The 42,757-nt window shown below is 71.9% G+C and carries 39 protein-coding genes and 1 riboswitch (1 of these 40 cut by a window edge); of the genes, 27 read left to right on the top strand and 12 right to left on the bottom strand.

Annotated features, from left to right (window positions below):
• The first annotated feature begins 398 nt into the window (after nt 1–398).
• The 4 genes from ACIQ9P_RS13865 (at nt 399) to ACIQ9P_RS13850 (ending at nt 4,870) form a co-directional block, all read left to right on the top strand.
• Nucleotides 399–2,450, top strand: a complete 2,052-nt coding sequence (locus ACIQ9P_RS13865) for a serine/threonine-protein kinase (protein WP_402354620.1) — start codon at nt 399–401, stop codon at nt 2,448–2,450.
• A 47-nt stretch (nt 2,451–2,497) separates the two neighbouring features.
• Nucleotides 2,498–2,677 carry a DUF6104 family protein gene (locus ACIQ9P_RS13860; protein WP_030392846.1) on the top strand — a complete coding sequence of 60 codons (180 nt, stop codon included), beginning with the start codon at nt 2,498–2,500 and terminating at the stop codon, nt 2,675–2,677.
• Nucleotides 2,678–2,883: 206 nt separating this feature from the next.
• Nucleotides 2,884–3,798, top strand: coding sequence for a DUF4097 family beta strand repeat-containing protein (locus ACIQ9P_RS13855; protein WP_402354618.1), 915 nt, complete (start codon nt 2,884–2,886; stop codon nt 3,796–3,798).
• A gap of 1 nt (nt 3,799) precedes the next feature.
• A complete protein-coding gene (locus ACIQ9P_RS13850; RefSeq protein WP_402354616.1) occupies nt 3,800–4,870 on the top strand; it encodes a helix-turn-helix transcriptional regulator in 1,071 nt (356 codons plus the stop codon).
• 118 nt (nt 4,871–4,988) lie between these two features.
• Here ACIQ9P_RS13850 and ACIQ9P_RS13845 read toward each other — a convergent pair whose 3' ends face one another.
• Nucleotides 4,989–5,954 carry a zinc-binding dehydrogenase gene (locus tag ACIQ9P_RS13845; RefSeq protein WP_402354614.1) on the bottom strand — a complete coding sequence of 322 codons (966 nt, stop codon included), beginning with the start codon at nt 5,952–5,954 and terminating at the stop codon, nt 4,989–4,991.
• Nucleotides 5,955–6,068: 114 nt separating this feature from the next.
• On the bottom strand, nt 6,069–7,265 hold the full coding sequence (locus tag ACIQ9P_RS13840; RefSeq protein WP_402354613.1) for an NADP-dependent malic enzyme: 1,197 nt from the start codon (nt 7,263–7,265) through the stop codon (nt 6,069–6,071).
• A 623-nt stretch (nt 7,266–7,888) separates the two neighbouring features.
• Between ACIQ9P_RS13840 and ACIQ9P_RS13835 the strand changes: the two genes are divergently transcribed.
• The 5 genes from ACIQ9P_RS13835 to ACIQ9P_RS13815 all read left to right on the top strand — a co-directional run bounded on the left by ACIQ9P_RS13835 (nt 7,889) and on the right by ACIQ9P_RS13815 (nt 12,680).
• Entirely contained in the window at nt 7,889–8,812 is a 924-nt protein-coding gene (locus ACIQ9P_RS13835) for an ABC transporter substrate-binding protein (RefSeq protein WP_402354611.1), read from the top strand.
• A gap of 416 nt (nt 8,813–9,228) precedes the next feature.
• Entirely contained in the window at nt 9,229–10,164 is a 936-nt protein-coding gene (locus ACIQ9P_RS13830) for an ABC transporter substrate-binding protein (RefSeq protein ID WP_402354609.1), read from the top strand.
• Between the two features lie 58 nt (nt 10,165–10,222).
• Nucleotides 10,223–11,173, top strand: coding sequence for an amino acid ABC transporter permease (locus ACIQ9P_RS13825; RefSeq protein WP_402354607.1), 951 nt, complete (start codon nt 10,223–10,225; stop codon nt 11,171–11,173).
• Entirely contained in the window at nt 11,170–11,970 is an 801-nt protein-coding gene (locus ACIQ9P_RS13820) for an amino acid ABC transporter ATP-binding protein (protein WP_402354605.1), read from the top strand. The genes ACIQ9P_RS13825 and ACIQ9P_RS13820 overlap by 4 nt, the downstream gene beginning before the upstream one ends.
• A gap of 122 nt (nt 11,971–12,092) precedes the next feature.
• A complete protein-coding gene (locus ACIQ9P_RS13815) occupies nt 12,093–12,680 on the top strand; it encodes a CGNR zinc finger domain-containing protein (RefSeq protein ID WP_402354603.1) in 588 nt (195 codons plus the stop codon).
• A 29-nt stretch (nt 12,681–12,709) separates the two neighbouring features.
• Here the strand turns inward: ACIQ9P_RS13815 and sodX are convergent, their stop codons facing one another.
• Complete coding sequence (gene sodX, locus ACIQ9P_RS13810) at nt 12,710–13,168, bottom strand: nickel-type superoxide dismutase maturation protease (protein ID WP_045939130.1); 459 nt, start codon at nt 13,166–13,168, stop codon at nt 12,710–12,712.
• 219 nt (nt 13,169–13,387) lie between these two features.
• On the opposite strand from sodX, the gene sodN reads away from it, so the two are divergent.
• The 7 genes from sodN to ACIQ9P_RS13775 all read left to right on the top strand — a co-directional run bounded on the left by sodN (nt 13,388) and on the right by ACIQ9P_RS13775 (nt 19,521).
• The gene (gene sodN, locus ACIQ9P_RS13805; RefSeq protein ID WP_030309129.1) at nt 13,388–13,783 is read left to right on the top strand and encodes a superoxide dismutase, Ni; all 396 of its coding nucleotides are present in this window, start codon (nt 13,388–13,390) and stop codon (nt 13,781–13,783) included.
• 113 nt (nt 13,784–13,896) lie between these two features.
• Nucleotides 13,897–14,014: riboswitch (cobalamin riboswitch) on the top strand.
• A gap of 100 nt (nt 14,015–14,114) precedes the next feature.
• Nucleotides 14,115–15,206, top strand: a complete 1,092-nt coding sequence (locus ACIQ9P_RS13800) for a FecCD family ABC transporter permease (RefSeq protein ID WP_402354600.1) — start codon at nt 14,115–14,117, stop codon at nt 15,204–15,206.
• Complete coding sequence (locus tag ACIQ9P_RS13795; RefSeq protein WP_402354598.1) at nt 15,203–15,997, top strand: ABC transporter ATP-binding protein; 795 nt, start codon at nt 15,203–15,205, stop codon at nt 15,995–15,997. The genes ACIQ9P_RS13800 and ACIQ9P_RS13795 overlap by 4 nt, the downstream gene beginning before the upstream one ends.
• Nucleotides 15,998–16,051: 54 nt before the next feature.
• On the top strand, nt 16,052–17,044 hold the full coding sequence (locus ACIQ9P_RS13790; protein WP_402354596.1) for an ABC transporter substrate-binding protein: 993 nt from the start codon (nt 16,052–16,054) through the stop codon (nt 17,042–17,044).
• Between the two features lie 69 nt (nt 17,045–17,113).
• Nucleotides 17,114–17,590, top strand: coding sequence for a GNAT family N-acetyltransferase (locus tag ACIQ9P_RS13785; RefSeq protein WP_402354594.1), 477 nt, complete (start codon nt 17,114–17,116; stop codon nt 17,588–17,590).
• A gap of 288 nt (nt 17,591–17,878) precedes the next feature.
• Entirely contained in the window at nt 17,879–18,289 is a 411-nt protein-coding gene (locus ACIQ9P_RS13780) for an anti-sigma regulatory factor (protein ID WP_402354592.1), read from the top strand.
• A gap of 164 nt (nt 18,290–18,453) precedes the next feature.
• The gene (locus ACIQ9P_RS13775) at nt 18,454–19,521 is read left to right on the top strand and encodes a SigB/SigF/SigG family RNA polymerase sigma factor (RefSeq protein WP_402354590.1); all 1,068 of its coding nucleotides are present in this window, start codon (nt 18,454–18,456) and stop codon (nt 19,519–19,521) included.
• An 80-nt stretch (nt 19,522–19,601) separates the two neighbouring features.
• Here the strand turns inward: ACIQ9P_RS13775 and ACIQ9P_RS13770 are convergent, their stop codons facing one another.
• A complete protein-coding gene (locus ACIQ9P_RS13770; protein ID WP_402354588.1) occupies nt 19,602–20,030 on the bottom strand; it encodes a hypothetical protein in 429 nt (142 codons plus the stop codon).
• A gap of 50 nt (nt 20,031–20,080) precedes the next feature.
• On the opposite strand from ACIQ9P_RS13770, the gene ACIQ9P_RS13765 reads away from it, so the two are divergent.
• Entirely contained in the window at nt 20,081–21,052 is a 972-nt protein-coding gene (locus ACIQ9P_RS13765; protein ID WP_402354586.1) for a diacylglycerol/lipid kinase family protein, read from the top strand.
• A gap of 370 nt (nt 21,053–21,422) precedes the next feature.
• Nucleotides 21,423–21,674: a WhiB family transcriptional regulator gene (locus ACIQ9P_RS13760; protein ID WP_014138019.1), complete on the top strand. Its 252-nt coding sequence runs from the start codon at nt 21,423–21,425 to the stop codon at nt 21,672–21,674.
• Nucleotides 21,675–22,146: 472 nt separating this feature from the next.
• Here the strand turns inward: ACIQ9P_RS13760 and ACIQ9P_RS13755 are convergent, their stop codons facing one another.
• From ACIQ9P_RS13755 to ACIQ9P_RS13725, 7 genes are all read right to left on the bottom strand, one after another.
• Nucleotides 22,147–23,667 carry a sensor histidine kinase gene (locus ACIQ9P_RS13755; RefSeq protein ID WP_402354584.1) on the bottom strand — a complete coding sequence of 507 codons (1,521 nt, stop codon included), beginning with the start codon at nt 23,665–23,667 and terminating at the stop codon, nt 22,147–22,149.
• A 536-nt stretch (nt 23,668–24,203) separates the two neighbouring features.
• Complete coding sequence (locus tag ACIQ9P_RS13750; protein WP_402354582.1) at nt 24,204–25,256, bottom strand: SIS domain-containing protein; 1,053 nt, start codon at nt 25,254–25,256, stop codon at nt 24,204–24,206.
• Nucleotides 25,257–25,501: 245 nt separating this feature from the next.
• Entirely contained in the window at nt 25,502–26,797 is a 1,296-nt protein-coding gene (locus ACIQ9P_RS13745) for an extracellular solute-binding protein (protein WP_402354963.1), read from the bottom strand.
• A gap of 447 nt (nt 26,798–27,244) precedes the next feature.
• Nucleotides 27,245–28,798: a glycoside hydrolase family 3 protein gene (locus tag ACIQ9P_RS13740; protein ID WP_402354580.1), complete on the bottom strand. Its 1,554-nt coding sequence runs from the start codon at nt 28,796–28,798 to the stop codon at nt 27,245–27,247.
• Between the two features lie 7 nt (nt 28,799–28,805).
• Entirely contained in the window at nt 28,806–29,633 is an 828-nt protein-coding gene (locus ACIQ9P_RS13735) for a carbohydrate ABC transporter permease (RefSeq protein ID WP_402354578.1), read from the bottom strand.
• A complete protein-coding gene (locus tag ACIQ9P_RS13730; RefSeq protein WP_402354576.1) occupies nt 29,630–30,658 on the bottom strand; it encodes a carbohydrate ABC transporter permease in 1,029 nt (342 codons plus the stop codon). Before ACIQ9P_RS13730 ends, ACIQ9P_RS13735 begins: the two co-directional genes overlap by 4 nt.
• 89 nt (nt 30,659–30,747) lie before the next feature.
• The gene (locus tag ACIQ9P_RS13725) at nt 30,748–32,046 is read right to left on the bottom strand and encodes an extracellular solute-binding protein (protein ID WP_402354574.1); all 1,299 of its coding nucleotides are present in this window, start codon (nt 32,044–32,046) and stop codon (nt 30,748–30,750) included.
• Nucleotides 32,047–32,382: 336 nt separating this feature from the next.
• Between ACIQ9P_RS13725 and ACIQ9P_RS13720 the strand changes: the two genes are divergently transcribed.
• The 4 genes from ACIQ9P_RS13720 to ACIQ9P_RS13705 all read left to right on the top strand — a co-directional run bounded on the left by ACIQ9P_RS13720 (nt 32,383) and on the right by ACIQ9P_RS13705 (nt 36,363).
• Entirely contained in the window at nt 32,383–33,180 is a 798-nt protein-coding gene (locus ACIQ9P_RS13720) for a GntR family transcriptional regulator (protein ID WP_402354572.1), read from the top strand.
• Between the two features lie 314 nt (nt 33,181–33,494).
• Nucleotides 33,495–33,776, top strand: coding sequence for a DUF3311 domain-containing protein (locus ACIQ9P_RS13715; RefSeq protein ID WP_402354570.1), 282 nt, complete (start codon nt 33,495–33,497; stop codon nt 33,774–33,776).
• Nucleotides 33,773–35,386, top strand: coding sequence for a monocarboxylate uptake permease MctP (gene mctP / locus ACIQ9P_RS13710; RefSeq protein WP_402354568.1), 1,614 nt, complete (start codon nt 33,773–33,775; stop codon nt 35,384–35,386). Before ACIQ9P_RS13715 ends, mctP begins: the two co-directional genes overlap by 4 nt.
• Nucleotides 35,387–35,553: 167 nt before the next feature.
• A complete protein-coding gene (locus ACIQ9P_RS13705) occupies nt 35,554–36,363 on the top strand; it encodes a histidine phosphatase family protein (RefSeq protein WP_402354566.1) in 810 nt (269 codons plus the stop codon).
• Nucleotides 36,364–36,423: 60 nt separating this feature from the next.
• Here ACIQ9P_RS13705 and ACIQ9P_RS13700 read toward each other — a convergent pair whose 3' ends face one another.
• Nucleotides 36,424–37,395, bottom strand: a complete 972-nt coding sequence (locus tag ACIQ9P_RS13700) for a helix-turn-helix domain-containing protein (protein ID WP_402354564.1) — start codon at nt 37,393–37,395, stop codon at nt 36,424–36,426.
• A 92-nt stretch (nt 37,396–37,487) separates the two neighbouring features.
• On the opposite strand from ACIQ9P_RS13700, the gene ACIQ9P_RS13695 reads away from it, so the two are divergent.
• The 5 genes from ACIQ9P_RS13695 to ACIQ9P_RS13675 form a co-directional block, all read left to right on the top strand.
• On the top strand, nt 37,488–37,859 hold the full coding sequence (locus tag ACIQ9P_RS13695) for a hypothetical protein (protein ID WP_402354562.1): 372 nt from the start codon (nt 37,488–37,490) through the stop codon (nt 37,857–37,859).
• Entirely contained in the window at nt 37,802–38,296 is a 495-nt protein-coding gene (locus ACIQ9P_RS13690) for a GNAT family N-acetyltransferase (protein ID WP_402354560.1), read from the top strand. The genes ACIQ9P_RS13695 and ACIQ9P_RS13690 overlap by 58 nt, the downstream gene beginning before the upstream one ends.
• Before the next feature lie 97 nt (nt 38,297–38,393).
• Nucleotides 38,394–39,413 (top strand): DUF2510 domain-containing protein, encoded by a 1,020-nt coding sequence (locus ACIQ9P_RS13685; protein ID WP_402354558.1) that lies wholly within the window; start codon nt 38,394–38,396, stop codon nt 39,411–39,413.
• A 199-nt stretch (nt 39,414–39,612) separates the two neighbouring features.
• The gene (locus ACIQ9P_RS13680) at nt 39,613–41,622 is read left to right on the top strand and encodes a glycosyltransferase family 2 protein (RefSeq protein ID WP_402354556.1); all 2,010 of its coding nucleotides are present in this window, start codon (nt 39,613–39,615) and stop codon (nt 41,620–41,622) included.
• On the top strand, nt 41,622–42,757 hold the 5' portion of the coding sequence (locus tag ACIQ9P_RS13675) for a glycoside hydrolase family 26 protein (RefSeq protein WP_402354554.1). The gene runs 265 nt beyond the window's last position; 1,136 of the gene's 1,401 nt are visible here — the first part of the coding sequence; its start codon is at nt 41,622–41,624; the stop codon falls past the right edge of the window. The genes ACIQ9P_RS13680 and ACIQ9P_RS13675 overlap by 1 nt, the downstream gene beginning before the upstream one ends.

The raw sequence follows: 42,757 nt of genomic DNA, 5'->3' as shown, positions 1-42,757 counted from the left end.
GGCGCGGGGGGGGGGGGGGGGGGGGGGGCCCGGCGCCCCCCCCCCGGCCCCCCGGGCCCCCCCGGGGGGGCGGCGCCCCGGGGGGCCCCCCCCGCCCCCCCGCCCCCGGGGGGGCGGGGGCCCGCCGCCGTTCCCGGACCCGGGCCGGGCACCGGCCGGGGTCCGGATCGCCCCGCTCAGCCCCCGCACCGCCCCCGCACCGCCCTTCCGGGCCGTCACGGCGCCGTCCCCGCGCCGTGTGCGAAGGTCCCAGCTCTGCAACCAAAGCGGCACCGACCTGCGCGAGCAGCTGACGGGTCGGTAGGTTGTGCTCGCCGGACCGTCGGCCGGGTGCCCGTCGTCGCACCCGCCGCCGGAGCTCGGTGGACCTCACCGCTCTCCCAGGGGGACAGAACCGCATGACCGCCGACACGCCACGGGACGCCGCCGCCTCACCCCTCCCGCCGGTCTTCCAGCCGCTGCTTCCCGACGACCCCAGAGAGGTGGGCGGCTACCGGCTGTTCGCCCGGCTCGGGGCCGGCGGCATGGGCCGGGTCTACCTCTCCTACACCCCCGGCGGCCGGCCGGTGGCGCTCAAGGTGGTCCGCCCGGAGTTCGCCGAGGACGGCGAGTTCCGCCGCCGGTTCGCCCAGGAGGTCTCCAACGCCCAGCGCATCCACGGCCTCTACACCGCCCAGGTGATCGACTCCGGCGGGCTGGACTCGGACGCGCCGTGGCTGGTCACCGCCTACGTTCCCGGGCCGTCGCTGCAGCAGGTGGTCCGCGAGAACGGCGCGCTGCCGGTGCGCACCGTGCTGCTGCTGATGGGCGGCATCGCCGAGGCGCTGCAGGCCATCCACAGCGTCGAGGTGGTCCACCGCGACCTCAAGCCGGCCAATGTGCTGGTGGCCGGCGACGGCCCGCGGGTGATCGACTTCGGTATCGCCCGGGCCGCCGACGCCACCGCGCTGACCGGCACCGGCTACCGGATCGGCTCGCCCGCCTTCATGTCCCCGGAGCAGGCCCAGGGCCGCCCGGTCACCCCCGCCACCGACGTGTTCGCGCTCGGCGCGCTGGCCGCGTACGTGGCCGCCGGCAGCGCGCCGTTCGGCGACGGCCCGGACACCGCCGTGCTCTACCGGGTGGTGCACGAGCAGCCCGATCTGGAGGCCGTGCCGGCCGACCTGCGCGAGCTGGTGCTGCGCTGCCTCGCGAAGTCCCCGGAGGACCGGCCCCGGCCGGCCGAGATCATCGAGGTCGCCCGGAACCACCCGAGCGTCGGCGGCCAGCTGCGCTTCGCCGACGACTGGCTGCCCCGGCAGGTCAACACCGAGATCACCCGCCGCTCGGACCTGCCCCGGACCCCGCCCACCCCGCTGCCGGCGGCGCCTCCGCCGCCCTCGGGGCCGCCGACCGGGCCGTCCCCGCTGACCCCGCCGCCGCCCACCGCGGCGCCCGCCACCCACGCGGCCACCGCGCCGTCCTTCGGCCCGCCGCCGCCCGGGTTCGGCCCGGTCCGGCCGGACGCCGCGCCGCCCGGCTTCGTCCCGCCGCCGCTCGGCGCGTACGGCGCCCCGCAGCCGCCCACCGAGAGCCCCACCGGACCGCTGCCCGGCACCCCGCCCACCGTCCAGCTGCGGCCGGAACCGCCGTCCTACGACACCCCGCCGCCCGGCCCGGTGGTCACCGACAGCCCGGCGCCGGCGCCCGCGAAGGCCCGCAGCAAGGGCGGTGTCTCCTGGAAGGTGCTGCTGACGGTCGCCCTGGTGATGGCGGTCGGCGGCACGGCCGGCGGGGTCGCGCTGATGGCCAAGTTCAACAAGGACGACAACCGGAACAACTCCGCGCCCCGGTCGAGCTCGGACGCGGGGAGCTCCCAGCCGGCCGCACCGCCGGCGGGCAGCGCCGCGGCGGCGGCGACCACCCCCGCGACCACCCCCTCGACGGAGCCCACCCCGTCCTCGGCCAAGTCCTCCGGCTCCTCCTCCGGGGCGGTGACCTCGGCGCCCTCCGCCACGTCCGGCCCCGGTGTGACCGCGCCGGCCCGGCCGACCGGGTACTCCCCGCTGCTGGTGCAGAAGCCGCTGTCGATCCCCGGTACCGACGCCTACTACGACTCCTACCGGATCGACCTGGACGCCGGGACGGTGGTGCCGCGCGGCAACGACCTCAAGTGGGGCCTGGGCCTGAACGCGACCGGCAGCAGCAGCAAGGCCAACTCCTTCGTCACCGCGGGCGACAACAAGTCCGACTTCGCGGTGATCACCGAGTCCACCGTGACGCCCGACCAGTGCGCCGTCGCGATCGACTCCCGGCCGGACACCGACCTCTCCTTCAACCGGGTCTCGCCGGGCCGCCTGCTCTGCGTCCGGGACCGGATCACCCGCAACATCGCCGTCGCGGTGGTCGAGGTCGCCGACGTCAGCACCGGCGCGGTGAAGCTCACCGTGAGCACCTGGCGCGCCAGCTGACCCGTCTATCCTGACGAGGTCGAATCCCCACCGGACCGGAGCGAACCGTGTACTTCACCGACCGAGGCATCGAGGAGCTGGCGAGCCGCCGCGGCGACGAGGAGGTCACCTTCGAGTGGCTGGCCGAGCGCCTGCGCGAGTTCGTCGACCTCAACCCGGACTTCGAGGTCCCGGTCGAGCGGCTGGCCACCTGGCTGGCCCGGCTCGACGACGAGGACGACGAGTGACCTGGTGAAACGCCGGTCGTGAGGGCCCGGAGGCAACCGCCTCCGGGCCCTCACGCATGCTCCCGTAGGGGCGGATCCCGGGGTCCGCTCCGGGTCCGGTCCGGGTCGGTCTCGGGGTCGGACTCCCTTGACTTCGCCGTCACGCGATATATCGTCTTTGGAAGAGGACGCGATACATCGCGAGTCACCAACGGGAGGCGGCAGAGATGAGCCAGTGGACGGTCGAAGGACCCGACAGGATCACCATCGAGGAGACGGTCCGGACGCTCCAGGTGCGGACCATCGACGGCACGGTCAACGTGGTCGCCGCCGAGGGCCCCGCCCTGCTGGAGGTCACCGCGCTCAAGGGCGAGCCGCTGCACGTCACCCTGGTCGACGGCGTCCTCACCGTCACCTACAAGGACCTCAGCAGCTGGAACGAGTTCGGCGACGTGCTCAAGTCGGTCGAGTCGGTGAAGGGCTTCTTCTCCTCCTTCAAGCGCAAGCGGACCGCCGCCGTCACCGTGACCGTCCCGGCCGGCACCGAGGTCAAGGTCGGCACCGTCTCCGCCGCGACGACGGTCTCCGGCTTCACCGAGCACGTCTCGACCCAGACCGCCAACGCCGACATCACCCTGGTCGGCCTGGCCGGGCGGACCGACGCCAGTACCGTCACCGGCGACGTCGACGCCCAGTCGGTGGCCGGGCAGCTGCGGCTGAACACCGTCTCCGGCCGGCTCACCGTGCTCGCCGGCACCGCCGAGAAGGTGAGCGCCAACGCCGTCACCGGCGCGGTCACCCTGGACCTCGCGGCCGCCACCCCGGCGCAGGTCAAGGTCAACACGGTCAGCGGCGCCGTCGGCGTCCGGCTGCCCCGGCTGACCGACACCAAGGTCGAAGCCGGCACCACCAGCGGCGACCTCTCCTCCGGCTTCGAGGAGCTCACCGTGGCCGGCGCCTGGGGCACCAAGCGCCTCTCCGGCCAGCTCGGCGACGGCAGCGGCAGCCTCTCGGTCACCACCGTCTCCGGCGCGGTCACCGTCCTCCAGCGGCCCGAGGCCGAGGACGACACCAAGGCCGCCCGTGAGCTGCCCGCCCCCGAGGCCCCCGGCACCGGCCCCGACCTCACCAAGGAGGTCTGACATGACCCCCGTCTTCGGCCACGGCCGGCTCCGGCTCTACCTGCTCAAGCTGCTCGACGAGGCCCCGCGCCACGGCTACGAGGTCATCCGGCTGCTGGAGGAGCGCTTCCAGGGCCTGTACGCGCCCTCGGCCGGCACCGTCTACCCCCGGCTCGCCAAGCTGGAGCAGGAGGGACTGGTCGCCCACAGCACCGAGGGCGGCCGCAAGGTCTACCGGCTCACCGACGCGGGGCGCGCCGAACTCGCGACCCGGCAGGGCGAGCTGGACGAGCTGGAGCTGGAGATCCACGACTCGGTGACCCAGCTCGCCGGGGCGATCCGCGAGGACGTCCGGGACAGCGCCCAGGACTTGCGCGAGCAGCTCTGGGGCGCGGCGGCCGAACAGGCGCGGCGCGGCACCCCGGACTCCGGCGAGCAGGGCGAGGGCCAGGAGAACGCCGGGAACCCGTGGGCCGGCCCGTGGGGCGACCAGGCCGCCTGGCAGCGCGCCAAGGAGGAGTTCGCCGCCTTCAAGCGGCAGGCCAAGGAGCAGGCGAAGCGCGCCAAGGAGCAGGAGAAGGCCGCCAAGGCCAAGGCGAAGGCCGCCGAGGAGGAGGCCCGCCGGCTGCGCGAGCAGTCCCGGGCGGCCCGGACCGCGGCCCAGCAGGAGGCGCTGCGGATCAAGCGCCGGGTGGAGCAGCAGGTCCGCGAGCACGCGGCGCGCGGCGACTGGCCGACCGGGCTGGCCGAAGGGCTCTCCGAGCTGACCAAGGGCCTGGCCGGGCTGGCCGACGCGGCCCGCTGGGGCCAGCCCGGGGAGACGAAGGAGGACCCGGGCGCCGAGCGGGTCACCGTCACCCGGATCGACCTGGACAAGGACGGGCCGGCCGACGCGGTCGCGGCCGAGCTGCCCGGGTGGGCCGCCGTCGACCCGGCCGGCGAACCGGCCCGGGAGCTGGAGCGGCTGCTCGACCGCTTCCGCGACCAGGTCCGCGACGCGGCCAGGGACGGCGGGGTGAGCCCCGCCCGGCTGGCCGAGGCCCGCGCCGTCCTCGGCACCGCCGGGGAGCGGCTGAAGCGCCTGCTGGGCTGAGCCCCGGCGCCGGCTCCCGGCCCCGGAACCCCGCCCGCGAACCCCACCGCCCGGCTCCCCGCACAGGGAGCCGGGCTCGGGCGCGTCACGGGTTCACGGGGTACACGCGTTCACCGGGTCACGGCGTCAGGACGAGCTTGCCGAAGACCTCGCCCTTGGCCAGCCGGGCGAGCGCCTCCGGCGCCGCCTCCAGCGGCAGCACCGAGTCGATCACCGGCCGGATCCCGGTGGTGGCGCAGAACGACAGCAGCCCGGCCAGCTCCTCCTTGGTCCCCATGGTCGAGCCGACCACCCGCAGCTCCAGGAAGAAGATCCGGTTCAGTTCGGCCGCCGCCGGGCTGGGGCCCGAGGTGGCCCCGGAGATGACGATCGTGCCGCCCGGGCGCAGCGCCTTCACCGAGTGCGACCAGGTCGCGGCGCCGACCGTCTCCATCACCGCGTCCACCCGCTCGGGCAGCCTGGCCCCGCTCGGGAACGCCGCGTCGGCGCCGAGCTCCTCCACCGCCCGGGCCCGCTTCGCCTCGTCCCGGCCGGTGACCCAGACCCGCAGGCCGGCCGCCTTGGCGAGCACCACCAGCGCGGTCGACACCCCGCCGCCGGCGCCCTGCACCAGCACCGTGTCGCCGGGCTTCACCCCGGCATTGGTGAAGAGCATCCGATAGGCCGTCAGCCAGGCCGTGGGCAGGCAGGCGGCCTCCTCGAAGGAGAGCCCGGCGGGCTTGGGCAGCAGGTTCCAGGTCGGGACGGCCACCTGCCGGGCGAAGGTGCCCTGGTAGCGCTCGGTCAGGATCGAGCGCGGCTCGTCCGGACCGACCCCGTGCCCGGTCTGGCCGATCACGGAGTGCAGGACCACCTCGTTGCCGTGCTCGTCGACGCCGGCGGCGTCGCAGCCGAGGATCATCGGGAGCTTCCCGGCGGGCAGCCCGACCCCGCGCAGCGACCAGAGGTCGTGGTGGTTCAGGCTGGCGGCCCGGACCGTGACCACGCTCCAGCCCGGCCGGGCCACGGGTTCGGGGCGTTCGCCCAACTCCAGCCCGCTCAGCGGGTCGTCGGCGTCGATTCGTGCGGCGTAGGCAGCAAACATGCACCGGACGATAGCCAGAACGCCCCCGGGCCCGGAACAACGCGTGAGTGTGACGCGTGTCCCGGGCCCGGGCGGGGTTGCTCGTTCCCTCGGACCGGCCGGGGGTCCGTCAGGTCAGCGGCGGGCGACGCCCTCGGCGCGGGCGGCCTCGGCGACGGCCTTGGTGACGGCCGGGGCGACCCGCTCGTCGAACGGCGAGGGGATGACCTTCTGCGGCGTCAGCTCGTCGGCCACCACGCCGGCCAGCGCCTTGGCGGCGGCCAGCTTCATGCCCTCGGTGATCCGGGTGGCCCGGACCTGCAGCGCGCCGGCGAAGATGCCCGGGAACGCCAGCACGTTGTTGATCTGGTTCGGGAAGTCGCTGCGCCCGGTGGCCACCACGGCGGCGTACTTGTGCGCGACCTCGGGGTGGATCTCCGGATTGGGGTTGGCCATGGCGAAGACGAACGCGCCCTCGGCCATGGTCGCGACGACCTCCTCCGGCACGGTGCCGCCGGAGACGCCGATGAAGACGTCGGCGCCGGCCATCGCGTCGGCCAGGGTCCCCTTGCGGCCGGTCCGGTTGGTCAGCCCGGCGATCTCCGCCTTGACGTCGGTCAGGTCCTCGCGGCCCTGGTGCACCACGCCCTTGCGGTCGCACACGGCCACGTCGCCGATGCCGGCCGCCAGCAGCATCTTGGCGATGGCGATGCCGGCCGCGCCGGCGCCGGAGATGACGGCGCGCAGCGAGCCGATCTCGCGGCCGGTCACCTTGGCCGCGTTCCAGAGCGCGGCGGTGGTGACGATCGCGGTGCCGTGCTGGTCGTCGTGGAAGATCGGGATGTCCAGGGCCTCCTGGAGCCGGCGCTCGATCTCGAAGCAGCGCGGGGCGGAGATGTCCTCCAGGTTGACGCCGCCGAAGGACGGGGCCAGCCGGACCACGGTCTCGACGATCTCGTCGACGTCGGTGCAGGCGAGCGCGATCGGCACCGCGTCCACGCCGCCGAACTGCTTGAACAGGATCGCCTTGCCCTCCATGACGGGCAGCGACGCCTCGGGGCCGATGTCGCCGAGACCGAGCACGGCGGTGCCGTCGGTGACCACGGCCACCGTGTTGGCCTTCCAGGTGTAGTCGTTCACGAGCTCGGGCTGCTCGGCGATGGCCGTGCAGACCCGGGCGACACCGGGGGTGTAGGCGAGGGACAGGTCGTCCGCGTCGCGCACCGGGACGGTCGCCCGGATCTCCATCTTGCCGCCGCGGTGGAGCGCGAACACGGCGTCGACCGGATCGTCGGTGTCCTGAGTACTGCTGTGGATGATCTCCGCTGCCACGATGACCTCTTCGTCATTGATCGAGCGAGGACACGCGGCCGACGGGGCGGACGACCCGGCCGGTTCCCGGCATCCGGTGACCGGCGGCCGGTCAGCGGAACCCGGAAACGCCGAAGCGCCCCCGGGGGAAGGCTGGGTCGGGGCGCCGCCGTCGGACGAGCGCCTCGAAATGAGGGTTTATGGAGTTGTCCGCGTGTGGTCCGCGCTGTGCTTCCGGGCCGAGCGTAGGTCGGACGAGGGCATCGCACCCATGCCTTTTCGTCCAAGTCACATGGTTGTCATGCGCCTCACGGCCACCTGTGGGCACCAGGAACCATGAGAACCGGACCCCGGCCGCGGCAAGGACGCACACGTACGCACACCCGCGGGGGTGAACACGGACACGGTGTGGAGGCCGGTGCCGCCGGATACGGAGTCGACGTTCTGGACTTCCGTTCCTGTGCACCCCGGGCCTGTTGCGGCCCGGCGGTCCGGTTCGAGCGTCGGGGGTCACCCGGTACCGAATTCTGACACACCCGCCCACGGACGCGGCAGGTCGGGATGGGAGGATCCGTTGTTCCGCCATCTCGCGTCCACCTCCGGGATGCCGCGGCGCCTCCCCCTCCCTCCCTCAGGAGCAACCGATGCACCACCGTGCCCAGTCCCGCCGCCGGGCCACCGCCGCACTCGCCCTCGCCACCACCGGAACGCTGCTGCTGACCGGCTGCGGCGGGGACAAGGCGGTCGCCGAGGACCCGCTCCAGCAGCTCCGGGCGAAGATCCCGGGCGCCCAGCAGTCGGGCAAGGTGCTGCGGATAGGGATGGACGTCAACTACCCGCCGGTGGAGTTCCGGGGCGCCGACGGCAAGCCCGACGGACTGGACCCGGACATCGCCGCCGCCCTCGGCCGGATCCTGGACCTGCGGATCGAGTACGTCGACACCCCCTTCGACAAGCTCGTGCCGAATCTCCACCACAAGCAGTACGACGTCGCGATGTCTGCGCTCAGCGACATCCGCCAGCGCCGGGACGGCGTGGACGAGGCCGGCAAGCCGACCGGCCTCGCCGTGGACTTCGTCGACTACTTCATCGCCGGCACCTCGATCGTGGTGCCGAAGGGCAACCCCAAGGGCATCCACGGCCTGGACGACCTCTGCGGCCGGACTGTCGCGGTGCAGAACGGCACCACCCAGGACGAGATCGTCGCCCGCCAGGTGGCCGCCTGCACCCGCGCCAACAAGCCGCTGGCCGTCCACAAGTTCGACAGCGACGCCAAGGCCCTGGCCGAGGTCGCCGCCGGCACGGCGCAGGCGGGCCTGAACGACTTCCCGGTGGCCGCCTACGCGGCGAAGAACACCGACGGCGGCAACCGCTTCGAGGTGACCGGTTCGCAGTCCCGCTCCAACCCGTACGGGATCGCGCTGCGCAAGGAGGACAGCGAGCTGCGCGACGTCCTGGCCAGGGCGATCGACCAGCTGATCCGCAGCGGCGAGTACGACAGGATCCTCGCCAAGTGGAACGTCACCGCCGGCGCGGCCCAGAACGCGGTGGTCAACGGAGGCATCTGAGCCGGGTCCCGACGGAGGTTCGGACCGCCGCGGAGCGGGCGCACGATCGGGCGAGTGCGCGGCCGGGCCTCCGGGCGGACCGCAGGGAGATCTGCATACTTATACGCAGGGTGACAGGGACACGGTATTCGTCCGAATAGCGGACAGTGCGGCCCCCCGTTATCCGATTTTGATCTGAATGAGGGCCACCCGAGCGTCATCAGATGGCAGGATTCCCCCCATCTCGGATCGAGCCGGCCACTGGTCGAGGCGGTTCGGTCAACGCCCACCTCGGCGGACGGTGGCGGAGAGCAGTACCCGGTACCACCCTGCGTGTTCTCCCTGCCCGGCCGTACAGCGCCGTACGGCCTGCTGCTCCGGCGTACCGCTCCCTCGCGGCGCGCCCGTCCGACCTCTCCCTCAGGAGGAGATCCCCCATGATCGCCCGTACCCAGCGCACCCGCCTCCTCGCCTCAGCGGCGGTGCTCGCGTCCGCGTCGCTCGTGCTGACCGCCTGCGGCAGCAGCAAGTCCTCCTCCAGCGGCGGGAGCAGCGCGGCCAACCCCGGCGCCAGCGTCGCCGCCGTGTCCGCCGACCCCGCGCTCGCCGGGCTCGTCCCCGCCGACATCAAGTCCTCCGGCAAGCTGATCGTCGCCGCCGACGCCTCCTACGCGCCCAACGAGTTCAAGGACGACAAGGGCAACATCGTCGGCCTCGACGTCGACCTGGCCGGCGCGATCGCCAAGAAGCTCGGCCTCAACGCCGATGTGCAGAACGCCGACTTCACCTCGATCATCCCGGGCATCACGGCGAAGAAGTACCAGCTCGGCATGAGCTCCTTCACCGACACCAAGGAGCGCGAGCAGACCGTCGACATGGTCAGCTACTTCACCGCGGGCAGCGCCATCGCGGTGAAGAAGGGCAACCCGGACAAGATCGACCCCAAGGACCTCTGCGGCAAGAAGGTCGCCGTCCAGACCGGCACCACGCAGGCCCAGGAGATCACCGACGTCCGCAACCCGGAGTGCACCAAGGCCGGCAAGCCGACGATCCCCAACGACGGCGACAAGTTCACCCTCCAGACGGACGTGACCACCGCGCTGGTCTCCGGCCGCGACCAGGTGATGATGGCCGACTCCCCGGTCGTCGACTACGCGATCAAGCAGACCAACGGCCAGCTGGAGAAGCTCGGCGACACCTACGACAGCGCACCCTACGGCGTCGTCGTCGACAAGGGCTCCCCGCTGGCCCAGGCCGTCCAGGGCGCCGTCCAGTCGCTGATCGCCGACGGCACCTACAAGCAGATCCTGGCGAAGTGGGGCGTCGAGGCCGGCGCGATCGACAAGTCCGAGATCAACGCCGCCAAGAGCTGATCCTCCGCACCACCACACTCCCTGAGGCCCCAAGGTGAAATCTTCCGAGCAGGGGGCGGTGAAATCGGGACGGCCTGAGACCATCAAGGCCGTCCCGGTGCGCCACCCCGGACGCTGGGCCGGAGCAGTAGTCATCGTCGTCCTGGCGGCGATGCTGCTCCACGCCCTGATCTTCAACCCCGCGTTCCAGTGGGACGTCGTCAGAGACACGCTCACCAACGAGCAGATCATCCACGGCATCGGCGTGACGCTGGAGCTGACCGCGCTGTCCATGCTGATGGGCGTGGTCGGCGGTGTGCTCCTCGCGATCATGCGGCTCTCGCCGAACCCGCTGCTGTCGGGCACCGCCTGGTTCTACATCTGGATCTTCCGCGGCACCCCCGTACTGGTGCAGCTGGTGTTCTGGAACTTCCTGGGCGCCCTGTGGCCGAGGCTCTCGATCGGCATCCCGTTCGGAACCGAGTTCTGGTCCGAGTCGACCAACACCCTGATCCCGACCTTCACCGCCGCGCTGCTGGGCCTCGGTCTCAACGAGGCCGCGTACATGGCGGAGATCGTGCGCGGCGGCATCCAGTCCGTGGACGAGGGACAGAGCGAGGCCGCCCACGCGCTGGGCATGAGCCGCGCGGCCACGCTGCGCCGGATCGTGCTCCCGCAGGCGATGCGGGTGATCATCCCGCCGACCGGCAACGAGACCATCTCGATGCTGAAGACCACCTCGCTGGTCCAGGTCATCTCGCTGGCCGAGCTGTTCACCGCCGGTCACGACATCTACTCGCGGACCTTCCAGACCATCCCGGTCCTGGTCGCGGTCAGCATCTACTACCTGCTCATGACCTCGATCCTCACCGTGGGGCAGTACTACATCGAGCGGCACTACGCTCGTGGTGCGAACCGGACCCTGCCGCCCACGCCGATCCAGCGGCTGCGGCTGCTCTTCGGCGGCAGGCCCACCCCGAAGGCCAAGAACGACGTGGTCCCCGGACTCGAGGGAGGCGGTCACGTATGACCGACCTGACCAAGACCCCCGCCGACGCCCCCATCGGCGGGCCGATGGTGAAGTCCGAGGGCGTCCGTAAGTCGTACGGCCTGGTCGAGGTGCTCAAGGGCATCGACCTGGAGGTCAAGCAGAGCGAGGTGTTCTGCCTGGTCGGCCCGTCCGGCTCCGGCAAGTCCACCTTCCTGCGCTGCATCAACCACCTGGAGAAGATCAACGGCGGCCGCCTCTGGGTGGACGGCGAGATGGTCGGCTACCGGCAGCGGGGCGACAAGCTCCACGAGCTGAAGGACCGCGAGGTCGCGCTCAAGCGGCGGGACATCGGCATGGTGTTCCAGCGCTTCAACCTCTTCCCGCACATGACCGCGGTGGAGAACGTGATGGAGGCGCCGGTCCAGGTCAAGCGCGAGTCCAGGTCCGAGGCCAGGGAGCGCGCCATGGCCCTGCTGGAGCGGGTCGGCCTGTCCGACAAGAGCGGGAACTACCCCTCCCAGCTCTCCGGCGGCCAGCAGCAGCGGGTGGCGATCGCCCGGGCGCTCGCGATGAAGCCCAAGCTGATGCTCTTCGACGAGCCGACCTCGGCGCTCGACCCCGAGCTGGTCGGCGAGGTCCTCGACGTCATGCGCGGGCTCGCCGAGGAGGGCATGACCATGATCGTGGTGACCCACGAGATGGGCTTCGCCCGCGAGGTCGGCGACGCGCTGGTGTTCATGGACGGTGGTGTGGTGGTCGAGTCCGGCACCCCCCGCGACGTCCTCAGCAACCCGCAGCACGAGCGCACCCGCGCCTTCCTCTCCAAGGTGCTCTGAGCGCGACCCTCGGCGGCGCCCGGCAGGTCGGTCCTGCCGGGCGCCGCCGCTTTTCCCGCTTTCGCCCCACGGGTAATAGGCTGGAGGCAATCAGCCCGTTACCGCTTTCTGGAAGGACCACCGTGGAGCTCGCCTCGTACGCCGATCTGGCCGTCCGGCTGGTGAACACCGAGGAACCCGGGCGCGGCACCGACTCGCTGACCTCGGTGGACGCGGTGCGCGCCCTGTTCTCGGACTCCTCCCGGGCCCGTGACCTCGCCGACGAATCCGACCTGCCCCGGCTGCGGGCCGTCCGTACCCGGCTGCGCGGGGTCTTCGAGGCCGCCGCCGAGGACGAGGAGGTGCGCAGCGTCGACCTGCTGAACAGCCTGCTGATGGAGTTCCCGGTCAGCCCGCTGGTCTCCGGGCACGACTACCTCGACGAGGCCGGCCGACCGCGCTGGCACCTGCACCTCGCCGACAACTCGCCGACCGCCACCGCGCACTACAGCGCCGTCGCCTGCATGGGTCTGGCCGTCCACCTGACCGAGCTGGGCGCCGACCGGCTCGGGATCTGCCAGGCCGCGCCCTGCCGCAACGCCTATCTGGACACCTCGACCAACCGGTCCCGCCGCTACTGCTCGGACCGCTGCGCCACCCGCGCCAATGTCGCCGCCTACCGGGCCCGCAAGCGCCTGGAGGCCCAGGAGGCCGCGGCCGCCGGGCGCTAGGTCCGGCCCCGGCCTTTCGGCCCCCCGGCTCAGCGGACCGGGAGTTCCTCCGGCCGGATCCAGACGCCGAGGCGGCGGGCGAGCCCGGGCACCCGCGCCAGCGGGGCGGCCAGCAGCAGCCGCTCCAGCCGCCGTCCGGGCGCCAGCCAGGCCGGGCGCGGGCGCAGCCGCAGCAGTACCCGGCCGAGCACCAGCTCGTCCGGCACCGCTCCGTAGCTGCGGCTGTCGCTGTCCACCGGCCGGTTGTCGGAGAGCAGCCACCAGCCCTTGGGACGACGGCCGTCGGCCCGCTTGACCACCAGCAGGTTCTGCTGGAACGGGTGACGGAACACCACCACCGCGCCGGGCCGGATCCGGGCGCCGTAGCGGACCAGCAGCTGGTCCCCGTCGCGCAGGGTCGGCACCATCGAGTCCCCCGCCACGTCGATCAGCCCGAACGGCGCGCCGCCGCCCGGCGGACCGTCCTCCGGTTCCGCGCTCCGTGCCACGGCTCCTCCTCCCGGCTCGCGTCCCGCCGTGTCCCGCGTCCTGCTGTCGAGCTGTCGAGCTGTCGAGCACCAGTCTGCCGCACCGGCCGCCGTCGGCCGATGTCCGGATTGATCCGGTTCCGGCTCCGTCTTTTGCCCCAGTCACGCCGCCCGACCGGGAAAGCGGACGGTCCGGCAGGTAATCTCGGGCGCGGGAAGACGATCTAAGGAAGGACTCCCATGTTCTCTCGTCTGTTTGCACCTCGCGCCACCGCCCACGCCCACTGCGACCTGCCCTGCGGTGTCTACGACCCGGCCCAGGCCCGGATCGAGGCCGAGTCGGTCAAGGCCACTCAGGAGAAGTACCAGGCCAACGAGGACGCGCACTTCCGCGCCCGCGCGGTCATCATCAAGGAGCAGCGCGCCGAGGCGGTCAAGCACCACATCTCGGTGCTGTGGAGCGACTACTTCAAGGCCCCGCACTTCGAGAAGTACCCGCAGCTGCACCAGCTCGTCAACGACACCCTGAAGGCCGCCTCGGCCGCCAAGGCGTCCACCGACCCGGCCACCGGCCAGGCGCTGCTCGACCTCATCGCCGAGGTCGACAAGATCTTCTGGGAGACCAAGCAGGGCTGATCCCCCGCCCGGTCGCCTTTCGGCCGCCCCCGTCCGGATCCGGACGGGGGCGGTCGCGCGTTCGGATCCGGACGGGCACGACCGTTCGACCGGTAAGGGTCGTAGGCCGTCAGCGCTTGTTATGCTGCCAGGGCGTCCCACGGGGGAAGCCGGTGCGAATCCGGCGCTGACCCGCAACGGTAAACGGCCCCCTCGGCCGTGAGCCCGATCGCCCGGGGACGCCGACCTCCCGACAACTCGCCGCGGACTGCGAGGGGATGGCGCCCCGGCACACCCCCGCCCGGCCGCGCCGCCCCTCGCCGTACCCGGCCCGAGGCAAGGCGTGCCACCAGTGAGCAGCAGCACCGCGGCCGCACCGGCCACCGCCGCGGCCCCACCGGGCCCCCGCCGGGCTCCCGCCCTCCCGCTCGCCGTCGGACTCGCCGCGGCCCTGCTCGGCTCGCTGGTCTGCGCCGTCGCGGTGGGCTCCGCCGGCCTCGGCTGGGGCCAGGTCCTGCGGCTGCTGGGCGCCGGACTGACGGGCGGTCGACTGGAGGCCGACGAGGCCGCCGCGTACGCCATCGTCTGGGAGATCAGGCTGCCGCGCGCCGTCCTGGCCGCCGTCGTCGGGGCCGGGCTCGCCGCCACCGGCGTCGCCGTCCAGGCGATGGTCCGCAACGCGCTGGCCGACCCCTTCGTGCTCGGCATCTCCTCCGGGGCCTCGGTCGGCGCCAACGCCGTGCTGATGTTCGGCGCCTTCGCCTCGCTCGGCGTCTGGGCGCTCTCCGCCTCCGCCTTCGTCTCGGCCCTGCTGGCCATGGTGCTGGTCTATCTGACGGCCCGGACCGCCCACGGGCTCACCCCGCTGCGGCTGGTGCTCACCGGCACCGCGATGTCCTACGGATTCTCCGCGGTGACCGCGCTGATGGTCTTCGCCGCGGCCCGCGGCGAGGCCGCCCGCTCGGCCATGATGTGGCTGCTCGGCAGCCTCGGCGGGGCCACCTGGGGCTCGGTGCCGATCGCCGCCGTCACCGTGCTGGCCGGCCTGGCGTACCTGGCCCGCTCCGCCGGACAACTGGACGCGCTGGCGATGGGCGACGAGACCGCCGCCTCGCTCGGTATGGACCCGGACCGGCTGCGGCGCGCGCTGTTCGTGGTGACCGCGGCCGTCACCGGCACCGTGGTCGCGGTCAGCGGGGCGATCGGCTTCGTCGGCCTGATGGTCCCGCACCTGGCCCGGATGCTGGTCGGCGCCGGGCACCGACGGCTGCTGCTGGTCGCGCCGCTCGCCGGGGCCCTGCTGCTGGTCTGGGTGGACATCGTCTCGCGCACCCTGCTGGCTCCCGCCGAACTGCCGGTCGGCGTGGTCACCGCGGCCGTCGGGGTGCCCTGCTTCCTGCTGCTGATGCGCCGTCGCGGCTACTCCTTCGGGGGCGGCCGGTGAGCGCCGCCGACACCGGGGCCCTGGACCTCGCGGTCGACCGGGTCTCGGTCGACCTGGCCGGCGTCCGGCTGGTCCACGAGGTCACCCTGACCGCCGCCGCCGGCCAGGTGGTCGGCCTGGTCGGCCCGAACGGCAGCGGCAAGTCCACCCTGCTGCGCTGCGTCTACCGGGCGCTGCGGCCCGCCGCCGGAGCCGTCCTGCTGGGCGGCGAGGAGGTCCACCGGCTCGCCCCGCGCGAGGCCGCCCGACGGGTGGCGGCGCTGCCGCAGGAACACACCGCCGAGTTCGACTTCACCGTCGCCGAGGTGGTCGGCATGGGCCGGCTGCCGCACCGGCGCGGCGCCCTGGCCGGCCCGTCCGCGGCCGACGAGGAGCACTGCGCCACCGCGCTGGGCCGGGTCGGCGCCGGGCACCTGGCCGGCCGGGGCTTCCTGAGCCTCTCCGGGGGCGAGAAGCAGCGGGTGCTGATCGCCCGCGCGCTGGTCCAGCAGCCCCGGGTGCTGGTGCTCGACGAACCCACCAACCACCTGGACATCACCCATCAGTTGGAGGTGCTGGCGCTGGTCCGGGAGGCCGGGCCGACGGTGCTCACCGCACTGCACGACCTCAATCTGGCCGCCGGGCACTGCGATCTGCTGTACGTGGTCGCGCAGGGGCGGATCGTCGCCTCCGGACCGCCCGCCGAGGTGCTCGAACCGGAGCTGCTGGCCGAGGTGTTCAAGGTCCGCGCGACACCGGTCCGGCACCCGGTCACCGGCGCCGTCCAGCTGCTGTTCGACCGCCTGCCCTGAGCGGCCCCGCCCGCTCCCCGTACGACCCGCCAACCACCGCCCCGAGGACCCACCATGCGCACCAAGGCCGTTGCCGCCGCCGCCCTGCTCGCCCTCGCCCTGACCGGCTGCGGCGCCGAGATCGCCCCGCGCGGCGACGCCGCCGCCTCCGCCCACTACCCGGTGACCGTCGAGAACTGCGGAGCCAAGGTCACCTTCGACCGCAAGCCCGCCCGGGTGGTGACGAACGACGTCGGCATCACCGAGCTGATGTTCGCGCTCGGCCTGGAGGACCGGATGGCCGGCTACGTGATGCCGGACGACAAGGGCCAGGTCGACAAGGTCGCCTGGAAGGACGCCTACCAGCGCGCGCCGTGGCTCTCCAAGCAGCAGATCACCAAGGAGATCGCCCTGGAGGCCAGGGCCGACCTGGTGTTCGCGGGCTGGAACTACGGCTTCGACGACAGCCGGGGCGTCACCCCGCAGGCCCTGGCCGGCGTCGGCATCGGCTCCTACGTGCTCACCGAGTCCTGCCGCAGCGGCAAGGGCACCGAGCGCGGGGTGATGTCCCCGCTGCACGCGCTGTACACGGACCTCACCAACCTGGGCGACATCTTCGACGTCCGGGACCGGGCGGACCGGCTGGTGGCCGGCTTCAAGGCGGAGATCGCGGCCGTCCCCGAGCCCGCGTACCGCCCGGGCGTCTTCCTGTACGACAGCGGCGAGGACAAGCCCTTCACCTCCGGCCGGTTCGCCGCCCCGGAGGAGATCATCACCAAGGCCGGCGGGCGGAACGTGACCGGCGACCTCGCCGACTCCTGGACCACCGTTGGCTGGGAGACCGTGGTCGAGCGCGACCCCGAGGTGATCGTGATCAACAACTACGGCACCCCCGACGCCGAGGCGAAGCGGCAGTTCCTGAAGTCCTTCCCGCCGCTGGCCGGCGTCTCGGCCGTCCGCAACGACCGGATCTTCGTCCTGGACTACGTCGATCTGGTCGAGAGCCCCCGCAACCCGGCCGCGGTCACCGCGCTGGCGGCCTACCTGCGGACCGTCCCGGCCCGCTGAGACGCCGGCCGTCCCGGGCCTCCGCCCGGTCCGGGACGGGAACGGGGCGGCCCCAGTAGGCTCGGAGTCATGATCCGCGCCGCAGTCCCCACCGACATCCCCGTGGTCCACCGCATGATCCACGAACTGGCCGAGTACGAGAAGGCTCCGGACGAGGCGGTCGCCACCGAGGAGCAGCTGCGGGCCGCCCTGTTCGGCGAGCGGCCGGCCGTGTTCGGCCTGATCGCCGAGGACGACACCACCGGCGAACCGGTCGGCTTCGCGCTCTGGTTCCTCAACTTCTCGACCTGGCGCGGCAGCCACGGGATCTACCTGGAGGACCTGTACGTCAGCCCGACCGCCCGCGGCGGCGGCCACGGCAAGGCCCTGCTGCTGGAACTGGCCCGGATCGCCGTCGAGCGCGGTTACGCCCGGGTCGAGTGGTCGGTGCTGGACTGGAACCGGCCCTCGATCGACTTCTACGAGGCACTCGGCGCGGTCCCGATGAACGGGTGGACCGTCTACCGCCTGACCGACGAGGCGCTGACCGCCGCCGGCACCCGCTGAACCGGGCCCGCGCGCGGGGTGCGGAGGGCGTGCGCGGAGGGCGCGCACCGGCCCCGTCGGACCACTGCCACCCTGCGTCGCGATGGCTTACCATGAGTGACTCCCGCTCCGGGGCAGGAACGCGGTAACGTCTCGGACGGACGGCGGCGTCCGGACGACCCCCGAGGGGTATGACCGGTACGTACCGCACCACCCCTCTGGACAGTTGGGGCGAAGCAGTTGAGCCAAGCAACAGACAGTGCCGCGGCCACCGGCCCGGAAGCACAGCGCGTCACCCAGGAGGTGAGGGTGTCCCAGATCGACGGCGAGCCCGGAGTGCAGGACTTCGTGGAGGTCCGGCTGCCCGCGGCCGGCGCCTACCTCTCGGTCCTGCGTACAGCCACGGCGGGCCTCGCGGCCCGGCTGGACTTCACCCTGGACGAGATCGAGGACCTGCGGATCGCGGTCGACGAGGCATGCGCCATCCTCCTCCAGCAGGCCGTCCCCGGCTCGGTCCTCTCCTGCGAGTTCCGCCTGGTCGGCGACTCCCTGAAGGTGATCGTCTCGGCACCCACCACCGACGGCCGGGCGCCCGAACGCGACACCTTCGCCTGGACCGTGCTCTCCGCACTGGCCGGCGAGGTCGAGTCCACGGTCGCCGAGGACAAGACGGTGTCGATCAGCCTGCACAAGAAGCGCGGCGGCTCCACCGCCCATTAGGTCCGCCGCGGCAGCGCGGCAGCAGCAACCGACAAGGGCCGTCCGCCCGGCAACACCGGGCCGGACGGACGGCTCCCGGTACCGCCCCCACCCGGCGGTACGACCATCGAGACGAACCGGGACCGGCGGTCCCGGTGCTCCCGGAACGGAACGGGGGAATGGCCGTGAGTGATCTGGACCGTACCGGCCTCGCGACGGCGGGCCCTGCCGTACCGACCCAGGCGAGCGTCCCCGGCCTCGCCGCCAACGACGAAGCGCACCCGAAGGACGCCCACCGGATGAGCCAGCCGACCGAGCCGACGCCCGAGTCGTCGCCCGATCAGTCGCCCACGCCCGTGCCGTCGGCCGCGGACCTCCCGCCGGCCGACCGCCCGGACGCGGGTCCGGACAGCGACGGCCCGGAGGACGGGGCCGCCGTCGAGGCGGCCCGGGCGCTGCGCGCCGCGCTACCCGCCCAGGGTCCGCAGCGCAGCGGTGCCCCGGACCGCGAGGCGGCCCGGGCCCTGTTCGTCCGGCTGTCCGCGCTGCCCGACGGCTCCCCGGAGCGCGTCGAGCTGCGCAACCAGCTGGTGCGGATGCACATCCCGCTGGTCGAGCACCTGGCCCGGCGGTTCCGCAACCGGGGCGAGCCGCTGGACGACCTCACCCAGGTCGCCACCATCGGACTGATCAAGTCGGTGGACCGCTTCGACCACGAGCGCGGGGTCGAGTTCTCCACCTACGCGACGCCGACCATCGTGGGCGAGATCAAGCGGCACTTCCGCGACAAGGGCTGGGCGGTCCGGGTGCCGCGCCGGCTCCAGGAACTGCGGCTGTCGCTCACCACGGCGACCAGCGAGCTCTCCCAGCGGCACGGCCGCTCCCCCACGGTGCACGAACTGGCCGAGCACCTCGGGATCTCCGAGGAGGACGTGCTGGAGGGGCTGGAGTCCGCCAACGCGTACTCCACGCTGTCCCTGGACGTGCCGGACAACGACGACGAGTCGCCGGCCGTCGCGGACACCCTGGGCGCCACCGACGAGGCCCTGGAGGGCGTCGAGTACCGCGAGTCGCTCAAGCCGCTGCTCGCCCAACTGCCGCCCCGGGAGCAGAAGATCCTGGTCCTGCGGTTCTTCCGGAACATGACGCAGTCCCAGATCGCCGCCGAGGTCGGCATTTCCCAGATGCACGTCTCGCGGCTGCTGGCCCGGACGCTCGCGCAGCTGCGGGAGAAGCTGCTGGTCGAGGAGTAGGACCGGGAAAGCACGACCGACGGCCGCCGGGAGGCGGCCGTCGGTCGTGCGGCACCGGAAGCGGCGGCGGTCCTCCGCGCTCAGCCCTCGTGCGGAGCGTAGAGGGCCGCCGTCGACTTCGGGCTGAGCAGCGCGCCGATGCCGACCAGGCCGAGCAGGCCGACACCCGCCCCGACGGCGGTCATCGCGCCGCCGCTCTGCCACATGTAGTAGGCCACCGGCAGGCAGATCGAGTTGGTCAGCACGGCCGGGCTGCGGCCCCAGCGGCGGCCCTGGAGCAGCGCCCGGGCGGCGAGCAGCGGCAGCACGCCGAGCAGCACGATCACCAGGCCGCCGAACTCGTTCAGGGCGAGCTGCTTGGACTGGCCGGACAGCGCGGCGACCATGTCCCAGACGCCGACGACGGCGAGCGCGGCACCCGCGACGGCCGTGATGGCGGCGCCCAGGGTGAGGGCGGTGGGACGGCCGGCACCGGGCGCGGGTACGGGTGCGGAGGATTCTGCGGTCACTCCAGCAGGGTAGCCGCCGGGAGGTCCGTACCGACCCGTAGGCTGAGCACATGCGCGCTCTCCTGGTCGTCAACCCGAAAGCGACCACCACCAGCGGCCGCACCAGGGACGTCCTGATCCACGCCCTGCGCAGCGACCTCAAGCTGGAGGTGGCGCAGACCCAGTACCGGGGCCACGCGCGCGACCTGGCCCGCGAGGCGGTGGAGGACGGCGCGGTCGACCTGGTGGTGGCCCTGGGCGGCGACGGCACCGTCAACGAGGCGGTCAACGGCCTGCTCTCGCACGGCCCGGGTGAGAAGGTCCCCCGGCTGGCCGTGGTCCCGGGCGGTTCGACCAATGTGTTCGCCCGCGCGCTGGGACTGCCGAACGACCCGGTGGAGGCGACCGGCGCGCTGCTGAACGCCCTGGAGGGCCGGCGGGAGCGACCGATCGGTCTGGGCAAGGCGATGACCGAGGGACTGCCGGACCGCTGGTTCACCTTCACGGCCGGTCTCGGCTTCGACGCCGGCGTGGTCGGCCGGGTCGAGGAACAGCGCCGGGCGGGGCGCAAGTCCACCCACGCGCTCTATGTCACGCAGGCGCTCCGCCACTTCGTCACCCAGCGTGAGCAGCGCAGATCGGGGCCCGTCTCCCTGGAAATGGCGGGCCTGGGGCCGGTGCCCGGCCTGGCGCTGGCCATAGTCAGCAACACCTCTCCCTGGACGTTCCTGGGTAACCGCCCGGTCTATCCCTCGCCGCTGGCCTCCTTCGACGCGGACCTCGACGTCTTCGGCATCACCCGGATGACAGCGTTCGGCACCGCTCGAACGGTCCGTCAGATCCTGCGGTCGCACGGGCCTTCGAGCGATGGCGCCCCGTCGTCGGGGCCCTCCGGGAAGCATGTCGTCTCCTATCACGACGTCCGTCACTTCACCTTGGTTTCGGAGGAACCGGCCCCGTTCCAGGTCGACGGGGACCACCTTGGGTCCAGGAGTCGCGTCAGTTTCACAGGCGTACGGCGGGCACTGCGTGTGATTGTGTGACTAGAAGGGCCCTTCCCCCTTCTTCTCGAACGCACAAGCCCCCTTCACTCCATAGAAGTACTGGCTGTGAGCTAGGCGACACCGAAGAATCAAAAATTCCTCCCTGAAGGGGGTTGTATCCGGGCCCGAGGTTTGCGAACCTCTACATGGCGATCGGGACACATCGCAGCGACGGCAACCTCAGAACCTGTTGGGTGCCGACCGCGGGGTGTCCCTCGAATCGCCGAATCCCTCCCCAGCACAGACCTCCCGGGCCCGATGGGCCTTTGGTCTCTTTTGCTGTCGCGGGATTCGTGAAAGCGTTCACATTCACAAAGACCATCGATGTGCCGTGCGGGTGACCCCCGTCGGCAGGAGGAGTTGGACGACCATGGACTGGCGCCACCGCGCTGTCTGCCGCGAAGAGGACCCGGAGCTGTTCTTCCCGATCGGGAACACCGGTCCTGCTCTGCTGCAGATCGAGGAAGCCAAGGCCGTGTGCCGCCGCTGTCCGGTCATGGAGCAGTGCCTCCAGTGGGCCCTTGAGACCGGCCAGGACGCCGGCGTCTGGGGCGGCATGAGTGAGGACGAGCGTCGCGCGATGAAGCGTCGCGCCGCCCGCAACCGCGCCCGCACTGCCTGACCCGCACCGCCTGATCACACGCCGTAGTACCAGCAGTAACCACCGCACCGATCAACACATGATCAAAGGCTTCGCCTGCACTTCCTGGTGAAGCCTTCCGCACAAAGGACCTTGCCCGAAGAGGTCCCGCGACACTTGCCCGCCCAGCCACTTGATACTGTTCACTTAGAGCAATATTGTGGAGCTGTGGCGCTCACCGTGTGCAACGCACCGGCGAGTGGCGCGCCAATAGAGCCCCCGTTCCGGCCGACTCCCCCCGACGGCCGGAACGGGTTGAGAGGCCCTGTCGACCCACCCCCCCCCGGTCGACAGGGCCTCGTTTTTGTCTTCTGCCTTCTGCCTTCTGCCCTCGCCTGCCGTCGCCCGCCTTGGGCGCCCGCGCACCGCGCACGGTGCCGGCCTGGACGGTGGTGAAGGAGCGGGCCACCGGCGCCCGCCCCGGCCGCACGCTCCCCCCGCACTTCGGTGCGACTCAGCGCACCGGGATCTCCAGCACCACCTTGGTACCGCCGTTCGGACCCGCCACCATGTCGAAGGTGCCGCCCAGCTCCCCGGTGGCCAGCGTCCGGACGATCTGCAGCCCGAGATTGCCCGCCTGCTGCGGGTCGAAGCCCTCCGGCATGCCCTTGCCGTCGTCCTGCACGGTGATCAGCAGGTACTCCTCCGGCCGCGCCCCGCCGTTCCAACTGTCCGACCAGCCCATCCCGGTGGCCGGCGCCCGGCCGCGCAGCGCGCTGACCTCCAGGCTGCCGGAGGCGCTCGGCCCGAAGGCGTGCTCCAGCGCGTTCTGCAACAGCTCGGTGAGCACCATCGCGAGCGGTGTGGCCACCTCGGCCGACAGGATGCCGAAACTGCCGCTGCGCCGGGTCGTCACCCGGCCGTCCTGGGACAGCTCCACCACCATGGCCAGCACCCGGTCGGCGATCTCGTCGAAGGCCACCTTCTCGTCCAGCGCCTGGGAGAGCGTCTCGTGCACGATCGCGATCGAGCCGACCCGGCGCACCGCCTCGTCCAGGGCGGCCCGGCCGGCCTCCGAGTCCATCCGGCGGGACTGCAGGCGCAGCAGCGCGGCGACCGTCTGCAGGTTGTTCTTCACCCGGTGGTGGATCTCCCGGATGGTGGCGTCCTTGGTCATCAGCTCGCGGTCCCGGCGGCGCAGCTCGGTGACGTCGCGGCAGAGCACCAGTGAGCCCGTCAGGGTGCCCTTGGGCTTGAGCGGGATGGCCCGCAGGGTGACCACGCCGCCCTGGACCTCCACCTCGGTCTGCCGGGGCGCCCAGCCGCTCGCCAGTTTGACCAGCGCCTCGTGCACGGCCGCCCGGGAGGGCGGCACCAGCTCGGCGGTCGCCCGGCCCAGGTGGCTGCCGACGAGGTCGGCGGTGAGGCCGAGCCGGTGGTACGCGGAGAGCGCGTTGGGGCTGGCGTAGGTGACGATGCCGTCCGCGTCGAGGCGGATCAGGCCGTCCCCGACCCGGGGCGCGGCGTCCATGTCGGCCTGTTCGACCCCGTGGTACGGGAAGGTGCCGGCGGCGATCATCTGGGCCAGGTCGGAGGCGCTCTGCAGATAGGTGAGTTCCAGCCGGCTGGGGGTGCGGACGGTCAGCAGGTTGGTGTTGCGGGCGATCACCCCGAGCACCTTGCCCTCGCGCCGCACCGGGATGGACTCGACCCGGACCGGCACCTCCTCGCGCCACTCCGGGTCGCCCTCGCGCACGATCCGGCCCTCGTCGTAGGCGGCGTCCAGCAGCGGGCGGCGGCCGCGCGGGACGAGGTGGCCGACCATGTCGTCCTGGTAGGAGGTCGGGCCGGTGTTGGGCCGCATCTGGGCGACCGAGACGTACCGGATGCCGTCCCAGGTGGGGATCCACAGGACCAGGTCGGCGAAGGACAGGTCGGAGAGCAGCTGCCACTCCGAGACCAGCATGTGCAGCCACTCCACATCGGCACCGGTCAGGGTGGTGTGGCGGCGGACGAGTTCGTTCAGCGAGGGCACAGGGCGAGCGTAGCCCGAGGGGTGCGCGGACGGCCCGGGCGCTCCCCCGGCCGGCGGGTGCCGCGAGCTCTCCCCCAGGTTGTCCAGACCAATTTTCGGACCGGCCTGGACAAGCCAGATTGGTCTAGTCCACAATGAAAGGGCACCAAGGAGAGACCCACCGCGCAACTGCCCTGACCGCGCGAGGTCTCTTCTCGGTCGGACGCCGCCGAGCGAGGACCCCGCACAGTTCTCGGTCTTACACGGCGCCCGACGACAGCTCCGGGCTGCGGTGCCGCATGGGTTGAGGGTCCCGTGTCGGCGCCGTGGCCCGTAGTGCTTTCCAGGCCCGGGCTGCGGTGCCATGGGCCCCTCGCCCCCAACCTCCGGTCGGGAGGTGCCCCCAGCCCGCTGGCGGGCAAGGAGGGAGGGTTGAGGGTCCCGTGTCGGCGCCGTGGCCCGTAGTGCTTTCCGGACCCGTTCCGCCCCGCGGGCGGAGGCCGAAACGCCGAGACCCCCGTCCACAGGCTGTGGACGGGGGTCTCGGCGTTGTCGCGTCAGTGGGTCTCGGTGACCTTGGCCAGGGCGCGCGGGGCGTCCGGGTCCTGACCGCGGGCGATGGTGACCTCGTAGGCGAGCAGCTGCAGCGGCAGGATCTCCAGGATCGGCTGCACCTCCTCGGGCACGCCGGCCGGCAGCGCGAAGCCCGCCGAGGCGGACTCGACCTGCGCCTGCTGGCCCACCACGACCAGGTCCGCGCCACGGCCGCGCAGGCGGTCCAGCACCGGCTGCAGGGCCTCGCCGCCCTTGCCGTCCGGGACGATCGCGATCACCGGGGAGACGTTGTCGACCATGGCCAGCGGGCCGTGCAGCAGGTCGGCGCCGGAGAACGGGGAGGCCGGGATGTAGGTGGTCTCCATGAGCTTCAGCGCCGCCTCGCGGGCGGTCGGGTAGCCGTAGCCGCGCGAGGTGATGACCAGGCGCTGGGCGAAGCGGTAGCGCTCGGCCAGGGCCTTGACCTCGTCCTGGCGGGCCAGGATCGCGGTGGCCAGCTCCGGCAGGTCCTTGGCGGCCGCGCCGTCGCCGCCGCGCAGGCCCTCGATCAGCAGGTAGAGGGCGAGCAGCTCGGCGGTGTACGTCTTGGTGGCCGGCAGCGCCTTCTCCGGGCCCGCCAGCACGTCGATGTGGAACTCGGACACCTCGGCCAGCGGCGAGCCCGGGTTGTTGGTGACGGCGAGCGTGATGGCCCCGGCCTCGCGGGCCGCCTTGGTGGAGGCGACCAGGTCGGGCGAGCCGCCCGACTGGCTGACCGTGATCACCAGCACGTCGGTGAGGTCCGGCTGGGCCCCGTACGCGGTGGTGGTGGACATCGAGGTGAGACCGGCCGGCTTGCCCAGCAGGATCTCGATCAGGTACTTGGCGTACAGCGCCGCGTTGTCCGAGGTGCCGCGCGCGGTCAGCAGGACGAAGCGCGGCTTGCGGGCGGCGATCTGCCCGGCGATCTCGAAGATCTTGGGGGCGCCCTCGTCGAGGATGCGCTGCAGGACGGCCGGCTGCTCGGCCATCTCCGCCGCCATGATCCGGCCAGGGACGGTCTGCGGGTCGGACATCGTGGGGTGCCTCCGATGAGATGGTTCCACCCCGCCCGGGCGGGAATGCCCGGCGGGGACCTCTACGGCGGCGAGTCCGCACACTCGCTCCGGTGTTTGCTGCGGCAATCCTACGGGGGCGGCCCGGCTGCGGCACATCCGAGGACGGGGTCGCGCCGGGTCCGGCGGCCGCCGGGGGTGCCGTGACGTGGGCGGAGCCCCTCCCGGCGGTGCGGGGAGGGGCTCCGGATCCGGGACGGCTCCGCTCAGCCGGCCTTGTTGATCAGCTGGTCGATGGCGGCGTCCGCCTCCTTGGCGGCCTGGTCCACCGGCTTGCCCTTGAGGATCGCGGTCAGCATGTCCGGCAGGATCTTCTGCTTCTCCACCAGCCCCCAGCCGGGGGCCAGCGGGGTGAACCAGGCGTCCGGCACCGCGTTGGCCGCGGCGGCGGTGGCGGGCTTGCTCTTCAGCGGGTTCAGCTGGGTGAGGTTGTTCGGCAGGATGTCCTTGTCGGCGAGCGCCTGCTCGGACTTGGTGCTGGTGAACATCCGGACCCAGTCGGTGGCCAGGGCCGCGGCGGGCGACTTGGCGGTGACGGCGAGCGCCGAGCCGCCGATGAACGTCGGCAGCGGCTTGCCGCCCGGGCCGGGCATCGTGGCCACCTTGACCGCGTCCTTGAGGCTCGGGTCCCCGGTGACCGGCGCGGCGACGCTGGCGGCCTCGTAGCCGTTGCCGTAGAAGGCCGCCGCGTGGCCGCGGGCCATCGCCTCGTACTGGTTCTGCTCGTTGAGCGTCAGATCGCCCTTGTTGTACTTGCGCACCAGGTCGACGAAGTGGGTGATGCCCTGCTGCGACTTGGGGTCGCTGAGGGTGCCGTGCCAGTTGCCGCTGCTGTCGAAACGGGCGATGGCGCCGCCGTACGCGGAGACGTAGCTCATCGCGGCGTACCAGTACGGGCCGGGCAGGTAGAGCGGGGAGTACGTCTTGTCGGCCTTGTTCTTGTCGGCGATCCGGTCCAGGGCCGTGCGCAGCTCGTCCTCGGTCTTCGGGAAGTCGGCGCTGCCGGTGGCCTGCTGGAGCGCGGCCCCGTTGTAGATCGCGACCCGGGCGCCCGCGTAGTAGGGCACGCACCAGAGCTTGTCCTGGTAGGTGCAGGTGTTGGCGAGCGCCTTGATCCAGCTGTCCGCGTTGTCGAAGGTGTTCCGTTCGACCGGTGCCAGCTGGCCGGAGAGCACGTACTTCATGGTCTCGGTGTTGCCGAGCTCGACCACGTCCGGGGCGGTGCCGTCGGCGATCGCCCTGTCGAGCTTGGCGACCTTGTCGGCCCAGCCCTGGTAGGCGAGCCGCAGGGTGACCTTCGGGTACTTGGCCGCGAACTCGTCGTTGACCCGCTGGACGAGGTCGGGCCAGCTCTTCTGGGCGTCGTCCATCAGCCAGACCGTGACGGTGCCGGTGGCGGACTGCGGGTCGGCCGAGGCCGACTTGGCGCCGTTGGAGCCCGAACCGCCCGACGAACAGGCCGTCAGACCCGCGGCCAGCGCCATGATGCCGACCGACGCCATGAACCGACGCTTTCCCACGCCATCCTCCGAGGTGTTTGAGCTGTGCCCGCCGGCAGCGTGCTGGCTGCCCGACGGGACGGTGTCCGGGGAGGGCGGCGAAGAGCTTCGGGGTGGGCCGATACCACATCCGGGGAAATTGAAATTCGAACCGGATGGACTGGAGCCTGGCCTAGACCACTGCTGGTGTCAACGCCAAATGACCTGGCAGGAACGGCCGTTGCAGACCTGTTGTACCCCGTGGGCGATCAGTTGCGCGACAGTCACCCTAAGTAGAACTTAAGGGTGCCTTAAGGAGGATTTGAGGGAACACCGTCAGGTCGACCGAACCGGCAGGTCAACCGGTACGCGGCGGTCCGGAAAACGCCGACGGCCCGCCATGCGGCATGCGCATGGCGGGCCCGTCCGCGGGGTGCCTCCCGGCCCCCGGTGTCACGGTCCGGCGGGGTGTCAGCCGACCGCCCCCGGCTGCCCGGTGAGCACCTCGACGGCGGCCAGGCCGCAGACCCGGGCCGCGCCGTGGGTGGCGATGTGCAGCGCGCCGACCGGCTCGGACTGCGGCAGGCCCATCTCGACCACCGCGGCGTCCGGCCGGGCCGCCACCAGGCGGGCCAGCGCGGCCGACATCCACTCGTGCCGGTGGGCGTCCCGGACCACCAGCACCAGGCGGCGGCCGGCGGCGTCGGCCAGCACCTCGGCCACCACCGCGTCCAGTACCTGCGCCGCGGCGGCCTCCGGGCCGACCTCACGGGTCCGGGTGCCCGGGAAGCGGTCGGCCAGCATGCCGGCCACGCCCCACGGGGTGACGTCACCGACGGCGATGTTGGGCTCGGCGGAGAACGAGGCCACGAACGGGCGCTCGGTCACCGGCAGGACCTCCCGGCCCGGGGCCCGGACCACCCGCAGCGCCCGGCGGGCCGCGCGCAGGCCGACCGCGAGGTCGGCCTCCGGCCGCTCGCCCTGGGCCGCGATCCGGCCCCAGCTGCCCAGCGCGCGCACCCGGTCGGCCGCGTCGGCGAGCCGCTCCTCCGGGAGCCGGCCGGACTGCACGCCCGCCACGATGGCGTCCCGCAGCATCAGCACGGTGGCCTCGTCGGCCAGACCGCCGCCCACGCAGATGGCGTCCGCGCCGGCCGCCAGGGCCAGCACGGTGCCGTCGCCCATGCCGAAGGTGTCGGCGATGGCGCCCATCTCGATCGCGTCGCTGACGATCAGGCCCTGGTAACCCAGGCCGCCGTCCTGCGGGGCCGCGCGCAGCAGGTCGCGCAGCACGGTGGGGCTGAGCGTGGCGGGCAGCTTCGGGTCGAGCGCCGGGATCATGATGTGGGCCGTCATCACGGCCTTGGTCCCGGCGGCGATGGCGGCCTGGAACGGCACCAGGTCGCGGGCGCGCAGCACGTCCAGGTCGACGTCGATGACCGGCAGACCGTGGTGCGAGTCGACGGCGGTGTCGCCGTGGCCCGGGAAGTGCTTGGAGCAGGCCGCGACGCCGGCCGACTGCAGGCCCTCGACCCAGGCGGCGGTGTGGCGGGCGCAGAGCTCCGGGTCGGCGCCGAAGGAGCGGACGCCGATCACCGGGTTGCGCGGATTGGAGTTGACGTCGGCGGTGGGCGCCCAGTTGTAGTTCACCCCGGCCGCGGCCAGGGCCCGGCCCAGCTCACGGGCGACGTCGCGGGTCAGCGCCGGGTCGTCGATGGCGCCGAGGGCGAGGTTGCCCGGCCAGGACGAGCCGGAGCCCGCCTCCAGCCGGGTGACGTCGCCGGACTCCTCGTCGATGGCGATCAGCAGATCGGGGTTCTCGGCCCGCAGCGCGGCGGTGAGGGCGGCCAGCTGGCCGAGGTCGGCCACGTTGCGGTCGAACAGGGCGACCGAGCCCAGGCCGGCCGCGAGGTGCCGACGCAACCACTCCGGCGGCTCGGTGCCGACGAAGCCGGGCTGGAGGACGGTCAGCGCGTCACGGTGCAACTGGTCGGAGGCCGGGAGGGTGGGTACGAGGATGCTCACGATGGGATCAGCCCTTCACGGCGCCGTCGGTGAGGCCACCGACCGCCTTGCGCTGCAGGAAGACGAACAGGATCAGCACCGGGAGGGCGAACAGCGTCGACGCCGCCATGGTGGCGCCCCAGTCGTTGCCGAAGGCGGTCTGGAACGAGGACAGCCACAGCGGCAGGGTCTGGCCGTCGGTCTTGTTGATGATCAGGACCAGCGGGAACTCGTTCCAGGCCGTGATGAAGCCGAACAGCGAGGTGGACATCAGGCCCGGCGCCAGCAGCGGGAAGATCACCTTCACGAACGCCTGGGTGCGGGTGCAGCCGTCCACCATGGCCGACTCCTCCAGCTCCTTCGGGACCGCCGCGATGAAGCCGCGCAGGGTCCAGATGGTGAAGGGCAGCACCATCATCATGTAGAAGGCGGTGAGCGGGACGAGGCTGTTCAGCATCTCGTTGTCGCGGGAGATCAGGTAGACCGCGATGGTCATGACCTCCCAGGGCGCCATCTGCGCCGCCATGATGACCAGGACGAAGGTCTTGCGGCCGCGGAAGCGCATCCGGGCGATGGCGAAGGCCGCCAGGGTGGCGATCACCAGCGAGATGGCCACCGCGAGCACGGTGACGATGAAGCTGTTGGCGGTGTACGTCCAGAACTTCGGCACGTTGACCGCGGTCCTGAAGTGCTCCAGGGTCGCGTTGAACGGCACGAACACCGGCGTCTTGCTGACGATGTCCTTGGACGGCTTGAAGGCCGTGCTGATCATCCAGTAGACGGGGAACGCGAAGAAGACGAAGAGGACCGCCGCGACGACGTTGGGCCAGGTGCGTCCGATGAGCGAGCGCCTCACAGCTCGTCCTCCTGCTTCAGAATGATCCGGAAGTAGTACGCCATCAGGACGCCCAGGATCAGGATGGTGAGCACCGCGATCGCGGCACCGGTGCCGTAGTGCTGGCGGCCGGAGCCCTCCAGGAAGGCGTGGATCGGCAGGGTGCGGGTGAGCCCGTCGGGGCCACCGGCCTTGATCGCGTAGATCTGGGTGAACGCCTTGAAGATCCAGATGACCTCAAGGAAGGTCGTGGCCAGGAAGAACGGCTTGAGGTTGGGGAACATCACCGCGGTGAAGATCTTCACCGGCCCCGCCCCGTCCATCCGGGCCGCCTCGTAGAGCTCCTTGGGGATGGTGGTCAGCGCCGCGTACATGTTGAACGCCACGAACGGGATCGAGCCCCAGACCAGCAGCAGGAGGATCACGAAGAAGGTCGAGTACTGGCTGCCGGTCCAGTTGTAGGTGGCCATCGAGTGCCAGCCCAGCGAGTCCAGGACCCAGTTGACGACACCGAACCTGGTCTCGAACAGCCAGGTGTAGACGGTGGTCGAGGCGACCACCGGCATCGCCCAGGCGAACAGCAGGCCGATCGACAGCAGCAGCCGCATCTTCTTGCCGAGCCGGTTGAGCAGCAGGCCGACCAGCGCGCCGCCGACCATGATCAGGAAGACGTTCAGCGCGGTGAAGGCGACCGAGCGGCCGGTGACGGCCCAGAACTGGGCGTCACCCAGCTGCTCGGTGTAGTTCTCGAAGCCGTTCCACTCGGTCAGGTGCTGGACGAGCTGGCGCGCGTTCAGGTTCTGGAACGAGACCAGGACGGTCTTCAGCAGGGGCCAGCCCAGCAGCGCCAGGGTGGCCACGGTGGCCGGCAGGAGCAGCAGATAGGGCGCGAACCGGGAACCGATCCCCGGGCCGTCCGATGGTCTGGCACTCTTCTTCGCGGTGCCGGCGCCGCCACCGCGGACGGCGCTCTTCTCAATACTGGCCACAGCAGCCTTCCCTGACTCCGGGGACTGTGTCTGCACCCGCTCCGAATGCACAGCCATCGTTCTCTCTTCCTGACTTCCCGACCACGACGGACAGGCGCCGCCCACCGGCCCCCCGCCGGGGGCCGGTGAGCGACGCCGCTCGACTGCTACTGCTTGGCGTTGAGACGCTTGGCGATCTCGTCGTCCGCCTTCTTGGCCGCGGCGGCGTAGTCGCCGGTCAGGGCAGCGGTCAGGAACTCCTTGATCGGGTTCGGGTCGTTCTCGACGCTCGCCCAGTTCGGCGTGGTCGGGGTGATGCCACCGACGACCGCGGCCAGCTTGGCGGCGGACGCGAAGTCGCCGACGACCTTGTCGTTCAGCGCCGTCTTGTTCGGGATGAGACCCGAGGCGGCGACGATGCCCTCGTTCTTGTCGTTGAGGGCGACCTTCAGGAAGTCCTTGGCCATGTCGGTGTTCTTGCTGGCCGAGGCGACGGCCAGGTTCGAGCCGCCGAGGAAGGCGCCGGAGGGCTTGTCGGCGGTCTTGCCCGGGAGCGGGAAGAAGCCGATCTTGTCCTTGGCCATGGCCTTCTCGTCCGGGAGCTCCCAGCCGAGGCCGATCATCGCGCCGACGTCACCCTTGCCGAAGACGTCCTTCTGCTGCGGCTTGGCCTCGTCCTTGTCCTTGGCACCCGTGACCGAGTAGCCCTGGAGCTTCTTGTAGACGTCGAAAGCCTTCTGCGCCTCGGGGGTCGACAGACCGCCGGTCCACTTGTCGCCGTCCTTCTTCGCCAGCTTGCCGCCCTCGCTGGTGAGGAGACCGAAGTAGACGTACCACTCCTGGCCCGGCATGTAGATCGGGTCGGCGACGCCCTCGGTGGTCTTGAGCTTCTCCAGCGAGGTGTAGAACTCGTCCAGCGTCTTCGGGATGCTCAGACCGGCCTTGGTCCAGAGGTCCTTGTTGTAGGAGACGACGCGGTTGGTGACGTACCACGGGGCGGCGTACTGCTTGCCGTCCAGGATCGCCGACTCGCTCTGGTTGGCGGCCCAGTCGGCACCGCCGATCGCGGCCTTGTCCTTGGTGATGTCCAGCAGACCACCGGTGGCGGCGTAGCCCGCCGTCTGGGTGTTGCCGACCTCGAGGACGTCGACGGAGCCCTCGGAGAGAGCGGCGGTGACCTTCGGGCCGATGCCGGTCCACTCCTGGGTCTGGAAGTCGACCTTGGAGCCCGGGTAGGTGGACTCGAACTCGGTCTTCACCGAGTCCTCCCAGCCCTTGGGGGCCGAGCCGGTCATCAGCCACACCTTGAGCGTCTTGCCGTTGTAGTCCTTCTTGCCGCTGGCCGCGGTGGACGAGCCGGACGCGGAGTTGCTGCCGCTGTCGTCCTTCTTGGCGTCCGAGCCACAGGCCGCGAGACCAACAACCATGGCCGCGACGCCGACCGCCGCGATGAGCTGACGCTTCACGCCATCCTCCTGAGGGATGCCTGGTTACCCCCGTCGGGTGGCAGCGGCATACCCACACGAGGTGGGAGGAATGGTGCCGCGGACCCCAGCGAACGGGTGGGGGGATTCATAGTTACCGGCCTAGTGGTGTAGACCAGATGCCTGGAGCTTGGCCTAGACCAATGGGCCTGTCAACGGCTGTTCGACCGATCAGGACCACCCGTTATCAAGCCGACACCGCACATCGTTCATCGCGTGATGAGGTATTCGTTCCGTAGCCATACATGCAACGATGTGAGCCGTTAATGAAGTGGCGAGGCTCCCCAGGAGCCCCGCGAGAAGCGGGAGACAGGTCCGATGAGCAGCGACGGGGGCAGCACGGCCCAGGTCAACGACCCCCAGGTGAAGAATCTCGCCGCCCAGGGCGGCACGGACCCGGCCGCCAGGGTGCCGAAGTACTACGGCCTCAAGCGCCACCTGCTGCAGCTCACCGAGACCCAGCCCGCCGGCACCCCGGTACCGCCCGAACGGGCACTGGCGGCGCAGTTCGACACCTCGCGCACCACCGTCCGGCAGGCCCTCCAGGAGCTCGTCGTGGAGGGACGGCTGGAGCGCATCCAGGGCAAGGGCACCTTCGTCGCCAAGCCCAAGGTGGCCCAGGCCCTCCAGCTGACCTCCTACACCGAGGACATGCGGGCCCAGGGTCTGGAACCCACCTCCCGGCTGATCGAGATCGGCTACATCTCGGCCGACGACCGACTGGCCCCGCTGCTGGACATCAAGCCCGGCGGCCGGGTGCTGCGGATCGAGCGCCTGCGGCTGGCCAACGGCGACCCGATGGCGATCGAGGTGGCCCACCTGTCCGCCAAGCGCTTCCCGGCCCTGCGCCGCAATCTGGCCAAGCACAACTCCCTCTACACGGCCCTGCGCGAGGTCTACGGGGTGACCGTGGCCGAGGCCGAGGAGACCATCGAGACCACGCTGGCCGACCCGCGCGAGGCGGGGCTGCTCGGCTCCGACCTCGGCCTGCCGATGCTCCAGCTGTCCCGGCACTCCTTCGACGCCGAGGGCGACCCGGTCGAGTGGGTCCGCTCGATCTACCGGGGCGACCGCTACAAGTTCATCACCCGCCTCCAGCGGCCCGAGCCGGCGTAGCGAACGCCCGGCAGCACCACCCCCGCGGCTCCCGCACCACCCTCCACCGCTTCCGGGCCCCGGCGCACGCGCCGGGGCCCGTGGTGCGTCCGGGGCGCGCGGACAGGTCCGGATGGCGGGAATATGCGCCGATCCGGTGACATGGATCACCCGATGCTCTAGATTCCGCATCCATACTGACTGCCGATCACCAGTGGTGCTGCTCGGCGGGCCACGGGGCCGTGCGGTTCCCCGGGGCTGCGGCGCCGGCGAGGTGAGACCCTCCGGAGCGGAGCCGAACCATGTCGTCAGATCTCGACACCGACCGACCTGTCATGCCCGAGCCAGAAGAACCCCCGGGCCACGCCCTGCCGGCGGTGACCCCCGAGCGGGTGCTGGCCGCGCTCGCCCTGCTGGTGCCGATCGTCGCGATGCTCTGGGTGGGCTCGTACGACAAGGCCGACCCCGAGGTGGGCGGTGTCCCCTTCTTCTACTGGTACCAGTTGCTCTGGGTGCCGGCCTCGGCCGTCTTCACGGTCGCGGCCTACCTGCTGATCAACCGGGACGAGAAGGCCCGCCGGGCCGCCCGCGCCGGGACGGCGGGTGAGGTCCGGTGAACGGGGTCAACGTGCCCGCGCTGACGGTCTTCGTCCTCTTCTTCCTGCTGGTCACCGTGATGGGCTTCCTGGCCTCCCGGTGGCGGCGGGCCGACAACGCCCACCACCTGGACGAATGGGGCCTGGGCGGACGCAGCTTCGGGACCTGGGTCACCTGGTTCCTGCTCGGCGGGGACCTCTACACCGCCTACACCTTCGTGGCCGTGCCCGCCGCGGTCTACGCCACCGGCGCGGCCGGCTTCTTCGCCGTCCCCTACACGATCATCGCCTACCCGCTGGTCTTCCTCTTCCTCCCCCGGCTCTGGTCGGTCTCCCGGGTGCACGGCTACGTGACCCCCGCCGACTTCGTGCGCGGGCGCTACGGCTCCCGGCCGCTGTCGCTGATGGTCGCGCTGACCGGCATCCTCGCCACCATGCCGTACATCGCGCTCCAGCTGGTCGGCATCCAGGCGGTGCTGGACGTACTGGGCGTCGGCGGCGGCGAGAACGCGAGCTGGTTCGTCAAGGACCTGCCGCTGTTCATCGCCTTCGGGGTGCTCGCCGCGTACACCTACTCCTCCGGGCTGCGCGCGCCGGCGCTGATCGCCTTCGTCAAGGACGCCCTCATCTATGTGGTGATCATCGTCGCGGTGATCTACATCCCGATCCGGCTCGGCGGCTACGGCCACATCTTCGACACCGTCGGGGAGAAGTTCGCCGCGCCCAAGTCCGGCGGCTCGCTCACCGTGCCCGAGAACAAACAGTGGACGTACGCGACGCTGGCGCTCGGCTCGGCGATGGCCCTGTTCATGTACCCGCACTCGGTCACCGGCGTGCTGGCCAGCAAGTCCCGCAACACCGTGCGCCGGAACATGGCGATCATGCCCGCGTACTCGCTGATGCTCGGCCTGCTGGCGCTGCTCGGCTTCATGGCGATCGCGGCCGGCGTCGGCAAGGGCGACAAGGGCTTCAACACCCAGCTCTCGGTGCCGCAGCTGTTCGAGAACATGTTCCCCGACTGGTTCACCGGCGTCGCCTTCGCCGCGATCGGGATCGGCGCGCTGGTGCCGGCCGCGATCATGTCCATCGCGGCCGCGAACCTGTTCACCCGCAACGTCTACAAGGAGTTCCTGAAGCCGACCGCCACCCCCGCCGACGAGACCCGGGTCGCCAAGCTGGTCTCGCTGCTGGTCAAGGTCGGCGCGCTGGTCTTCGTGCTCGGCATGGACAAGCAGGCCGCGATCAACCTCCAGCTGCTCGGCGGCCTGTGGATCCTGCAGACCTTCGTCTCCATCGTCGGCGGCCTGTTCACCCGCTGGTTCCACCACTGGGCGCTGCTCGCCGGCTGGGCGGCCGGCATGGTCTACGGCACCTGGCAGGCGTACGGGATCGCCAGCCCGAAGACCAAGCACTTCGGCGGGAACGCGGCCGAGATCCCCGGCATCGGCGAGTTCGGCTACATCGGACTCACCGCCTTCGTCCTCAACCTGCTGGTCGCGGTGGTGCTGACGCTGGTCCTGCGCGCCGTCAAGGCGCCCGACGGGCCGGACGAGACCCGGCCGGGCGACTACAGCGCCGAGAGCGGCGACCGGGAGCCGAAGAACGCGCCGGAGCCCGTGACAGCGCACTGATCCGTGCCGTGCGCGCCCTGTGTTCGCGCCGTCCCCTCCGTCAACCTGGAGGGGACGGCGCGATCATATGTATGAACGGCCGCAGGATTTGGGCACCACACCAGGGCAGCAACCAGACCGGACCGACAGCAGGCCGGCAACTGATCGACCCACGGGGAGCGGCGGCAATGGCAGAACTCGGCACCACCCTCAACGGCCAGCACCACCACACCGACGGACGGCACCGGACGGCCGCCCCGCACCGGCCCGCCGGCGCCACCGCGGCCCCCGGCCTCTCCTCCGTCCCCTCCGTCCTGATCGCCACCCGCCACGGCGAGTCCACCGCCAACGTCGAGTTCCAGCACGCCGAGGCGGCCGGCGCGCTCAGCGTCCCGATCAGCTGCCGGGACGCGGACATCCCGCTCTCGATGCGCGGCCAGCAGCAGGCCCAGGCCCTCGGCCGCTGGTGGGCCGGGCTGCCCAGCGCCGACCGGCCGCGCAGCGTCTGGTGCTCGCCGTACGTGCGCACCGCCGAGACCGCCCGGATCGCGCTCGCCCAGGCGGCCGGCCTCGGCGCCGTCCCGGTCGCGCTGGCCGTCCGCTACGACGAGCGGCTGCGCGACCGCGAGCTCGGCGTCCTGGAGATGCTCCCCCGGGCCGCCATCGAGGCCGAGCACCCCGGGGAGGCGGCCCGGCGGCGGAAGATGGGCGAGCTGTACTACCGCCCGCCCGGCGGCGAGTCCTGGGCCGACGTGGCCCTGCGCGTGCGCAGCGTGCTGCGGGACATCTGCGCCGAGGACGCCGGGCGGCCGGTGCTGCTGATCGCGCACGACTGCACGGTGCTCATGCTCCGTTACGCGCTGGACCGGCTCTCCGAGGAGCAGCTGACCGCGCTGGAGCCGGTGCGCAACTGCTCCACCAGCCTCTGGCGCGCCGAGACCGGGCGGCTGCGGCCGGAGCACTGGAACGACACCGGGCACCTGGAGCCGACGGACTGAGACGGGCACGGCGGCCCGGTGCTCCCGGGAGCACCGGGCCGCCGGACTCCCGCGGAGTCCTCAGACCCGGACGGCGACCCTGGTGGCGGGCTCGGCGAAACAGCGCCGGTAGGCCAGCGGCGTGGTGCCCAGCCGACGGCCGAAGTGGTGCCGCAGGGTGGCCGCGTTGCCGAAGCCGCAGCGGGCGGCGATCGCGTCCACCGGCTCGCTGGTCGACTCCAGCAGCCGCTGGGCGAACAGCAGCCGCTGCCCGGTCAGCCACCGGTGCGGGGTGGTGCCGGTCTCCTGGTGGAAGCGCCGGGCGAAGGTGCGCGGCGACATGTGGACCCGGGCGGCCAGCTGCTCGACGGTCGACTCCTCGTCCAGGTGGTGGCGCATCCAGTCGAGCAGCGGGGCCAGCGAGTCACCGTCCCCCTCCGGCAGCGGGCGGCAGACGAACTGCGCCTGCCCGCCCTCCCGGTGCGGCGCCACCACCATCCGGCGGGCGATGCCCCGGGCCACCTCGGCGCCCTGCAGCCGGCGGACCAGGTGCAGACAGGCGTCGATGCCGGCCGCCGTGCCGGCCGAGGTGATCACCGGATCGTCGTCCACGTACAGGACGTCCGGCTCGACCGTGGTCCGCGGGTACCGGGCGGCCAGTTCGGCGCTGTACCGCCAGTGCGTGGTGGAGCGGCGGCCGTCCAGCAGTCCGGCGGCGCCGAGCACGAACGCGCCGCTGCAGATGGACAGCACCCGGGCGCCGCGGGCGTGGGCCGCCCGCAGCGCCTCCAGCAGCGGCTCCGGGTACTCCCGGCTGATGGTGGTGGCCGTGACCACCACCAGGTCGGCGGTGGCGAGCCGCTCGGGGCCGTGCGGGACGTCGATGGTGAAGCCGGCGTGGGTGCGGTGCGGGCCGGGGCGGGCGCCGGCGATCGCGAAGTCGTAGCCGGGCAGCCCGTCCCCGGTCCGGTCGAGGCCGAACACTTCGCAGGCCACTCCGAGTTCGAAGGGGTGGACCTCTTCCATCACGACCGCGACCACGTTGCTGAGCATGCCGCCAGGGTAGCCCCGGGGTGGCAGTTTTTCGATGCATTCGGGCATTCCTGCCACTCGTCCGGCGCCGACGCCGACGGCAGAGTGGAGACATGGATTCCGACACGCTCGCCAGCGCACTCGCCCTGCTCGGGACGGTCGGCGGATTCGGCCTGCTCGGCGCCCTGATCGGACGCGAGGTGGCCGCGCAGAAGGCCACCGGACGCGACAACTGGCACCGTCAGGGCGGCTATCCCGTCGACCCCGCCCTGCCCGACCGGCTCCACGGCACCATGCCCGCCGCCTCGCTCCGCCCGTCCGCCGACCCCGCCACCGCCACCGCTCCCGTCGCCGTCACCTCCCCCACCGGCGCCGAAGCCGGACCCCCGCTCACCGCCCTCCCCGGCGGCTCCGGCAGACTGGTCGGATGGACATCGTCATCCGCCCGGCCCGATCCGAGGAGTTCGAGGAAGCCGGCCGCATAACCGTCGACGCCTTCGTCGACGGCGGCTTCACCGCCCCCGGCAGCGACTACGTCCACCGGCTGCGCGACACGGCCCGGCGGGCGGCGGAGGCCGAACTCCTGGTCGCGGTCGACACGGCCGCCGGCACCGTGCTCGGCTGCGTCACCTTCGCCGTCGGCGGCACGACCTGGGCGGACATCGCCACCCCCGAGGAGGGCGAGATCCGGATGCTGGCCACCGCGGCGGCCGCCCGCGGGCGCGGCGTCGGCGAGGCCCTGGTGCGTGCCGCGCTCGCCCGCAGCCGCGAACTCGGTCTGGCCGGCATGGCGTTCTCCACCCAGCGGGAGATGACCACCGCCCACCGGATCTACGAGCGGGTCGGCTTCGGCCGCGCCCCGGAGCGGGACTGGTCCCCGGTGCCGGGTGTCGATCTGATGGTCTACAGCATGGTCTTCTGAGTGGCCGTCCGGCGCCGACCGGCCGACTTCCGCGGCCGGGGTTGCGATCCACCATCGGGTATGACGATCGGATTTGGGCGCTGCTAGGATCCGCCGCATGACGACGGGGAACACGCCGGCTGGCTGGTACGACGATCCTTCCGGCCAGCCCAGTACGGAACGCTGGTGGGACGGTTCCGCGTGGAGCGGCCGCACCCGCCCGAAGTCGGCGGCCGACGCCGCGACGGTGGGTTCCGGGACCGGCGGCGCCGCCGGTCAGGGCACGCCGGGCGCGTTCGGTCCCGCTCCCTCCGTCGCCGCGACGCCCACGGTGATCGCGCCCGCCGCCGGACCGGCCGCGCCGAAGCCGCCGTTCACGCCGACCTCCGTCGTGTTCGAGACCGTCGAGCCCAACACCGGCCGCCGCAAGGTGCTGCTGGCCATCGGCGCCGTCCTGCTCTCCGTGGTCATGGCCGGTGCCGGCTACGTCGTCGGCAACCGGAGCGCCGACAAGGCGACCACCGCCACCCCGAAGGCCGGCGGCACCGCGACCACCACCGCCGACCCCAAGAGCCCCAACGGCTTCATGGGCGCCACCCTGACCGGCGGCCAGGACTTCCCCGGCGGGAAGCCGGTGACCGGCCAGGAGTCGAGGATGAACTTCCAGCTGCCGGCCGACTGGCAGGTCCAGAGCGACGCCAAGAACCCCACCGACGTGCGCTACGCGGTCTCCCCGTACGCCTGCGTCGGCCACGGCACCGGCGCCTGCACCCGGGGTCTGGTGGTCCAGAACCTCCGGGTCTTCAACGGCGGCTGGGCCGACCCGAAGTCCATGGTCCTCGGCATGGGACAGCTGCTGTACAACACCCGCTTCGGCTCCGACGCGCCCACGCCGCCCGAGCCGCTGAAGCAGTCCGCCGTCAAGATCCAGGGCATGGACGGCTACTTGGCGCTCTGGCACGTGCCGATGTCCAGCGGCTCCTCGACCCCCGACGCCTACTGCGGCGTCCTGGAGGTCACCCCGGCCGCCGGCGCCACCACCGTGCCGGTGCTGCAGATCTGCCTCGACCAGGCCACCGAGGCCCCGGCGCTGACGCTGATGGACCAGATAGCCAACTCGGTGAAGATCACCCCCTGATCCGGAATCATCCGGACGAACAGATTCCGTACGTTCTCCCCGCCCCCCGGTGACCCGTCACCGGGGGGTGCCCTTATGCTCACTAGCGGCCACCGGAGCCCGCCGCCCACACGGCGGGCACCACGAAGCACCGGCCAGGACGAGGACAACCACAGCCGCCCCGGAGTCACGAGGCGGCCCACAACGGGGGATTGGGCTGGTGGACGCCACCGACGAACGGACGACGCCCACCGGCGGCCGGCGCGGAAGAGGACGCCACAGCAGACTCCTCCCCGAGGCCCCGCACGAGCGGCGCGCGACCCGCAGCCAGTCCCGCAACGCCTCGGCGCGGCGGAACTACCTGGCCTGCGCCGAGGCCACCGGCCCCCTGCGGGACGGCGAGGGCGTCGACACCGTCCGCTACCGCGCCGTCTCCTCACTCGGCGTCAAGGTCGTCCTGACCCTGCTGGTCGCCCTGAACGCGGTGGCCGGCCTGGTGTTCGTCGGCTGGCTGCTGCTGCCCTCGCACATACCCGGGCCGGGCGTCGGCTGGTCCCCGGACTGGCGGATCAACCTCGCCCGGATCTGCTTCTGCGCCGTGGTCACCGTCGAACTGGTGCGGCTCGTCCAGAACCTCGCGGTCTGGGTGTTCGCCTTCCGCGCCAAGGACCCGATACCCGTCACCGCCCGGCCCGGCCTCAAGGTCGCCGTCCTCACCACGATCGTGCCGTCCAAGGAGCCGATCGAGATCGTCGAGCAGACCCTCGCGGCGATGCTGGAGATCGAGTACGACGGCGAGGTCGACGTCTGGATCCTCGACGAGGGCGACGACGACCGGGTGAAGGCGATGGCCGCCCGGCTCGGCGTGCACCACTTCAGCCGCAAGGGCCGCCCCGAGTACAACCGGACCGAGGGCGAGTTCCGGGCGAGAACCAAGTCCGGCAACCACAACTCCTGGCGGGCCGAGCACGAGCACAAGTACGACGTGGTGGCCCAGATGGACCCGGACCACGTGCCGCTGACCTGCTTCCTGGAACGCACCCTCGGTTACTTCCGCGACCCCGACACCGCCTTCGTGGTCGCCCCCCAGGTGTACGGGAACATGTACGACAACTGGGTCGCGCACGGCGCCTCCGTGCAGCAGTACCTCTTCTCCGGCCTGGTCGAGCGCGGCGGCAACGGCATGGACGCCCCGCTGCTGATCGGCACCAACCACCTGTACCGACCCGCCGCCTGGCAGCAGATCGGCGGCTACCAGGACTCGATCATCGAGGACCACCTGACCAGCATGCGGGTGCAGGCCACCGAGAACCCGGCCACCGGACGCCGCTGGAAGGGCGTCTACACCCCCGACGTCCTGGCCGTGGGCGAGGGCCCGACCTCCTGGACCGACTACTTCAACCAGCAGAAGCGCTGGGCGTTCGGCATCTGGGAGATCCTGCTCAAGACCCGGCTGCGCAAGGGCATCCGGCTGCGGACGCGGCAGCGGGTGCTCTACGGGCTGGTCCAGTTCTACTACCCGAGCGTGGCCGTGACCACCGTCCTCGGCAGCCTCGCCACCGCCGTCTACCTGGCCTGCGGGATCACCTCGATCCAGCTCGACACCGTGCTCTGGAGCTCGCTCTGGGGCGCCAGCATGGGCAGCTGGTTCCTGCTCTGGCTCTGGCTGCGGCGCTTCAACCTGGCCGCCCACGAGCGGCGCGAGATCGGCATGGCCGGCATGGGCCTGGCCCTGTTCGCCGGACCGGTGTACCTCGCGGCCGCGATCGCCGCGCTGCTGCGCCGCCCGCTGGCCTACGCGGTGACCGCCAAGGGCGACCTGCGCAGCGCCGAGAAGCTGTCGACCTTCCGGCTGCACCTGCTCTGGGCCACCGTCGCGGCCGGGCTGCTGGCCGCGAGTTTCACCCTGCACCACGGCATCTGGCTGCTGCGGTTCTGGGCCGGCCTCAGCATGTTCACCGGCATCGCGCCGCCGGTCATCTCCTTCGTCAGCGCGCGCCGGATCGCCCGGGCCGAGCGCCGGGCCGGCATCGGACTGCCCGCCCAACGCCGTCCGGACGACGACGAGGGCGCCGACGAAGCCGAGGACCTGGACCGGAGCGAGCCCGGGGCCACCGGCCCGGACCAGGACGGCACAGCCGCGGGCGGTCCCGGGACGGGCCCCGAGCGGGAACTCGCGGAACTGCTGGAGCCGGCCCCGGCCGGCGGCGGCCGGAAGGGCGGCCGCTGATGCTGCGGATCACCGTGCCCCGGATCGTCGGCCTGCTCGCGCTCGCGCTGCTGGCCACCTACGCCTTCGTACTGGCACCCCAGTACAACGCCCGCAACGCGCCCGCGCCGTACGTCTTCGCCGGCACGGCGCCGACCGCGATGCCGGACTGGCTGGTCGCCGCCCTGGCCGCGCCGGCCCCGGCCGCCACCACTCCCGCCGGCGCCACCACCCCCGCCGACGCACCCGGTGACACTCCCGCCCCGACGCCCGCCCCGACCGGCGGCGAGACCACGGGCAGCCCCGCTCCGGCCCCCGCCGAAGCGGCCCCGGCCCCGTTCCCGGCGCCCGGCGGCGCCTTCATGGGCCTCATGACCAAGGCCGGCCCCTACGACCTCGACCCGGTCGAGGAGTTCGCCACCGCCGTGAAGCACCGGCCGAACGTGCTGGAGTTCTCCGTCGGCTGGTGGGACAAGCGGTTCGACCGCCGGGTCTTCGACACCGTGGCCGAGCGCGGCATCATGCCGATGGTGGCCTGGGAGCCCTGGGACTTCCACAAGGAGTCCAAGGTCGACAAGCTCCGCGGCGAACAGCCCGACTACGCGCTGAGCCGGATCATCGGCGGGGAGTTCGACTCCTACATCAAGCAGTGGGCGGAGGGCGTCAAGAGCCTCGGCTACCCGGTCGCCCTGCGCTTCGCCCACGAGATGAACGGCTACTGGTACCCGTGGGCCGAGCAGGCCAACGGCAACCGCCGCGGCCAGTACGTGCAGGCGTGGAAGCACGTCCACGACCTCTTCCGGCAGGCCGGCGCCGACAAGGTGGTCTGGGTGTGGAGCCCGAACATCGACTACGAGAACGCCACCCCGCTGGACTCGCTCTACCCCGGTGACGACTACGTCGACTGGATCGGCCTGTCCGGTTACTACGGCACCGTCGGCCTGGAGAAGTACGCCTCCTTCGAGCAGATCTTCGAACCGACGCTGAAGAAGCTGCGGACGTTCAGCCCCAAGCCCGTGGTGATCACCGAGACCGCCGCCACCGACAGTTCCGGCCAGAAGGCCCGCTGGATCACCGAGATGTTCGAGCAGCTGCCCCGGCACCCGGACATCATCGGCCTGATCTGGTACGAGGCCGTCAAGGAGGTCGACTGGCG

The sequence above is a fragment of the Kitasatospora sp. NPDC094019 genome (assembly GCF_044764505.1).
In the GTDB taxonomy this organism is placed as follows: Bacteria; Actinomycetota; Actinomycetes; order Streptomycetales; family Streptomycetaceae; genus Kitasatospora.
Note: the sequence above shows the minus strand (reverse complement) of the source record. Positions and strands in the feature narration are given on the sequence as shown.

Bases quoted from the DNA above. Each gene is read 5' to 3' on its own strand.
- ACIQ9P_RS13865 (WP_402354620.1), top strand. From the start codon at position 399: ATGACCGCCGACACGCCACGGGACGCCGCCGCCTCACCCCTCCCGCCG.
- ACIQ9P_RS13855 (WP_402354618.1), top strand. From the start codon at position 2,884: ATGAGCCAGTGGACGGTCGAAGGACCCGACAGGATCACCATCGAGGAG.
- ACIQ9P_RS13850 (WP_402354616.1), top strand. From the start codon at position 3,800: ATGACCCCCGTCTTCGGCCACGGCCGGCTCCGGCTCTACCTGCTCAAG.
- ACIQ9P_RS13845 (WP_402354614.1), bottom strand. From the start codon at position 5,954: ATGTTTGCTGCCTACGCCGCACGAATCGACGCCGACGACCCGCTGAGC.
- ACIQ9P_RS13835 (WP_402354611.1), top strand. From the start codon at position 7,889: ATGCACCACCGTGCCCAGTCCCGCCGCCGGGCCACCGCCGCACTCGCC.
- ACIQ9P_RS13830 (WP_402354609.1), top strand. From the start codon at position 9,229: ATGATCGCCCGTACCCAGCGCACCCGCCTCCTCGCCTCAGCGGCGGTG.
- ACIQ9P_RS13820 (WP_402354605.1), top strand. From the start codon at position 11,170: ATGACCGACCTGACCAAGACCCCCGCCGACGCCCCCATCGGCGGGCCG.
- sodN (WP_030309129.1), top strand. From the start codon at position 13,388: ATGTTCTCTCGTCTGTTTGCACCTCGCGCCACCGCCCACGCCCACTGC.
- ACIQ9P_RS13790 (WP_402354596.1), top strand. From the start codon at position 16,052: ATGCGCACCAAGGCCGTTGCCGCCGCCGCCCTGCTCGCCCTCGCCCTG.
- ACIQ9P_RS13785 (WP_402354594.1), top strand. From the start codon at position 17,114: ATGATCCGCGCCGCAGTCCCCACCGACATCCCCGTGGTCCACCGCATG.
- ACIQ9P_RS13765 (WP_402354586.1), top strand. From the start codon at position 20,081: ATGCGCGCTCTCCTGGTCGTCAACCCGAAAGCGACCACCACCAGCGGC.
- ACIQ9P_RS13760 (WP_014138019.1), top strand. From the start codon at position 21,423: ATGGACTGGCGCCACCGCGCTGTCTGCCGCGAAGAGGACCCGGAGCTG.
- ACIQ9P_RS13750 (WP_402354582.1), bottom strand. From the start codon at position 25,256: ATGTCCGACCCGCAGACCGTCCCTGGCCGGATCATGGCGGCGGAGATG.
- ACIQ9P_RS13745 (WP_402354963.1), bottom strand. From the start codon at position 26,797: ATGGCGTCGGTCGGCATCATGGCGCTGGCCGCGGGTCTGACGGCCTGT.
- ACIQ9P_RS13730 (WP_402354576.1), bottom strand. From the start codon at position 30,658: ATGGCTGTGCATTCGGAGCGGGTGCAGACACAGTCCCCGGAGTCAGGG.
- ACIQ9P_RS13720 (WP_402354572.1), top strand. From the start codon at position 32,383: ATGAGCAGCGACGGGGGCAGCACGGCCCAGGTCAACGACCCCCAGGTG.
- ACIQ9P_RS13715 (WP_402354570.1), top strand. From the start codon at position 33,495: ATGCCCGAGCCAGAAGAACCCCCGGGCCACGCCCTGCCGGCGGTGACC.
- ACIQ9P_RS13705 (WP_402354566.1), top strand. From the start codon at position 35,554: ATGGCAGAACTCGGCACCACCCTCAACGGCCAGCACCACCACACCGAC.
- ACIQ9P_RS13700 (WP_402354564.1), bottom strand. From the start codon at position 37,395: ATGCTCAGCAACGTGGTCGCGGTCGTGATGGAAGAGGTCCACCCCTTC.
- ACIQ9P_RS13695 (WP_402354562.1), top strand. From the start codon at position 37,488: ATGGATTCCGACACGCTCGCCAGCGCACTCGCCCTGCTCGGGACGGTC.
- ACIQ9P_RS13690 (WP_402354560.1), top strand. From the start codon at position 37,802: ATGGACATCGTCATCCGCCCGGCCCGATCCGAGGAGTTCGAGGAAGCC.
- ACIQ9P_RS13685 (WP_402354558.1), top strand. From the start codon at position 38,394: ATGACGACGGGGAACACGCCGGCTGGCTGGTACGACGATCCTTCCGGC.